Here is a 54,772-nt window from a genome sequence, read left to right as displayed (position 1 = left end):
CTTTGCCTTCAACCCCGAGGGCCGTGGCCGCGTCTGGAACACCTTTGACGCGCACCGTCTGCTGCACTGGGCCGAGCTCGATGGCGCGCCGGGTCAACAACACGCGCTGAAGAAGGCGTTTCTCGCGGCCTGCCACACACGGTCGGAAGCCATGGGGGACCACGGTGTGTTGCTGGCGTGCGTGCGTGAAGTGGGCCTGGACGAGGCGCGGGCGCAAGCCATTCTGGCGAGCGACGAGTTCGCGCAGGCCGTGCGCGAGCGCGAGGCCTTCTACACCAGCCACGGCATTCACTCGGTGCCGGCGGTGATCATCAACGACCGGCATCTGATCTCGGGTGGGCAGCCTGCGGCGGTGTTCGAGCAGGCTTTGAGGCAGATTGCTGCGGAAGCTGCTTGAGGTTCAGGCTGGCTGGGTCAGAGCCTTCGCGATGCGGTTTCTGCCGACAGTGGCCTTGGGCACCTTGCCAGGCACATGACTGAACCAGGCACGCACGTCTTCATCCAGCCCGATGCCGTGCATGTAGTTGTAGATGGCCTTGCGCAGGCCAACGCCCAGGGCGTCGTGGTCCACGCCGCTGGGATCGATGAAGCCGATGTCGTTCTTGGCAAAGGTGACCGGGGGCAGTGGGATCAGCTCGATGCCGTAGGCGGCGGGGTCCCGGCCAACGGGTGAGTGCACGGTGCACGAGAACCGGTGGAAGAAACCGCTCTGGATGCAGCCGTTTTCGAACAGCTGGCGCACGTACTCCAACGCGTCCACCGTGTCCTGCACCGTCTGCGTGGGAAAGCCGTACATGAGGTAGGCGTGCACCAGGATGCCGGCGTCCGAGAAGCCTTTGGTGACACGCGCCACCTGCTCCACAGAAACACCCTTTTTCATCAGCGTGAGCAGCCGGTCGGAGGCGACTTCAAGCCCGCCGCTCATGGCGATGCAGCCACTGTCGGCCAGCAACTGACAGAGCTCGGGTGTGAAGGTCTTTTCGAAGCGGATGTTGCCCCACCACGAAATCGGCAACTGGCGGCTGATCAGCTCGTCGGCCAGCGCCTTCAAGGCCTTGGGTGGTGCCGCTTCGTCGACGAAGTGAAAACCCGTCTGGCCGGTCTCGTTCACTATTGCTTCGATGCGGTCGGCCAGCGTGGACGCCGACGCGGTCTCGTAACGGCTGATGTAGTCCAGGCTCACGTCGCAGAAGCTGCACTTCTTCCAGTAGCAGCCGTGCGCCACGGTGAGCTTGTTCCAGCGGCCGTCGCTCCAGAGCCGGTGCATGGGGTTGAGCATGTCGAGCAGGCTCAGGTAACGGTCCAGCGGCAGGCCAACCCAGGTCGGCGTGCCCACCTCTTCGAAAGGCACTTCGGGCTCGACGAAGTTGATGTAGCGCACGGTGTTTTCTTCGCGCACGAAGGTGCGCACCAGCCGCTGCTTGGAGCGTTTGCGCTGCAGAAAGTCCATCAACGCCAGCAAGGGCCGTTCGCCCGAATCGAGCGTCACGAAATCGACCAGGTCGAACAGGCGGGGCTCGGCCAGTTCGCGCAGCTCGGTGTTGACGAAGCCGCCACCCAAAGCAATGGTGATGTGCGGGTTCTGCGCCTTGATGGTCTGTGCGATGCGCAGCGCGGCGTACAGCGCACCTGGGAATGGCACCGAGAGCAGCACCAGGTCGGGCTTGTGCTGCGACAGGGTGGCCAGCGTGAGCGTGTGCAGGATCTCGTCGACCAGCGTGAAGGGCGCGGCGAGGGCGGCGGCCATGGGCGCGAAGGTGGGCTGGCTGCTGGCCAGCGATTCTGCGTAGCGCACAAAGGCAAAGCGCTCGTCGACCGCGTCGCGCAGCACGTCGGCCAGGTCGTTGAGGTAGAGCGTGGCGATGTGGCGCGCCTTGTCCTGCACGCCCAAAGCGCCGAACGCCCAGGCCAGCGGGTCGCCGCCTTCTTCGCTCAGCGCCGCGTCCACGTACACCTCCAGCGCGGCGAAGCGCGGGCCTTCGGGCAGCAGCTCGCGCGCGGCGATACGGTGCGCCAGCGTCGAGTCCCGGCCCTGCAGGAAGGCGATCACCAGGCCGATGGTGGCGCGGTAGCGCGCGAACTGGTCGAGGAAGGCGTGCACGCTGGACGTGCGCTGCGCTTCGGGCTGCGCCAGCGCGTGACTGCGCACGGATTCGAGCCCGGCCGGAGAAAACAGCTTGAGCACCAGTGCCAGCGCCAGGTCGGCCTGCACCGCATCGACCCCGCGCGAGCGCAGGAAGCCGGTGATGTACGCGGTGGAGGGGTAGGGCGTGTTGAGCTGCGTCATCGGTGGGATGAGGCTCAGCACACGCAGGGCGGGGGCGGTCATGGGCGGTGCGGTGAGGGTGGGGGGTGATCTTACGGCTTGGCTGCGCCAGAGCACGGGCGTCACGCGCATGACCGGCCATCCCTTGTGGGTGGACGCTGCGGGGGCGCCGACCTAGCATTTCAGGCTGTGCACAGGCAGGAGAGCAACATGAACACCTGGAAACAGGCTTTGCGGGCGTGTGGGGTGGCCGGGCTGCTGGTCAGCGCTGCGGTGGGGGCGCAAAGCGGGCTCGATGCCGACAGCCTGAAGCTCTACGGTGGGCTGTACGCCATCGATTGCAGCCAGCCGCAGTCGCCGCGCGTGCGGGTGGATCGCAACGCCATCAGCGTGGAGCAGGGCGACCGGCGGCTCACCGCGCAGTCGGTGCAGGCGGCGCATTCGTACTTTGGCCAGTCGCCGCCGCCGGGTTACCTGGTGGCCTTGCTGGCGCAGGTGCAGGGCCGCCACGAGATGTTGTTCGTCGTGCAGGCCGATGCGCGAGGTCAGTTCCTCAACGTCGACGGCGACAAGGCGGTGTTGGGCACCCTGGGCCCCGCCCTGTCGAAAGCGCGTTACCGGCGCTGCGATGCGGCCGCCAACCAACGGGCAGCGGCTCAGGTGCGCGAAGAGCAACAGGCGCAGGCGGCGGCGCGCGCACCAGTCAAGCCCGGTACGGCGACATCGCCTTCGGAGTTGATACGGGATGCGCAGTTCAAGGCGGTTTACCAGCGCGCGCTGGGCTCACTGTCATCGCAGGCCTGGCTGGCCCGCATGGACGGCCCGGCCACCGAACTCAAGCCCGAGTCCGTGGCCGGCATCACCTACACATTGGCGGCGTTCTGCAAGCCGCACGATTGCGGCGACAACAATGCGGTGCTGCTGTACGACGCGCCGCAGGCCAGGGTGTATGGCTTCGTGCACATGGCCGGGCGCAACACCGTGGTGGGCTCCCCGCCGGGCCCGGTGATGGCCGAGCTCAACCGCCTCTGGCGTCGCGAGTGGCGCCAGGGCAGGTGAGTCGGCTTCACGCCAGTTCGCTCAGTGGAACGCAACTGCAGAACAGGTTGCGGTCGCCGTAGACGTTGTCCACCCGGCCCACCGGCGGCCAGTATTTGGCATGTGCCCGGGTGGACGCGCTGGCCGCGCCGATGTTGCGCGCATAGGGGTGCGGCCAGTCGGCCTTCATCAGGCTGGCGGCGGTGTGCGGCGCGTTCTTCAGAGGGTTGTCGTCCTGCGGCCAGGTGCCGGCTTCCACCAGCCGGATTTCCTCGCGAATCGCGATCATCGCGTCGATGAACCGGTCCAGCTCTTCCAGCGTCTCGCTCTCGGTGGGCTCCACCATCAGCGTGTTGGCCACCGGGAACGACAGCGTGGGCGCGTGGAAACCGTAATCCATCAGGCGCTTGGCCACGTCCTCGGCCATCACGCCGCTGGTCTCCTTGAAGTGGCGCAGGTCCAGGATGCACTCGTGCGCCACATGCCCGTTGGCGCTCGCGTACAGCGTGGGGTAGTGCGGAGCCAGGCGCTTGCTGATGTAGTTGGCCGCGAGGATGGCGGCTTCGGTGGCGTGCTTCAGGCCATCAGCGCCCATCATGCGGATGTACATCCAGCTGATCGGCAGCACGGCTGCGTTGCCCAAGGGTGCTGCCGAGATCGCGCCCACGCCGTTCACCGGCAGGCCACCCGTGGCATGACCGGGCAGGAAGGGCACGAGGTCTTCGACCACGCACACAGGGCCCACGCCCGGGCCGCCGCCGCCGTGCGGGATGCAGAAGGTCTTGTGCAGGTTGAGGTGGCTCACGTCGCCGCCGAACTCACCCGGCGCGGCCACGCCGACCAGCGCGTTCATGTTGGCGCCGTCCACATAAACACGCCCGCCGTGGCGGTGCACCAGCGCGCAGAGTTCCTTGACCGTGGTCTCGAACACACCGTGCGTGCTGGGGTAGGTGATCATCACCGCGGCCAGGTTGGCGCTGTGCTGTTCACATTTGGCCTGCAGATCGGCCATGTCGACGTTGCCCTTGTCGTCGCACTTGGTCACGACCACTTGCATGCCCACCATCTGCGCCGACGCGGGGTTGGTGCCGTGCGCGCTGCTGGGAATCAGGCAGATGTTGCGGTGGCTCTCGCCGCGTGAACGGTGGTAGGCCTGGATCACCAGCAGGCCGGCGTATTCGCCCTGCGAGCCGGCGTTGGGCTGCAGGCTGATGCCGGCGTAGCCAGTGGCCTGGCAGAGCCAGGCGCGCAGTTGCTCGTCGAGCTTCTTGTAGCCCAGGAGCTGATTGGCCGGAGCGAAAGGGTGAATGTTGGCAAAGCCTGGCCAGGTGATGGGGATCATCTCGCTGGTCGCGTTGAGCTTCATGGTGCACGAGCCCAGCGGGATCATGCTGCGGTCCAGCGCCAGGTCCTTGTCGGACAGCGCGCGGATGTAGCGCAGCATGCCGGTCTCGCTGCGGTGCGTGTTGAACACCGGATGCGTGAGATAGGCGCTGGTGCGGCGCAGCTCGGCGGGGATGCGCGGCTCGACGCCCTTCTCGAACGCGGCGAAACCGGGCAGGCTCTGGCCCTGCAACGCAAACACGGCCCACAGCTTCTCGATGTCTTCGCGCGTGGTGGTCTCGTCCAACGTGATGCCGACGTATTCGACCCAGGAGAGGCGCAGGTTCATGCCGGCGTCCACCGCGCGCTTGAGCAGGGTGCTGGCGCGGTCGCCCGCCTTGAAGGTGAGGGTGTCGAAGGCGGTCTCGCTGGTGCTTTTCCAGCCCAGCTGTTCCAGGCCCTGCGCAAGGATGGCGGTGTAGGCAGCCACGCGCTGCGCGATGCGCTTGAGGCCTTGCGGGCCGTGGTACACGGCGTACATGCTGGCCACCACCGCAGGCAGCACCTGCGCGGTGCAGATGTTGGACGTGGCTTTCTCGCGGCGGATGTGTTGCTCGCGTGTCTGCAGCGCCAGGCGGTAGGTGGGATGGCCGTGTGCATCCACGCTCACGCCGACCAGACGACCCGGCAGCGAGCGCTTGAACTCGTCGCGGCAGGCCATGAAGGCGGCGTGCGGACCGCCCGCACCCATGGGCATGCCGAAGCGCTGGGTGGTACCGACCGCGATGTCGGCGCCCCATTCGCCGGGCGGCACCAGCAGCGTGAGCGCGAGCAAGTCGGCGCAGGCGATCAGCGCGGCGCCCTTGGCGTGGATGCGGTCCGCGTCGGCCTTGAGGTCGTCGATGCGGCCACTCGTGGACGGATAGGGGGCAATGACGGCGAAGTACTCGCCGTCGAGCAGCGTGTCCCATTCGCTGGCCGAGCCCGCTTGCGCCACTTCGAGGCCCAGCGGCGCGGCGCGGGTCTGCACCACCTCGATGACCTGCGGGTGGCAGTCGGCGGCGATCACGAGCCGGTTGCTCTTGCTCTTCACGCTGCGCCGGGCCAGCGTCATGGCCTCGGCGGCGGCCGTGGCTTCGTCGAGCATGGAGGCATTGGCCACGGCCAGGCCGGTGAGGTCGCACACCATGGTCTGGAAGTTGATCAGCGCTTCCATGCGGCCCTGCGAGATCTCGGCCTGGTAAGGCGTGTAGGCGGTGTACCAGGCGGGGTTCTCCAGCACGTTGCGCAGGATCACGCCGGGCGTGTGGGTGCCGTGGTAGCCCTGTCCGATGAAGCTCTTGAGCAACTGGTTCTGCTCGGCGATTTCCTTCATCTCGGCCAACGCAGTGGCCTCGGTGACGGCCGGCGGCAACTGCATGCCCTGGCTGCGCGCGATGCTGCGCGGCACGATACCGTCGATCAGCGCGCGGCGCGAGGCCTCGCCGATGACGGAGAGCATCAGCGTTTCATCTGCTTCGCTGATGCCGATGTGGCGGGCCACGAATTCGGACGGGTTCTCAAGTTCATCCAGGGGTTTGACAGACGGCATCAGCATGGTGTGTAACCTGTTTTCCGTTCGCCCTGAGCCTGTCGAAGGGCAGCGCACGGACCAATGTGAGAGGGCTTCGACAAGCTCAGCCCGAACGGAGATCTCAGGCGTTCTCTGAGAAGGCGTTGTAGGCGGTCTCGTCGAGCAGGGCGTCGACCTGCTTGGGGTCGGACAGCTTGACCTTGAAGAACCAGCCGGCTTTGAGCGGGTCGCTGTTGGCCAGCGACGGGTCGGCGCGCAGGGCTTCGTTGACCTCGGTCACTTCGCCACTGACAGGCATGTACACGTCGGCCGCGGCCTTGACGGACTCGACCACGCCGGCCACGTCTTTCTGCGCAAAGGTCTTGCCGACCTCGGGCAGGTCGACGAACACCACGTCGCCCAGCGCGTCCTGTGCGTGCACGGTGATGCCGACGGTGGCGATGTCGCCGTCAACGCTGATCCATTCGTGGTCTTCGGTGTACTTGGTGGTCATGTGCAATCTCCTGAAAAATGAAAAAGGTCAGCCGCGGAAATAGCGGTTGGGAACAAAAGGCATGGCGCTCACTTCCATCGGCACCGGCTTGCCACGCACGATCGCCTGCACGCGCGTGCCCACCGCAGCGTGCGCCGGGCTCACATAGCCCATGGCCACTGGCTGGTCGGCGCTGGGGCCGAGCAGGCCGCTGGTGACTTCACCGATGGTCTCGCCGCTGGTGGTTTGCAGTTCGGTGTGGTCGCGCACGGGAATGCGTTCCAGCGCAATCAGGCCCACGCGTTTGCGGCTCAGGGGCTCGCTGCCGTCGAGCTGCGCGAGCACGCGCGCCGCACCGGGGAAACCGCCCGCGCGAGCGCCGCCGGTGCGGCGCACCTTCTGCATCGCCCAGTTGAGCGCGGCTTCCACCGGTGTGGTGGTGGTGTCGATGTCGTGGCCATAGAGGCACAGGCCAGCTTCAAGGCGCAGCGAATTGCGCGCGCCCAGGCCCACGGGTTTCACCTCGGGCTCGGCCAGCAGGGCACGCGCGAAAGCTTCGGAGCGGTCGCCGGGCACCGAGATCTCGAAGCCGTCCTCGCCGGTGTAGCCGCTGCGGGTGATGAACAGGTCGGCGCCTTGCCAGTGGAAGGCGCCGCCGGTCATGAAGACCAGTTTTTCGACGCCGGGCACCAGTCGCTGCAGCGCGGTCACGGACTGCGGCCCTTGCAGTGCGAGCAAGCCACGGTCGAACTGGGGCCCCACGGTGCAGCGGCTGCCGATGCGCTCAACAATGTGGGCCAGGTCGCCGTGTTTGCAGGCGCCGTTGACGATCACGAAGATGTCCGCGCCCCGGTTGACGAACATCAGGTCGTCGATGATGCCGCCCTCATCGTTGAGCAACAGGCCGTAGCGCTGTTTGCCCACGGCGAGATCGATCACGTCCACCGGCATGAGCGATTCGAAGGCCGCGGCGGCATCCGCCCCGACCAAGCGCAGCTGGCCCATGTGCGAGACGTCGAACAGGCCGGCTGCAGCGCGGGTGTGGTGGTGTTCGGCCATGAGGCCGGCGGGGTACTGCACCGGCATGCTGTAGCCGGCAAACGGCACCATGCGGGCGCCGAGTTCGGTGTGCAGTGCGTGCAGCGGGGTCTTGAGGAGATCGGTGTCGGACACGGAGGGCTCGCAGGCAAAAGGGGCAGGCCCCGATGGGGCGAAACACGGTTCATCCGTGCGCTGCCCCACTGTCCGCTTTACCTGAGAGATTCACGCGGGCGATGCAGCGTTTGCTCCTTCGGTGGATCGCCTCGGTGAGCGACCTCTCTCCAGGGGGGTACACCGGCCTCGCAGCCCGTGTTTGTCAGTCCTTTTGCCTGAGCGTTCAGGGCCACGTGGGTGACCTCCTGCGCCTTCGGCGGCCGCCTCGGGGGCGGCACTCTCCTGACCTGGCCGAGTGTATCCGAGAGAGGCGGCTCAGGCGTTTTCCAGGGCCGATTCGGGCAGCAGCCTGGCCAGCCGCTCGCTGATGCCGTCGGCCCGGCCGGCGCCAGCCATCTGCTCGATGGCGGCCAGCATCTCGCGGCTCACCGCCAGCATGGTCGCGGCATCGCGTGCCTCGCGCAATGCATCGCGAAATCGCTTGGCCAGGGCCTTGTCGCGCGGCGCGAACATGCGTTCGCTGAGATCGAACAGGAACATGCGCGCGCTGGCAAGAGAACGTGGCCCCGAAAAGGCATCGACCGAACCCCGGGGCGCGTTGGGTTCAGGCGGCGGTGGGGCTACCGGGGCGGGGGGTGCTTCCTCAACGATGTAACCGTTGGCAAGCAGCTCTCGCACGATGTCGGCGCCCAGGCCGCCGAAGAGGGCCTGCAGCGATGCCGTGGCCTTGCGGCCGTCGGCCACCAGCAGCACGGCGCGCTCGCGCTGGCCCAGGGTGCGTTGGCCTGGCTGCAGTTCGGCGCGGCCCTTGTCGGTCTTGTTGAGCATGGTGTAACGGGGTGTGAAGGCACAAGCCCGCACTGTGGCCACGCCATGTGACGACGAGGTGAATCGCAGACGCGAAAAAGCCGCCCGGGGGCGGCCTTGTGTAGGAATGTTCGAAGGCTGTGACTTCGCTCACATGCCTGCGTAGTTCGGCCCGCCGCCGCCTTCGGGTGTGACCCACACGATGTTCTGTGTCGGGTCCTTGATGTCGCAGGTCTTGCAGTGCACGCAGTTCTGCGCGTTGATCTGCAGACGGTCCGATCCGTCTTCGTTCTTCACGAACTCGTAGACGGCAGCCGGGCAGTAACGACTCTCCGGGCCGGCGTACTTCGCCAGGTTGATTTGCACCGGCACGCTGTCGTTCTTGAGCGTGAGGTGGGCCGGCTGGTTCTCTTCATGGTTGGTGTTGGAGACGAACACGCTGGAGAGCCGGTCGAAGGTGATCTTGCCGTCGGGCTTGGGATAGTTGATCTTCGACATCTCGGCGGCCGGGCGCAGCTTCAGGTGGTCGGGCGTGGTGTTGTGCAGCGTCCAGGGCGGCGTCTTCACGCCCACCTTGGGCAGGAACCAGTGCTCCACGCCGGTCATGAGCTTGCCCAGCAGCGGGCTCTTCTTGAACCAGTTCTTGAAGTTGCGGTAGGTCCAGAGCTCCTCATGCAGCCAGCTTTTCTCGAAGCGCTCCGGGAAGCCGGCCAGCTCGTCGCCCTGGCGGCCAGCGCTCACAGCTTCAAAGGCGGCCTCGGCGCAGAGCATGCCGCTCTTGATGGCGGCGTGGCTGCCCTTGATGCGTGCGGCGTTCAAAAAGCCGGCGTTGCAGCCCACCATGGCGCCGCCCGGGAACACCAGCTTCGGCAGGGCCTGCGGCGTGCCGTTGTTGAGCGCGCGCGCGCCGTAGCCCAGGCGCTTGCCGCCCTCGATGTGCGCGAGGATGCTGGGGTGCGTTTTCCAGCGCTGCATTTCTTCGAACGGCGACATCCAGGGATTCTGGTAGTCCAGGCCGACCACCAGACCCAGCGTGACCTTGTTGCCTTCGAGGTGGTAGAGGAAGCCACCGCCGAAGGTGTCGTCGTCCATGGGCCAGCCGGCGGTGTGCACGACCAGACCGGGTTTGGCCTTGTCGGCCGGGATTTCCCACAGTTCCTTGATGCCGATGGCGAAGGTCTGCGCGTCCTTGCCCTCGGTGAGCTTGTATTTGGCGATGAGCTGCTTGCCCAGGTGGCCGCGCGCGCCTTCGGCGAACACGGTGTACTTGGCGTGCAGTTCCATGCCGAGCTGGAAGTGGCCGGTGGGCTCACCGTCCTTGCCCAGGCCCAGGTGGCCAGTGGCCACGCCCTTGACCGATCCGTCGTCGTTGTAGAGCACCTCGGCGGCGGTGAAGCCGGGGAAGATCTCCACGCCCAGCGCTTCGGCCTGCTCGCCCAGCCACTTGGTGACCGCGCCCAGGCTGATCACGTAGCAGCCGTCGTTGTGGAAGTTGCGCGGCATCAGCCAGTCAGGGGTGCGCGTGGAGCCGGTCTCGGTGAGTACCAGCAAGTCATCGCCGGTCACGGGTTGGTTCAGCGGCGCGCCGCGTTCCTTCCAGTCGGGGAAGAGTTCGGTGATCGCGATCGGGTCCATCACCGCGCCACTGAGGATGTGCGCGCCCGGCTCGGAGCCTTTTTCCAGCACGCACACATTGATCTCGCTGCCCTTCTCGGTGGCCAGCTGTTTCAGACGGATGGCGGTGGCCAGGCCTGCGGGACCACCGCCGACCACGACCACGTCGTATTCCATGGCTTCGCGTGGGCCGTACTGGGTCAGCAATTCATCATGGGTCATCGGGGGGTCTCGCAGATAATGATTTTTGAGAAGGCGCAGAGTGTGCCTTGCGTGTCACTCGACAGACAGCATTTTATGCGGCACCCGCACGGAATCGAACGGTCGTACTAATCATCACTTGGGAGCTTGTATCGTGTCATACAGCATGGACTTGTCGGGCCGCGTGGCCTTGATCACCGGAGCGTCGGGTGGCCTGGGCGAACAGTTCGCCAAGACACTGGCCAAGGCCGGCGCGGCCGTGGTGCTGGCCAGCCGCCGCACCGACCGCCTGATGGCCCTGCGCGCGCACATCGAGGCCGCGGGCGGCGACGCCCACGTGGTGGCCATGGACGTGACCGACCAGGCCTCCATCAAGGCGGCGGTGGCGCACGCCGAGACCGAGGTGGGTGCCATCGACATCCTCGTCAACAACTCGGGCGTGAGCACCACGCAGCGCCTGCAGGATGTGACCGAGGAAGACTACGACTACATCTTCAACACCAACACCAAGGGCGCGTTCTTCGTGGCCCAGGAAGTGGGCAAGCGCATGCTGGCGCGCGCCAAGGGCGCGGCGCCGGGCACCTACGTGGGGGGGCGCATCGTCAACATCGCGTCCATGGCCGGTCTCAAGGTGCTGCCGCAGATCGGCGTGTACTGCATGAGCAAGGCCGCCGTGGTGCAGATGACCAAGGCCATGGCGGTGGAGTGGGGCAAGTACGGCATCAACGTGAACGCCATCTGCCCGGGCTACATCGACACCGAGATCAACCACCACCACTGGCAGACCGAGCAAGGCCAGAAGCTCATCGGCATGCTGCCGCGCAAGCGCGTGGGTGTGCCGACCGACCTCGACGCGGTGCTGGTGATGTTGTGTTCAAGTGAAAGCCATTTCATCAACGGCGCCGTGATCGCCGCAGACGACGGATTCGGAGCCTGAATGAACGCAGCTGTGTTGGGCCGGCCCTCGGGCTGGCCCCCTGGCATGGTCACCGGCATCCTGGCCGGTGTGGGGGCAGGTGCGTTCTGGGGAACGACCTTCGTCGCCCCTTTGATCGCTCCAGGTTTCAACACCGTTGACTTGACCGTGGGGCGCTACCTCTCTTGTGGCGTGCTCTCGGTGGTGCTGTTGCTGTGGTCTGCGTTGCGAGGTGGCACGCAGCGTCCCACGCTGGCCCAGGCGGGTGCGGCGCTCTGGCTCAGCCTGCTGGGCTACACCGGTTACTACCTGCTGCTGGTGCTGGCCATCCAGGCCGCGGGCGCGGCGCTGCCCGTGCTCATCATCGGCACCATCCCGCTGTGGATCATGCTGCTGGGCAAACCGAAGGCTTTGCGCTGGCGTTCGCTCGTACCGGGTTTGCTGCTCACGGTGGCGGGCATGGTGCTGATGATGCAGGTCACGGCGCACGGGCAAGGCGAGAGCGCGGGCACCCACCTGTGGCTGGGCATCTTCTACGCCGTGCTGGCCATGCTGTCGTGGACGGCCTTCGGCTTGCTCAATGCCCGGTGGCTGGCCAGGCACCCCGAAGTCAATTCCACGGTGTGGGCCAACTGGCTGGGCGTTGCCGCCGGTGTTGGCGCGCTGTGCATCTGGGTGGTGGCGGGCACCGATCTGGCCACGCTGGTTTCCCGCCCGGGCTTCGGCACTTTCCTCGTCGTCTGTGCTGTCACCGGCATCGGCGCAGCCTGGGTGGCGTCGGTGCTCTGGAACATGGCAAGCCGCCGGCTCAGCGCCAGCCTGGCGGGCCAACTCATCGTCAGCGAGACCGTGTTTGGTCTCGTTTACAGCTTCGCCTGGGACGGCGCCTGGCCTGCCGCGTTGCAGTGGGCCGCGTGTGCGCTTTTCGTGCTGGGCATCCTCGCGTCCATCAAGGCCCACCGATGAAGTTCGAGTTGCCCGAGCAGAAAAAAGAAGTGTTCCGCATGACCATCCCGATCCGCTGGGGCGACATGGATGCAATGGGACATGTCAACAACACCACCTACTTCCGCTACCTTGAGACGATCCGCATCGAGTGGATGCGCAGCATCGGCTGCCAGCCCGACCCGCAGGGCGAAGGCCCGGTGATCGTCAACGCGTTCTGCACCTTTCACAAGCAGTTGGAGTTTCCCGGCGATGTGATCGCCACGATGTTCGTGAGCGACGCCGGGCGCAGCAGTTTCGAGAGCTGGTGCACGCTCACGCGGTCCGACGATCCTGAGATGCTGTACGCCTCGGGCGGTGCGACGACGGTGTGGGTGAACTTTCCGCAACAGAAATCGGCGCCGATCCCGGACCATTTGCGGGTCCGGCTGCAAGACTGAGCTCAGGCCGCCTTGGTTTTGGGCACGCGCCCCATCAGATAGAACTCCGGATTCGGCTGCATGTTGCTGAAGCTGGCCATGCGGTTGGACAGGCCGAAGAACGCGGTGATGGCGGCGATGTCCCAGATGTCTTCGTCGGAGAAACCGTGCACGTGCAGCGGCGCGAAGTCGTCGTCGTTGATCTCGTGTGAGTTCAGGCAGACCTTCATCGCGAAATCGAGCATGGCTTTTTGGCGCGGGGAGATGTCGGCCTTGTGGTGGTTCACCGCCACCTGGTCGGCCACCAGCGGCTTCTTTTCGTAGATGCGCAGGATGGCACCGTGGGCCACCACGCAATACAGGCAGTGGTTGGCTGCGCTGGTGGTGGTCACGATCATCTCTCGGTCACCCTTGGTGAGCGAGCCTTCTTCCTTGAGCATGAGTGCGTCGTGGTACGCGAAGAACGCGCGCCACTCGGCCGGACGGCGCGCCAGCGCGAGGAACACGTTGGGTACGAAGCCGGCCTTTTCCTGCGCTTCCAGCACTTTGGCCTTGATGTCCTCGGGCAGATCGTTGATGTCGGGTGCGGGGTAGCGGTTCATGCGGGTCTCCTTAGGGTGTGTTCATCGAATGTAGCGACTATGCTGGCGGTTTTTGCCTGGAGCCACGGTATGAACCCACCCGCCACCGACAAAGACTTTGACAAAGGCCTCGCCACCCGCAAGCGCGTGATGGGCGAGGACTTTGTGGCACAGGCGTTCGGCAACGCCACGCCATTCACCGAGCCCATCCAGCAGTACATCACGCGCAATGCCTGGGGCGATGTCTGGCAGCGTCCGGGGCTCGATCTGAAAACCCGCAGTCTCATCACCGTGGCCATGCTCATCGCGATGGGCAAGCAGCACGAGCTCAAAGGCCATGTGCGCGGTGCGCTCAACAACGGCGTCACCCCCGAAGAGCTGCAGGAAGTGCTGCTGCACGCGAGCATCTACTGCGGCGTGCCCACTGCGGTCGAGGCATTCCGCACGGCGGCGAGTGTGGTCGACGGCGAGAACAAGGCCTGAGGGCCTGAAGGCTGGCGCTACGATCGGGCTTTTCCATCCATCACGGAGTTTCGTCATGTCACTTCCCAGCCCATCCCTGGTTCGTCGCGCGCTGCTGGCCGCCGGCGTGATCTGCACACTCGGCCTGGCGCAGGCGCAGTCCACCACCCGCATCCTGGTGGGCTTTCCACCGGGCGGTGGCACCGATGCGATTGCGCGCATCCTCGGTGAGCGCCTCAAGGACGAGTTGGGCCACGCGGTGGTGGTCGACAACAAGCCTGGCGCGGGCGGGCAGCTCGCCGCACAGGCGCTCAAGGCCTCCGCGGCCGATGGCAACACCCTGTTCCTGAGCCACGACCACAGCATCACCATCCTGCCCATGGTGATGAAGGCGCCGGGTTACGAGCCGGCCAAGGACTTCGTTCCGGTGGCCGGTTTCGCCACCTTCGTCAACGCATTTGCGGTGAGCAGCGGCACGCCCGCCACCAGCTTCAAGGCCTATGTGGACGGCGTGAAGGCCGCCGGCGGCAAGGGCACGGTGGGCATTCCCGCGCCGGCCTCGGTGCCGCAGTTCCTGGTGCAGGTGATCGCAAAACAGAACGGCCTGGACCTGGTGGCCGCGCCCTACCGCGGCAGCGCGCCCATGATGGCCGACATGTTGGGCAACCAGATCCCGGCCGGCGTGGCGTCCATTCCCGACTTCATCGAAAACCACAAGGCCGGCAAGCTGCGCGTGGTGGCCGTCATGGGCTCGCAGCGCCAGGCCGCCATGCCCGAGGTACCCACCTTCGCCGAGCTCGGCCTCAAGGGTTTTGAAGACGTGCCTTACTACGGCCTGTTTGCCCCGGCCGGCACGCCCAAGGCCACGCTGGACCGCATCGCCCAGGCCGTGCAGAAAGCCATTGCCCAGCCCGACGTGCGCGACAAGCTCACCGCCATGGGCCTCACCGTGGGCTTCATGACCGGTGAACAGCTTGGCGCGCGCGAACAGGCCTACGGCAAGGTCTGGTCCAAGATCATTCAAGAGAGCGGCTTCGTTCCTCAGTGAATGACCCCCACGCTCCCCCGCTGCGCGAGGTCCGCTGCCCCCCAAGGGGGCTGATCCGGCTTGGGGCGGCCCGGCGCCGGATCGCCCTCGCCGGCGTTGCTCAACCCGCCAGCAGTCTGTGGACCAAGTCTGGCGTGCTGTGCGCCCCGTACTTGCGCATGAGCCGCGCCCGGTAGATCTCCACCGTGCGGTGGCTGATCGCCAGGGCCTTGCCGATCTCCTTGCTGGTCAGGCCGCCCATGAGGTGGGCCGCCACCTCACGCTCGCGTGGCGTGAGATCGGCCTTGACCGTGCGGCGTGAGCTCAAGTCTTCAAAGCTCCAGATGCCCGCCGCGTGTGGCGTCTCGCGGCTCAGCGCGCGCCCGGTCACATGGCACCAGAAGGTCTCGTCCTGCAGCCGGCCACCCACGCGTTTCATGATGCGGTCGTCCGCATAGGTGCCGCCTTTGCCCAGCAGCGGCGCCATGCGCGCGCCCAGACGCTCGTACTCGTCAGCACTGGGGTAGAGGACCTGGAAACTCTGGCCCACGAGCTGCTCGCGCGTGGCGCCGAACATCTCGCACAGCGCCTGATTGCAGTCAACCATGGTGCGCTGGCGCGAGAGCGCGAGACCCACGGGGGCCAGGTCGAAAGCCAGGCGGTAGTCGATGTCCATGCGGATGAGGGTTTTACTTTACGAATTACTACGTATGCCGTTACGTAGTATCGTACCGGCTTCCTTGCTTCAACCCAGGAGACAGCAACGTGAACAAGATCCACCCGAGCGCAGCCGACGCGCTCAAAGACATCGTGGCCGACGGCCAGTTGTTCGCCGTGGGCGGCTTCGGCCTTTGCGGCATTCCCGAGGCGCTCATTGATGCACTGCGCGACAGCGGCAAGAAGAACCTCACCGTGATCTCGAACAACGCGGGCGTGGACGGCTTTGGTCTGGGCAAGTTGCTGGAAACGCGCCAGATCACCAAGATGATCTCGAGCTACGTGGGCGAAAACAAGGAGTTCGAGCGTCAGTACCTCGCCGGTGAACTGCAGCTGGAGTTCACGCCCCAGGGCACGCTGGCCGAGAAGCTGCGCGCGGGCGGTGCCGGCATCCCGGCGTTCTTCACCAAGACCGGCGTGGGCACCATCGTGGCCGAGGGCAAGGAACTGCGCGAATTCGACGGGGAAACCTATGTGATGGAGCGCTCGCTGGTGCCTGACGTCTCGCTGGTGAAAGCCTGGCGCGCCGACACCTCGGGGAACCTGCAGTTCCGTTTCACCGCGCGCAACTTCAACCCCGCCGTGGCCATGGCCGGCAAGATCTGCGTGGTCGAGGTGGAAGAGATCGTGGAGAAGGGCGCCATTGAGCCCGACCACGTCCACCTGCCGGGCATCTACGTGCACCGCCTGGTCCTCAACGCCACGCCCGAGAAGCGCATCGAGAAACGAACCATCACTGAGAAGGCGGGAGTCTGATATGCCCTGGAACCAAGACCAGATGGCTGCGCGCGCAGCCCAGGAACTCGAAGACGGTTTTTATGTGAACCTGGGCATTGGCATCCCCACGCTGGTGGCCAACTTCGTGCCCGCCGACAAAGAGGTGTGGTTGCAGAGCGAGAACGGCATGCTGGGCATCGGCCCGTTCCCGACCATTGACAAGGTGGATGCCGACCTGATCAACGCCGGCAAGCAGACTGTCACCACCATTGCGGGCTCGTCGATCTTCGGCAGTCACGACAGCTTTGCCATGATCCGTGGCGGCAAGATCAACCTGAGCATCCTCGGTGCGATGCAGGTGAGCGAGAAGGGCGATCTGGCCAACTGGATGATCCCCGGCAAGATGGTCAAGGGCATGGGCGGCGCCATGGACCTGGTGGCTGGCGTCAAGCGCGTGATCATCCTGATGGAGCACGTGGCCAAAAAGAAGGACGGCACCGAAGACCTGAAAATCCTCGACCAATGTTCCCTGCCGCTGACGGGCGTGGGTGTGGTCAACCGCATCATCACCGACCTCGGCGTGATGGACGTGACCCCTCAGGGCCTGAAGCTGGTGGAGCTCGCCCCCGGCGTGACCCGCGAGTACATCCAGTCCAAGACCGGGCCCACGTTGATCTGACGGCTATACTCCCGGCTGCACCCGTCATTGGGGAGTAGCCGCTCTGCGCCCTGCAGAGGTTTGCGTCAACACACTTGGCCCTCAAGGCCATGGCGCCGACAGCCTTCAGCCTGGCAAGACCTTTGACCACACTGCCTCCGGATGGGCCGGGGATGCCGTGTGGTCTTTTGGTTTCTGCCGGCCCTCGGAGCACTGTCTTGGAAGCTTTCCTCATATCCACCGGCATCGTCGCCCTCGCTGAAATGGGCGACAAGACGCAATTGCTCGCCCTTGTGCTGGCCGCGCGCTTCAGGCGTCCATGGCCCATCGTCTGGGGCATCCTGGTGGCCACCTTGCTCAACCATGCCATTGCCGGCGCTGCCGGTGCCTGGATCATGGCTGCCGCGGGTCCGAATGTGATGCGCTGGGTGCTTGGCGTTTCGTTCATCGCCATGGCGCTGTGGATGCTGATCCCCGACAAGCTCGACGACGAGAACGCCTTGCCCAAACGGCAGATGGGCGTTTTTCTCGTGACCGTGTGGGCCTTTTTCCTGGCCGAGATGGGCGACAAGACGCAGATCGCCACCGTGGCGCTGGGCGCGCAGTACGACCCCCTCATCGCGGTGGTACTCGGGACCACCTTCGGCATGATGCTGGCCAATGCGCCGGTGGTGTTCTTTGGCGATGCGATCACGCGCAAGGTCCCCATCGCGCTGGTGCACCGGGTGGCCGCGGGCATTTTTGCGGTACTGGGCGTGCTTGCGCTGTTGGGCGTGGGGTCCTGACCACCCGTCGACATTCAGTCCGTGCGTGTCGGAATTTTTTCCACAGGAAGGCCGCCGCGGCACCGCCAAGCGGCGAACCCTTTGACTTTCATGGGGTTTTTCCTTGGGCTCGAAGATTGCTTATGTGACTCAAAGATGTCAGGGGGGATTGTCTGCCGTCGACCATCCTTGTATGAGGCACACCATGAACAACAAACTGATCAAACTCTTGCGCACCGCCTCCGTGGTTTCCGCGTTCGTCGCATCGTCGAGCGTTCAAGCTCTGACGCTGCCCTCCGTCACCAGTTGTGGATACGGAGCCGGGTTCGAAAACCTCCTCTGCTATGAACCCTCTGCGGGCGTGAAGATCTATGTCGCGAGTTCTCACGACGACTTCATTTCGTATTCTGTGAATTCCCTGCAGCAACTCGCCAACAATTTCGGCTACGCGGGTCTGAGCGACTGGAGCACGCTGCCCTCGTTCGGCTCGGGCCAGATCGTCAAGCTGTTCTCGTTCAACAATTCGAACAACGGGGGGTTTCCCGCCGCTACCGGGGGGACTGGGGACAATCAGGATCCCTCGCTTGACGGGGATCAGACCCCCAAAAATGACAACCAGTACCTGGGTGAGTGGCCATATCTCGTGAATGTGACCGTGGCGGACCTCCAGGCATTTTTGGGAGGCAGTCTGTTCACGCCTGTTTTCAGCTTCGACCTCAACAACACGTCCAAAACAGACTTGAACCTCAATGGCCTGTTGGAAGTCAGGCGCGATGGGCTCACGATCGAGACCCTGGCGTTCGACAACGTGGTCAACAGCGAATACGACGCTGCTTCGTTGGTGACTGCGCAGGCCGAGGTGGTGGTCGAGTGGTTCGATGCCAGCAACACCAGTGCCGGTTGCGTGGCAGGCTTTTGCTCGATGACGGTGGACAACAATGTGGGAAGCGGCAAGCCCGATTTCTTTGCGTATGCACCGTCCTTCGATCTGACAAACTACCTGCCATCCGACGTTCTGTACTTCAAGCTGTACATGTTGGGCCTGGACGCTGGCGGTGAAGAGCTGGCCCTGACCAACGCGCTCAATGTTCCTGGCGAAGTGCCCGAACCCGGTGTTCTTGCTTTGATTGGCGTGGCGCTGGCTGGTCTTGGTGCTGCCCGCCGTCTCAGAAAGCTTGCTTGAAGCGAGGCTTGTTGGTTGACTGATTCAGGCTTGATCTGAACCCGAACCCCTCCCAGCGTGTGCTGCGAGGGGTTTGTTCTTTGGGGACTGTGGCTTTGGCCACTCAATCTGGAGCGGGTGAAGGGAATCGAACCCTCGTATGAAGCTTGGGAAGCTGCCGTTCTGCCATTGAACTACACCCGCAGGGCGCTCAAGTTTACTTGAGGATGTCGCCCACGCAGAGGTACTTGATCTCCACGTAGTCGTCCATGCCGTGGTGCGAGCCTTCGCGGCCCAGGCCCGACTGCTTCACGCCGCCAAAGGGCACGTGTTCGGTGGCCAGGATGCCCACGTTGATGCCGACCATGCCGTACTCCAGCGCTTCGCTCACGCGGAAGATGCGGCCCACGTCGCGGCTGTAGAAGTAGCTGGCCAGACCGAACTCGGTGTTGTTGGCCGCGGCTATGGCTTCCTGCTCGGTGTGGAACTTGAACACCGGGGCGAACGGGCCGAAGGTTTCTTCCCTGGCGCAGAGCATGTCGGCAGTGGCGTCTGCCACCACGGTGGGCTCGAAGAACTGGCCGCTGCCGATGTTCGTCAAGCGCTTGCCGCCGGTCATGACGCGGGCTCCCTTGGCCACCGCATCGTCCACATGCCGCTGCACCTTCACCAGAGCAGCTTCTTCGATGAGCGGGCCCTGACTCACACCTTCGTCGAATCCGTTGCCGACTTTCGTCGTCTTCACCTTGGCGGCGAACTTGTCCACGAAGCTGTCGTAGACGCCGGCCTGCACGTAGATGCGGTTGGAGCACACGCAGGTCTGGCCGGCGTTGCGGTACTTGCTGGCAAACGCGCCTTCCACCGCGCTGTCGATGTCGGCGTCGTCGAACACGATGAAAGGCGCGTTGCCGCCGAGCTCGAGCGACATCTTCTTGACCGTGGGCGCGCACTGCGCCATGAGGATTCGGCCCACCTCGGTGGAACCGGTGAAGCTGATGTGGCGCACCACGTCGCTTTCGCACAGCACCTTGCCCACGGCGATGCTGTTGTCGGCGTCGGCACAGAGCATGTTGAGCACACCGGCCGGGATGCCGGCGCGGATGGCCAGCTCGGCCGCGGCCAGTGCGGTCAGCGGCGTGAGCTCAGCGGGTTTGATGATCACCGGGCAGCCGGCGGCGAGAGCCGGTGCCACTTTGCGCGTGATCATGGCCAGCGGGAAGTTCCACGGCGTGATGGCCGCGCACACGCCGATGGGCTGCTTGAGCACGATCAGGCGGCGGTTGTTGTCGAACTGGGGCAGGGTCTCCCCGTTGACGCGCTTGGCTTCTTCGGCAAACCACTCCACGAAGCTCGCGCCGTAGGCGATCTCGCCCTTGGCCTCGGCAAACGGCTTGCCTTGTTCGGCGGTGAGGATGCGTCCCAGGTCTTCCTGGTTCGCCATCAGCAGGTCGAACCACTTGCGCAGGATGATGCTGCGCTCCTTGGCGGTCTTGGCTTTCCAGGCGGGCCAGGCGGCGTTGGCTGCGGCGATGGCCGCTTCGGCGTCTTTCGGGCCGAGGTTGGCCACGTCGGCGAGCTTGTGGCCGGTGGCGGGGTCCAGCACGTCGAAGCGGCCAGCTCCTGGGACCCACTGGCCGTTGACCAGGCCGTCGGTCTTGAGCAGGGTGGGGTCCTTGAGCAGGGCCAGGGGGGATGTCTTCATGTCCATGGGGAGTCTCCGTTGTTCGGTGCGCGCCAGGGTGGCAAGGCAGCGGGAAAGCATAGTCCTTCGGGGGGTGGCGTGCAGTACCGCTGGCGACCTTGACCCCTGGTCCACCGGGGACTGCGAGCAGGCCAAAACCCGCTTTGAAGCGACCGGCCCGCCATGTTGGAAAATACGGGGTTTCGCGCGCCCGCGCGGCAGCCGCATCCTTTGACCGAAAACCACAAGGCCACCATGACCCGCCCCGCCTCAGTTGCCGACATTCGCAAGAGCTTCCTGGACTTCTTCGCCTCCAAGGGCCACACCGTGGTCGCGTCCAGCTCGCTGGTGCCGGGCAACGACCCCACGCTCATGTTCACCAACTCGGGCATGGTCCAGTTCAAGGACGTGTTCCTCGGTACCGACAAGCGCCCCTATGTGCGCGCGGCCTCGGTGCAGGCTTGCCTGCGCGCCGGCGGCAAGCACAACGACCTTGAAAACGTGGGCTACACCGCTCGCCACCACACCTTCTTCGAGATGCTGGGCAACTGGTCGTTTGGTGACTACTTCAAGCGCGAATCGCTCAAATGGGCTTGGGAGCTGCTGACCGAGGTCTACAAGCTGCCCAAGGATCGCCTGCTGGCCACGGTGTACGAAGAGGATGACGAGGCCTACGACATCTGGACCAAGGAAATCGGCCTGCCGCCCGAGCGCGTGATCCGCATCGGCGACAACAAGGGCGGGCGCTACAAGAGCGACAACTTCTGGATGATGGCCGACACCGGCCCGTGCGGCCCCTGCAGCGAGATCTTCTACGACCACGGCGACCACATCGCCGGCGGCCCTCCAGGCAGCCCCGATGAAGATGGTGACCGCTTCATCGAGATCTGGAACAACGTGTTCATGCAGTTCAACATGGCCGAAGACGGCTCGGTCACGCCGCTGCCCGCACCCTGCGTGGACACCGGCATGGGCCTGGAGCGCCTCGCCGCGATCTTGCAGCATGTGCACAGCAACTACGAGATCGACATCTTCGACGCGCTCATCAAGGCCGCCGGCCGCGAGACCGGCACCGCCGACCTGAGCAACCCTTCGCTCAAGGTGATCGCCGACCACATCCGCGCCACCTCGTTCCTCATCAGCGATGGCGTGATCCCGAGCAACGAGGGCCGCGGCTACGTGCAGCGCCGCATCGTGCGACGCGCCATTCGCCACGGCTACAAGCTGGGCCAGAAGACGCCGTTCTTCCACAAGATGGTGCCCGATCTGGTGCGCATGATGGGCGAGGCCTACCCCAACCTGGCCAACCAGGCGCAGCGCATCACCGATGTGCTGCGGGTGGAGGAAGAGCGTTTTTACGAGACGCTGGCCAACGGCATGGAGATTCTCGACGCGGCCCTGGCCGACGGCGCGAAAGTGCTTCCCGGTGACGTGGCCTTCAAGCTGCACGACACGTACGGTTTCCCGCTCGATCTCTCGGCCGATGTGTGCCGCGAGCGCGGCCTGTCGGTCGACGAAGCGGGCTTTCACGCCGCGATGGACAAGCAGAAGGCCCAGGCCCGTGCGGCCGGCAAGTTCAAGATGGACAAGGCGCTCGACTACACCGGCGCTGGCAACACCTTCGTGGGTTACGAACAGCTCGATGCCACTGGCAAGATCGTGGCGCTGTACCTCGACGGCACGCCCGTGGCCACGCTCAAGGCCGGCCAGAGCGGTGTGGTGGTGCTCGACAGCACGCCCTTCTATGCCGAGAGCGGCGGCCAGGTGGGCGACGAGGGCGTGATCACCAGCGGCTCGGCGCGTTTCGACGTGGGTGACACACAGAAGATCAAGGCCGACGTGTTCGGCCACCACGGCACCGTGGTGCAGGGCACGATCAGCGTGGGCGACAGCGTGGCGGCCCAGGTGAACACGGCGGTGCGCGCCGCCACCGTGCGCAACCACAGCGCCACCCACCTGATGCACAAGGCCCTGCGCGAGGTGCTGGGCGAACACGTGCAGCAGAAGGGCTCGCTGGTGAATGCCGAGCGCACGCGCTTCGACTTCGCGCACAACGCGCCGGTGACGGACGCTCAGATCCGGAGAATCGAAGCGCTGGTGAACGAAGAAGTGCTGGCCAACGCCGCCACGCAGGCGCGCCTGATGGACATCGAGTCCGCGCAGAAGACCGGCGCCATGATGCTGTTTGGCGAGAAGTACGGCGAGACCGTGCGCGTGCTCGACATCGGCGGCAGCCGCGAACTCTGCGGCGGCACGCACGTGCAGCGCACCGGCGACATCGGCCTCTTCAAGGTGGTGGGCGAGGGTGGTGTGGCCGCCGGCGTGCGCCGCATCGAGGCCATCACCGGTGTCAACGCGCTGAACTACCTGCAGTCGCTCGAAGACACCGTGGCCCAGGCGGCTGGCGTGCTCAAGGCGCCCACCGCCGAGCTCACGAACCGCATCGGGCAGACGCTGGACCAGGTGAAGGCCCTGGAGAAGGAAGTGGCCGCGCTCAAGGGCAAGCTGGCCTCCAGCCAGGGCGACGATCTGATGCTGCAGGCGGTCGACGTCAAAGGCATCAAGGTGCTGGCCGCCGTGCTCAACGGCGCCGATGCGAAGACCCTGCGCGACACGCTGGACAAGCTCAAAGACAAGCTCAAGACCGCGGCCATCGTGCTGGCTGCCGTGGACGGCAACAAGGTGCAGCTGGCCGCAGGTGTCACCGCCGACAGCGTGGGCAAGGTCAAGGCCGGTGAACTCGTGAACTTCGTGGCCCAGCAGGTCGGTGGCAAGGGCGGCGGCAAGGCCGACATGGCCATGGCCGGCGGCACCGATGCCTCGGGTCTGGACGCCGCGCTGAAGTCGGTGCAGGCCTGGGTTGCTGAGCGGGCGTGAGCACCGAACCCGTTCGCTCCGGAGCGACCCACTTCCGTTCGCCCTGAGCCTGTCGAAGGGTTCACCAGCACCTGGGCGAGGGCTTCGACAGGCTCAGCCCGAACGGGGTTGGCTCAGCCCGAACGGGGTTGGCTCAGCCCGAACGGGGTTGGCTCAGCCCGAATTGGGCTCGATCACCACGCCCTCGGCCATGAGAGTGTCGATCTCGGCCTCCGATAAATCGAACTCGCGCAGCACCTCGCGTGTGTGCTGGCCCAGCAGCGGCGCGGGTGTGCTGCTGCGATCCGGTGAGGCCGAGAAGTGGAGGGGGCAACCCACTGCGCGCGTGAGTCCGGCTTGCGGGTGGTCGAGTTCCACCACCATGCCGCGCGCGATCGTCTGCGGGTGGCTCAGTGCCTCGCCGATGGTGTGCACCGGCCCGGCCGGCACACCCGCTGCATCAAACGCCGCCTGCCATTGGGCGCGCGTTCGCGTGCGCACCACCGCGTTCATCAGGCCCACCAGCACATCCAGGTGCGCCATGCGGTCGCTGTTGGTGGCAAAGCGCCCGTCGCTTCGCCACTCGGGGTGGCCCAGCACGTCGCAGATGCGTTCCCAGTTGGTCTGGTTGGCGCCGCCGATGTTGATCCAGCCGTCGCTGGCTTCAAACGCCTGGTAGGGCGCGGTGAGGATGTGGGCTGAGCCCGTGGGCTCGGGCGATCGTTGCGTGGCGAACCACACCGCCGCGTGCCAGTAGGTCTGCTGCAGCGCCGCGTCGCTCAGCGACGTGTCCACCACCTGGCCTTCACCGGTCTTGAGCTTGTGGATGTAGGCGGCGAGGATGCCGAGCGCGGCCAGGATGCCGGCGTTCATGTCCGACACCGCGTTGCCGCTCTTGGCCGGCGGGCGGCCCGCTTCGCCGGTGATGGACATCAGCCCTGCAAAGCCTTGTGCAATCAGGTCGAAGCCGCCCTTGTCGGCATAGGGACCGGTGCGCCCATAACCGGTGATGGCGCAGTAGATGAGGCCCGGGTTCTCGGCTTTCAGGGCCTCATACCCCAGACCCAGCTTGTCCATGGTGCCGCCGCGGAAGTTCTCCACCAGCACGTCGGCGTTCTTCACCATGCGCAGCAGCAAGTCACGTCCCTGGGAACTCTTGAGGTTGAGTGCAAGACCGCGCTTGTTGCGGTTCATCATCATGAAGGGCGCCGATACACCGCCGACCTGCGGGTCGCGGTAGCCGCGCGCGTCGTCGCCGCCGGGAATTTTCTCGATCTTGATCACGTCGGCACCCATGTCGGCCAGCAAGAGGCCACAGGTGGGGCCCGACATGATCTGGGTGACTTCGAGCACGCGCAGGCCCGCGAGCGGTCCGGTGGGTTTGTTCACTGGCCGCTCCACACAGGGGGTCGTTTGGCCATGAAAGCGGCCACGCCTTCGTGGAAGTCGTCGCTGCCGTAGGCGGCGCGGATCAGGTCTTCGGCGTCCGCGAGATCGTGCGTGGCCAAGCGCTCCAGCGCGGCCTTGCTCACGCGCTGGGTCACCGGGGCGAGTGCGCTCAGGCGCTGCGTGAGCGAGGCGGCCGCGTTGTCGATGGTCTCGGGCGCCTCCACGGCATGCAGGAAGCCGCAGGCCAGCGCCTCGTCGCCTTCGATGAACTCGGCCAGCATCAGCATGCGCTTGACGCGCTGGTGCCCAAAGGCTGCGCGCAGCCGCGCCACGTTGGCGATGGCCAGGCAGTTGCCCAGCGTCTTGGCAATCGGCACGCCGAACTTCGCGCTGGGTGTGGCCAGGCGGAAGTCGCACGCGGTGGCGATCGCCAGGCCGCCGCCCACGCACCAGCCCTCGACCACGGCCACGGTGGGCATGGGCAGCTGGCACAACAGTTCAATGCCGGCCTCGATCTGGCGTTCGTAGTTCACGCCGTCCTCGCCGGTCTTGAAAGTGGCGAACTGTTCGATGTCGGTGCCGGCCACAAAGGCCTGCCCACCGGCTCCGCGAAACACCGCCACCCGCACGCTGCGCTCGGTGCTCAGCTGGCGGTTGATGGCCGCGAGCTGTTCGTACATGCCCCAGGTCATCGCATTGCGCGCCTGAGGGCGGTCAAACACCACCGTCGCCACGCCGGCGTCGATGTGCAGGGTCACTTCACCGGTGTCCGCGCTCATGCTCAACGGTAAAAATATTCAACGAGGAACATCGGGATCGCGGGGATGTAGGTCACCATGAGCAACAACACCACGAGCAAACCGATGAAGGGCAGGTTCACCCGCGTGACCTTCCACATGTCTGCTTTGGCGATCGAGCACGCCGTCATCAGCACGCTGGCCACCGGTGGCGTCTGCTGGCCGATGCCCATGTTGAGCGTGACGATCAGGCCGAAGTGCACCGGATCGATGCCCACGGCGAGTACCAGGGGCATCACGATCGGCACGATCAGGATGATGGCGGCGGCCGAGTGCAGGAACAAGCCGGCGAACAGGAAGAAGACGTTGAGGATGGCCAGCACCGCGTACTTGTTGCTGGTCAGGGACGAGATCCACGCTGCGAGTTCCTGAGGAATCTGCTGCTCGGTAAGCAGGTGGCCGAGCAGGGCGGAAGCGGCCACCAGCAGCATCACCACCGCGGTCTGGATGCCGCCTTCGAGCATGGAGTCGTACAGATGCTTGAAGTTGAGTTCGCGGTAGATCACACCACCGATGAACAGCGCCGCGAGCACGGCGAGCGCTGCGCCTTCGGTGGCCGTGACCACACCACCGAAGATGCCGCCCAGGATGATCATTGGGAGCAGGAACGCCCAGGCCGCATCCTTGAAGGTGGAGCGGAACTTGGCCCAGCTGAACACCTCTTCCACGGGGTAGTTGTAGCGTTTGGCATACCAGTAGGCCAGCGCCATCATGCCGCCGCCACCCAGGATGCCTGGCACGATGCCGGCCACAAAGATCTGCACCACCGAGGCCTCGGCCATCACGGCGTACAGGATCATCGGGATCGAGGGCGGAATGATGATGGCCAGGGTGGCCGACGACGATGTGACCGCTGCCGCGAACTCCTTCGGGTAACCCTTCTTCTTCATCGCCGGGATCAGGATCGAGCCCATCGCAGCCACGTCGGCCACGGCCGAGCCGGAGATTTCGGCGAAGAACAGCGAGGTGCCGATGTTGACCATCGCCAGGCCACCCTTGACGAAGCCGAAGCAGGCCGAAGCAAAGGCAATCAGCCGGCGCGACAGGCTTGACGAATTCATGATGGCGCCGGCCAGGATGAACAGCGGGATCGACAGCAGCGGGAAGCTGGTGGCGCCGGTGAACATGGTGATCGCGGCACTCAGCAGCGAGTCCATGCCGCCATGGAAAACCATGGCGATCATGGCCACCACGCCCAGCGAGATACCGATGGGCACGTTGATCAGGATGAGGGCGATGAGACCCGTGAACATGAGAAAGGGAGTCATTGCTGCAACGCCTTCTGAAGTTCTTTTTCCATTTCCTGCTGCTCCGCATCGATCACACCGGCGCCGCGCGCCTGGGCAAGCAACTCGGGCAGGCTGAAGAGTTGTGCGAGGATGAACAGCACCGATCCCACGGGGATCACGGACTGGGTCAACTGGGTGGGTACCCAGGGCAGGCTCACCATGGTGTCGCCCTGCAGGATGTCGAGCACCTGGTAGCCATACCAGGCGAGCACGGCAAAGAAGCCGATCACCACCACCTCACCGAACAGCACCACCGGCACGCGCAAAGCCGGGGGCATGGCATTGACCAGGCCGGGGAAACCGATGTGCGAACGCTTGAGGGCGGCCAGCGCAGCGCCGTAGTAGGTGAGCCAGGCCAGGGCGATCGAGGCGACTTCGTCGTACCAGACCATGGCAATGCCGAGCTTGCGGTAGGTCACGCCCATGAGGACGATGACCGCCAGCGAGACCAGCAGGAAAATGACGAAAGCTGTCAGGGTGCGGTCGAACGCGGTTCGTAGTTTGAGGAACACGGTGGGAATCCTTGAGGAAGAGAGGGTGCACACAACGCGTCGGGCGCTGGCGTGTGCCAGTCCCGACGCGTGTGCAGGGCGGCCTTAGAAGGCGGCGCCGAGTGCGACGGCCTTGTTCACCAGGTCAGCGCCGCCGGGCACTTCCTTCCCGAACTCCTCATAAACCGTCTTGCTCGCGGCGATGAAGGCGTTTTTGTCGGCTTCGTTCACCTTGGTGCCAGCGGCCTTGATCTTGTCGACCAGCTCACCGTCGAGTTGGGCTGCGGTCTTGTAGACGAAGGGCTGCACGTCCTGCGCGGTCTTCTCCAGGATCTCGCGCACGTCTGCCGGCAGCGAATTGAACTTGCGCGCACCCGCCGTGAGGAACGCTGGCGTGTACACGTGGCCCGTCATCGACATGAACTTCTGCACTTCCTGGAACTTGGACGAGTAGATCTGCGTGAGCGGGTTCTCCTGCCCATCCATCACGCCGGTCTGCAATGCCACGAACACCTCGGACAGGGCCATGGGCGAGGGGTTCGCGCCATAGGCCTGGAACATCTTCACGCGCCACACGCCGGGCGGCACACGCAGGCGCATGCCCTTCAAGTCTTCGGGCTTGACGATGGGCTTGACGTTGCTGGTGATGTGGCGAAAGCCGTTCTCCCAGACGCCCAGAATCTTGAAGCCCTTTTCCTCGGCCATGGGCAGCATGGTCGGGCGCAGGATGTCCGATTCGATCTTCTTCATGTGATCGCGGTTCTTCACGAGATAGGGCATCTCGAACATGCCGAAGGCCGGCACATTGGACGACATGATGGTCGACGGAATCGACAGCTCCAGCGTGCCCAGGCGAAGCTTCTGCATCATCTCGGAATCACCGCCGAGCTGGCTGGAGCCGAACACCATGACCTTGCCTTTGCTGCCCAGGCGCTCGTTGGCCAGGCGCGCATATTCGTTGGCTGAACGCTCGAAGAGCGAGCCCGGGCCGCCCACGTGGCCGAGCTTGATCTCCACCTGCGCATGAGCCAGGTTGGCGCCGAGCAGGGCGGTGGCGCCCAGCAGTGCGGCCGCGGCCACCTTGCGCATCGGGCCGCTGAAGGTCGGGAACTTGAAGGTTTGTGTGGGCATGTCTGTCTCCTTGTCGTTGATGTCCGCTGAAAAGAGTGCGCCGTCCACGGACGAGAAGGTGCACGGAAACGGTGGGTGGTGTCAGGCCTTGAGCAAGCCGCCAGGATGGCTGCTGAAGTGGTCCATGAGTGCCTGCACGCCCGAGCCGGCGAGCTTCACGCCCGCGAGCTTGAGGCCCATCTCGCAGCCGGCCACGGCGGCGATCAGCGTGAGGTCGTTGGTGTCGCCCAGGTGGCCGATGCGGAACATGCGTCCCTTGATCTTGCCCAGGCCCGTGCCCAGCGAGCAATCGAAACGCTCGTAGATGATCTTGCGCACCGCATCAGCGTCCACGCCCTCGGGTGTCATCACGCCGGTGAGGATGGGCGAGTGCACACCGTTCTCGGCGCACTGGATGGGCAGGCCCCAGCTCTGCACCGCAGCGCGCACGCCGCTGGCCCAGCGCTGGTGGCGCGCGAACACCACGTCCAGGCCCTGGCCCAGGATCGTGTCGGCCGCTTCGCTCAGCCCATAGAGCAGGTTGGTGTTGGGGGTCGACGGCCAGTAGCCGGTCTTGTTCATCTCGATCATCTCGTCCCAGGCCCAGAAGGCCTTGGGCAGCCTGGCGGTCTTGCTGGCTTCGATCGCCTTGGGAGAAAGGGCATTGAAGCTGATGCCGGGCGGCAGCATCAGGCCTTTTTGTGACCCGCTGATCGAGACGTCCACGCCCCATTTGTCGTGGCAATACTCGGCGCTGGCCAGACCCGAGATGGTGTCCACCAGCAGCAGGGCAGGGTGTCTGGCCGCGTCGATGGCCTTGCGCACGGCCGCGATGTTGCTCGTCACGCCGGTGGAGGTTTCGTTGTGCACCACGCACACCGCTTTGATGCTGTGGCCGGTGTCGGCCTTCAGGCGCTCTTCGATCAGATCGGCCTGCACGCCGTGACGCCAGCTCGCGGGCACGCCGTTGTCGGTGCCGCTCAACGCCAGCACCTCGGCCTTGAGGCCCAGACGCGTGGCCAGCTTGTTCCACAGAAAGGCGAAGTGGCCGGTCTCGTACATCAGCACGTGGTCGCCCGGGCTCAGCGTGTTGGCCAGCGCGGCCTCCCAGGCGCCGGTGCCCGAGGCCGGGTAAATCATCACCGGGTGTTGGGTCTGGAAGATCTTCTGCATGTCCGCCAAGACCTTCAGGCCCAGCACGCCGAACTCGGGGCCGCGGTGGTCGATGGTGGGCAGGCTCATGGCGCGCAGCACGCGGTCGGGCACGGGCGAGGGGCCGGGAATCTGCAGGAAATGGCGGCCGGTGGGGTGGGAGTCGGTGATCAGCATGGCAAATGATGGGTGGATGACAGATCCATTTTTTGCATACAAAATCAATCTGTCAACCGGATCAGCCCTAAAATGCGGCAAACCAGGCAAAGTTTTTGAATACAAAATATGACGGCCCAGATTTTTTCCATTCCTCCCGCGGCCTTGCACGAGCAGGCCACCCACCGTTTGCGCCAGATGTTGGTCGAGGGGCAGATTGCCCCGGGCGCCAAGCTCAACGAACGCGAACTGTGCGAACAGCTCAAGGTCTCGCGCACGCCGCTGCGCGAAGCCATCAAGACCCTGGCCGCCGAGGGCCTGGTGGAACTGGTGCCGAATCGTGGCGCGGTGGCGGTGCAGCTGAGCGAAGCCGACGTGCACAACACTTTTGAAGTGATGGCCGGGCTGGAGGCGGCCTCCGGGCAACTGGCCGCGCAGCGCGTGACCGACGCCGAGCTTGTCGAGATCAAGGCCATGCACTACGAGATGCTGGCCGCCTACACGCGGCGCGATCTCTCGGCCTACTACCCGCTCAACGCCGCGATCCACCGCGCCATCAACGCGGCCGCCCGCAACCCGGTGCTCACCAGCACCTACAACCAGGTCAATGCGCGCCTGCAGGCGCTGCGCTTCCGCTCCAACCAGGACGGTGAGAAGTGGAGCCGCGCGGTGAAGGAGCACGAAGCCATGATCCAGGCGCTGGAAGCCCGCGATGGCGTGGCGCTGGCCCGCGTGCTCACGTCCCACCTCAACAACAAGCGCGACGTGGTCATGGAGCAACTGCGTTCGCAGGAGGCGCAGACGCTGCAGCGCCAGGGAGGCACCGAATGAACGCGCCCTTGCCCCTCGACGTGGCGCGGGAGCACCCCAATGCGGTGTACGAGCGCGTTGCCCAGGCCAGCAACGAGGTGGCCGGCCAGCTGGCCCAACGCCTGACACAGCAAACGCAGGGCGAGGTGTTGTTCAGCCCCGCCGATCGTGGGCGCTACGCCACCGACGCCTCGATCTACCAGCAGATGCCGGTGGGCGTGTTCGTGCCGCGCGATGCGGACGACGTGCGCGTGGCGCTCGACATCTGCCGCGACCTGACTGTTCCCATCGTGCCGCGCGGCGGCGGCACCAGCCAGTGCGGCCAGACCGTGGGCGCGGGCCTGGTGATCGACCACAGCAAACACATGCGCCGCGTGCTCGACGTGGACGTGCAAGGCCGCACCGCCACAGTGGAGCCCGGCCTGGTGCTCGACCACCTCAACGCGCAGCTCAAACCCCATGGCCTGTGGTACCCCGTGGACGTGTCCACCAGCGCGCAGGCCACGCTGGGCGGCATGGCCGGCAACAACTCGTGCGGCAGCCGCTCGGTGGCTTACGGCAACATGGTGCACAACGTGCTCGGCGCGCAGGCGACGGCAGCCTGATCGACTTCGGTGACCACGCCACCGCCAGTCCGCAAGCCAAAGCCATCGGCAACTTCGTGCGCGACCTCGCCATGGAGCACGCCGACGAGATCGACGCGCGCTGGCCCAAGGTGCTGCGCCGCGTGGGCGGCTACAACCTCGACATCTTCCGCAACCAGAACGAAAAGCCGTACACCCACGACGGCTCGGTGAACCTGTCGCACCTGCTGATCGGCAGCGAAGGCACGCTGGCGCTCACGCGTTCGCTCAAGCTGCAACTGTGTGAGCTGCCGCGTGCCAAGGTGCTGGGCGTGGTGAACTTCCCCACCTTCTTTCAGGCGATGGACAGCGCGCAGCACATCGTGAAGCTGGGCGAGGGCATGGCCGTGGGTCAGCTCACCGCGGTGGAGCTGGTCGACCGCACCATGATCGAGCTCTCGCTGCAGAACCCGGCGTTTGCGCCCACCATCCGCACCGCACTCTCGCCGCAGATCAACGGCGGCAAGCCCGCAGCCGTGCTGCTGGTGGAATTCAGCGGCCCGAGCAAGGCCGACATCGCGCACAAGATCCGCGAACTGGTGGAGCTCATGGGCGACCTCGGCCTGCCCGGCAGCGTGGTGGAGATGGTGGACGACGCACCCCAGAAGAACCTGTGGGAGGTGCGCAAGGCGGGCCTGAACATCATGATGAGCCTGCGTGGCGACGGCAAACCGGTGAGCTTCATCGAAGACTGCGCCGTGCCCCTGGTGCATCTGGCCGAGTACACCGACGCACTCACGCAGGTGTTCCACAAACACGGCAGCCGTGGCACCTGGTACGCCCACGCCTCGGTGGGCACGCTGCACGTGCGCCCCATCCTCGACATGCGCCGCGAAGGTGCCAGCAAGATGCGCGCGATCGCCGAAGAAGCCAGCGAACTGGTGCGCCAATACAAAGGCGCCTACAGCGGTGAACACGGCGACGGTCTGTGCCGCGGCGAATGGATCGAATGGCAGTTCGGCCCACGCATCAACGACGCGTTTGCCCGCATCAAGCAACACCTCGACCCCACCGGCCTGCTCTCACCCAACCGCATCATTGATCCGCCGAAGATGGACGACACGCGGCTCATGCGGTTTCCGCCGAGCTACAAGGTGGTGCCCATCACACCCGTGCTCGACTGGAGCGCGTGGGACGTGCAGGCAGACCCGGTGACCGAAGTGACCACCGCACCCGGCACCGGCGAAGACCCGGCGCGCGGTCTGGCCAAGGCGGTGGAGATGTGCAACAACAACGGCCATTGCCGCAAGTTCGACGCCGGCACCATGTGCCCGAGCTACCGCGTGACGCGCGACGAACAGCACCTCACGCGTGGCCGCGCCAACACCTTGCGGCTGGCGCTCAGCGGGCAGATCCCGGGCCTGTCGGGCAGCGACGCGCTCACCAGCGAGGTGGTGCGCGAAGCCCTGGACCTCTGTGTGGGCTGCAAGGGCTGCAAGCGCGACTGCCCCACCGGCGTGGACATGGCCAGGATGAAGGTCGAGTTCCTGCAGCACTACAAGGCGAAACACGGCCACACGCTCCAGGACCGCATGGTCGCGCAGTTGCCCGATTACGCCGCCTGGGCGGCGCGGCTGGCGCCGTTGCTCAACCTGCGCAACCGCGTGCCGCTGCTCGCATCTCTGACCGAAAAACTGCTGGGCATCTCGGCCAAGCGCAGCCTGCCGCAATGGCACACCCGGCATTTTTTCAACACACCACTCAAGACGGCGACGCGCGACGAAGTGCTGGCCGCGGAGCGCGGTGTGGTGCTCTTCGTCGACACCTTCAATGGCTACTTCGAATCCGAGAATGCGCACGCCGCCGTGAAAGTGTTGCAGGCCGCGGGCTACACCGTGCATGTGGCGACGAAGGCCAAAGACGACGGCAGGCACCTGTGTTGCGGGCGCACGTATCTCGCCAGCGGCATGGTGGAGCGGGCGCGCGAGAAGGCGCGCGAGGTGGTGCAGAGCCTGCTGCCGTTTGCGCACAAAGGCATTGCCATCGTGGGGCTGGAGCCTTCGTGCCTGCTCACGCTGCGCGACGAGATGCTGGTGATGGGCCTGGGCTCGGCGCCCCAGCAAATTGCCGAGCACGCCCTGCTGTTTGAGGAGTTCCTGGCGCGCGAAGCGAAGGCCGGGCGGCTGGACGGCTTGAAGGCCAGGCTCCAGCCGGTGGACCAACCGGTGCTGCTGCACGGCCACTGCCACCAGAAGGCGTTTGACGCGGTCTCACCCATCGTGGAAGTGCTGCGCTGGATTCCCGGCGCGAGGCCGCAACTGATCGAGAGCAGCTGCTGTGGCATGGCCGGCAGCTTCGGCTATGAAGCCTCGCACCACGATGTGTCGATGCAGATGGCGGAGCTCAGCCTGCTGCCCGCCGTGCGCGCCCACCCCGACGCGATCGTGGTGGCCGACGGCACCAGCTGCCGCCACCAGATCCATGACGGCGCGCAGCGCGAGGCGGTGCATGTGAGCCGTTTGCTGGCGGGTTTGCTGGCGGGGTAAGCTGGGCCGTGCTCGATCTGTCTCAACCTCAGTCAACCGCGATGTCCAGAACATTTCAAACTGCCCGGAACACCCCACCCACGAGAACCCCACGTCGGTGGGTGATGGCGTGCGCCACGCTGGTTCTGCTCGTTGCAGGCTGCAAAGACCGGGCCCCGGAGCTCGCACCGGTCAGCAAGCCGAGTTCAGCGGGTTCGAGCTCTGCGCCCGCCACCGACCAGTGGCTGGGCAAGTGGATTGGGCCCGAGGGAACATTTCTGCAACTCGCCGGCAGCAATGGCCGGTACGAAGTGACCATCCAGAACCTGGACGGTCCCCGCACCTTCTCGGGCCAGGCCGCAGGCGATCGGATCGAGTTTGAACGCAACGGCGTGAAAGAATCTCTGCGCGCCACGAACGGCGCTGAAACAGGCATGAAGTGGTTGAGCGAGCGATCCAGCTGCCTGACGGTTCGGGCCGGTGAAGGTTACTGTCGCGACTGAAGAGCGCAGAAAACATGACCTCCGGCTCAAAAGCATCGATGCCCACGACCTGCCCGTGCTGTTCTACGGTGAACACCCTCTGTTTCTGGGGGCCTCGGCGCGAGGTTTGGTGGAAACGGCCGGCGCTGCTGGTCTGCTGCCTTCCTTTCGCCGCGGGCATTCCGGCCCTTCTGTGGCTTCGCGGTGATTCACTCGGCGTGGCATTCTGGATCGTGGCCGGTGTGCTGTTCGCCGCATCGATTTTGGGGCTGGTCGTCAGCGCCATCGGCTGCAAGGCCTGCGTTTCCCGCATCCTGGGCGACTTGTGACCCTCAGTCCACGGGCCACGCCAACACCCGCCCGCTCTCGAAGTGCCGATCCCTCCCGGTCACCGGATCGGTGAACGCGATGCCGCGCGCCAGCAGCCGCAGCGGCTCGGCAAAGTCCTCGGTGTCGTCAGGCCCGCGCAGCACCTGTGGGTAGAACTGGTCACCCGCGATGGGGGCACCGAGTGCATTCATGTGCACGCGCAACTGGTGCCGCTTGCCCGTCACGGGTGAGAGCGTGTAGCGCGCCCAGGTGCCGTGCACCTCGGTTTGTTCGATCCGCGTTTCGCTGTTGGGCTCGCCCTCGGCTTCGAGCATGCGGAAGAAGCGTTCGCTGTCTTCCTCGATGCGGCTGCGGCGTGCGAGCGGAAAGCTCAAGCTTGGGCGGTGGGGTGCAATGGCTTCATAGGTCTTGTGCACCGCACGGTCACGAAACAGGGCCTGGTAAGCGTTGCGGTCTTGCGCTCGCACGCTGAAGAGCACCAGGCCCGCGGTCTCGCGGTCGATGCGGTGGATGGGGCTCAGTGTGTCGATGCCGGTGCTGCGTTTCAAGCGCACCAGCAGGCTTTGCTGCACGTAGCGTCCACCGGGCGTGACCGGCAAAAAATGCGGCTTGTCGGCCACCAGCAAATGCTCGTCCTGAAACAGCACGGCCTCAATGAACGGGATGGTGGGCTCGTCGTCGAGGTGGCGGTAGTAGTGGATGCGCGCACCGGGCTGGAATGGTGCGTCGGGTGGCAGCGGCTGGCCGGCGTCGTCCAGCACCTCGCCGCGCGCCAGCCGCTCGGCCCAGGCCGCGCGGTCCACCGCGCTCAGGCGCTCGGCCAGGTAGTCGAGCAGCAAGGGCCAGGGTGCCGTCTTGGCGTGTGGCAGCGCCACGCAGCTGGCGGACACGCCGTGGCGTGCGGGGATGTGCGGACTTTTCGGCGGGCGTGCCACGGTGGGACGGGCTGGCCTCGGGCGCTGGGTGTCAGACCCGGCGGAACACCAGGTCCCACACGCCGTGGCCGAGCTTCAGGCCCCGGTTCTCGAACTTGGTGAGCGGCCGGTAGCCGGGCTGTGGCACGAAGCCGTTGCCGCCGGCCTCGGCGGTGTTCTGCAGCAGCGGTTCGGCGCTCAGCACCTCGAGCATCTGGTGGGCGTAGGGCTCCCAGTCGGTGGCCAGGTGCAGATAGCCACCGGGTTTGAGGTGGCGCGCGAGCCGGTTCACGAACGGCCCCTGGATCAGGCGGCGCTTGTGGTGGCGGCTCTTGTGCCAGGGGTCGGGAAAGAAGATGTGCACGCCGTCCAGGCTCGACTCACCGAGCATGTGGTCGAGCACTTCCACTGCGTCGTGACGCAGGATGCGGATGTTGTCCAGATGCTGTTCACCCGCGAGCTTGAGCAGCGCGCCGACGCCGGGCTCGTGGACCTCGCAACACAGGAAGTTGTCTTCGGGTCGCACAGCGGCGATGTGCGCGGTGGCGCCACCCATGCCGAAGCCGATTTCCATGATCAGCGGCGCACTGCGGCCAAAGGCAGCGGTGGCGTCGAAGGGGCCGGGCGCGTAGTTCAGCAGCCAGCGTGGGGCATAGAGTTCGTAGGCCTTGGCCTGGCCAACCGTGGTGCGGCCCGCGCGCAGCACATAGCTTTTCACTTGCCGCACGTAGGGCACTTCGCTCAGGGGAATGCGCGGTTGCGCGTGTCGAGGATCGGTCATGGTGGCGGTTTGAGGGTGCCAGATTGTAGGAGAGCGGGTTGGCTTGCCCCCGTCCGCGTGCCACGGCTCGGATAGACTGCGCGGCAGTTGCCGTCCTGCATGGGGAAGATGCGTGCTTTGGGCGCAGGGTCAAATGGCCTGGCTGGCATCAAAGCAAAGGCGAGCAACCGTGAGGGGGTGAGGCCGATAGGCGGTCTTGCCGAGGAGTTTTGCTTTCGCCAACAACCAGAAAGTCATTCATGAAAATTGTGTCCCTGGCCATGCTCGCCGCCGTAGCGGTGTTGTCCGGTTGTGCTTACAACGCGTCTCCGTATGGGGCGTCGGTCAAGAATGTGGAATCCATCAAGTTCCTCAACATCAAACCGATCGCCGTGGCGAAATTCGAGTCCTCGAAACCGGGACTGGCCTCCATCACCTGCCGCGCAGCCGGCCCGGTCACGGTGTCACCCAGTTTCGAGAGCTACATCGAGAAGGCGTTCATCGACGAGCTCAAGCTCGCGGGCGTGTACGACCCAGCATCCCCGATGATCATTTCCGGCAAGCTTGAGGAAGTGGACTTCAGCTCAGGCATCACGGACGGCAAGTGGCTGTTCACGTTGGTGGTGTCGAACGCGCGCAAGGAGAGCTTCAGCACCAAATCGGTGTTTGGATTTTCGGGTAGCTTTGTTGCGGACAAGGCGTGCCAGGAAGTCGCGCAGGCTCTGGGCCCTGCGGTTCAGAAGCTGATCGAGGACGTTGTTCGCGATCCGAAATTCAAGCAGATTGCGATGTAGTCGAAGGCCGGAGGCGGCACTCCATTCCTTGCGGTACCGGCCGCTTTCCCAAGGGGGCTCCGCGCTATGCGGCGCCCCCTTTTCGTTGAATCCACTGCTGATCCCACACAGATGTCCAGCTGTCGAGGGCCAGCGCCGGGTGGGTGGTGGTGCTGTGCAACCCCAGCACGTTTGCGGCTTGGCTCAGGGCCGTGATGGGATCACTCAGGTCCAGCGGCTGCGCGCCGTTTTGCTTGCTGAGTTTTTCACCGTTGGCGCCCAGCACCAGGGGCGTGTGCAGGTAAGCCGGCGTGGGCAGGCCGAGTGCGCGCTGCAACAGGATCTGGCGCGCGGTGTTGTCGGCGAGGTCTTGACCGCGCACCACATGGGTGATGCCTTGCGCGGCGTCGTCCACCACCACCGCGAGCTGGTAGGCCCAGAGGCCGTCGGCGCGTTTCAGGACGAAGTCGCCCACCTTGGTGGCGACGTTCTGGGTTTGAGGGCCCAGACGGCGGTCGGTCCACGCCACATCGGGCGTGTCAGGAATCTGCAGCCGCCAGGCGCGCGCGGGTTTGCCTTGCAGGCCGCCGCGCTCGGGTCGGCAGGTGCCGGGGTAGACGGCGATGTGATGGCGCTCGCGGCCCATGCCTTGCGATTGCAGGGCGGCCTCGATGTCCTTGCGCGAGCAGCCGCAGGGGTAGGCGTGGCCTTGCTGCACGAGGCGGTCCAGCGCCTGCTGGTACATGTCGCCGCGCCGCGATTGCCAGACCACGGGTTCGTCGCTCACCAGCCCACAGCGGGCGAGTTGCTGCAGGATGATCTGATCCATGCCGGGCAGGCAGCGCGGCGTGTCCACATCTTCGATGCGCACCAGCCAGACGCCGCCGCGGGCGCGGGCGTCGAGCCAGCTGGCGAGCGCTGCCACGAGCGAGCCCGCGTGCAGCGGGCCGGTGGGGGAGGGGGCGAAACGACCTCTGTACGCAGCCATCTTGGGGAGGGCTTCGATCCTTCAACAGGCTCAGGATGAGTGGATGCAAGAAGGGCGGGTTCAGGCGATTTCCAGCGCCATTTCGAGCCCGGAGACAAACGCGTCCTCGACGCGATGGCCCAGGCACCAGTCGCCACAGGCGCCGATGCCCAGTGCCCTGTCGAACAGGTGGCTCTTGCCCAGCGGGGTTTGCGTCTGGGCAAAGCGCCAGCGGTGTGCCACGGCAAAGGTGGGCGTGGCGCGGATGCCGGTGATTTCAGCGAAGCCCTTCAGCAGCTTGGCTTTCACGCGCTCGGCGTCGTCTTCAAGGTGCTTGGTGGACCAGGTCGGGCTGGCCTGGATGGTCCAGCGCTCGATCGGGTCGCGCCCGGGCTTGCTCGATTCGCGCGCCAGCCAGCTGATGCGGTGGTGCGTGCTGCGCGCGGCGTTCCACTGCGGACCCAGGTGGGGCAGGCCGGGCTGCATGGCCTGCGGGTAAGCCACCATCAGCGTCCAGCAGGGGGCCACGTGCACGGGAGCGAGAGCCTGGCGCAGTTCGGGCGCCAGGCCCGAGGCGCGCAGCAGGTCGTGCACCTGCGGATGCGGCATGGCCAGCACCACGCGGTCGAAACCACCCACGACCTGTTGACCACCGGCGCTGTCTTCGGTGCGCAGTTGCCACTGTTCGGGGTGAAGCGCGTCGCGTTCGATCTGGGTCACACAGGTGTCGAGCAGCGTGGTGGCGGCCAGGGGCTGGGCCCACAGGCTCACCAGGGCGTTCATGCCGGGTGAGGCCACGAAATGCGGCTCGGTGGGGGGCGGCGCGCTGGCCAGCACATGGCCGAATTCGTCGAGCACGCGCACGGTGCTGGCGCTCCAGGGGCGCACCACCGAAGTGGCGTTGCTGCGCAGCGCGGTCTCGAAGCGCGCGTCGCGCACGGTGAAGTACTGCGAGCCGTGGTCAAAACCGCCGAACTCGGTGCGCCGGGTCGACATGCGGCCACCCAGGCCGCGGCTTTTCTCAAACAGCGAGACCCTGTGCCCGGCCTGCACCAGCGTGCGCGCGCACACCACGCCCGCCATGCCGGCGCCCACCACGGCGACGTGCAGACCCACCGACCTGGGGGTCTTGGCCTTGGCTTTGGGGGCAGAACCTTTGGAGGCACGGGTCTTGGGGGATGTGGTCATGTCTCTGGGCGCTTTCTGATGACGCTTGGTCGGGCTGGGTGGAGTGCTGTTGACTGTAGCAGCCCGCCTGCCAAATGCGCACGGGCGTCGAGGTCATGTCTGGTGGTGGTTGTTGAGCAGTGCGGCGCGTGTTTGCGGGCTTTGCAGATGATCAAGCCACCAGCGCAGTGCGCGACCCATGTCGCCCGAGGTGCGTGGCAGGCGCCAGGCATAGGCCACGCGCAGGCTGCGGTCGGGTCTCTGAACGTTTTTCACCACCAGCCGCCCGGCGGCGATGAAGGGCTGTGCCAGCGGCAGTGGCAGGAAACCGCAACCCAGACCGCGCAGTTGGGCGTCCAGCTTGTGCTGCATGGTGGGCACGGTCAGCACGTCCTGCCCGGGCAGCAGGTTGTGGGTGACGCCGCGCCCACGCTGCGCGCTGTCGGCCACGGCCACGGCGCGGTGTTCGCGCAGTTCTTCGTCGCACAAGCTATGGCTCACTCCCGCCAATGCGTGGTGGGGCGCCACCGCAAACACGAAGGTGATCGGCCCCAGCGGCGCAGACTGGATCTCGGGCAGCGAGAGGTCGGTGGGGACACCGAGGGCCAGATCGGCCTGGCCCATCTGCAATGCTTCCACCGTGCCGGACAGCGTTTCGGCTCGCAGCTTCAGCCGCGTGGGCGCGCCTTCGGCGTAAAAGGCCTCGCAGAGTTCGAACAGCGTGGCACGCGCAATGATCGCGTCGGCCGCGATGGTGAACTGCGGCTCCCAGCCGGTGGCCACGCGCTTGACGCGCTGCGCCACCGCATCGAGTTCGTTCAGCAGGTGCTGGCCGGAGCGCAGCAGTTCGGCGCCTGCGGGCGTGAGCACGGCGCGGCGCGCGCTGCGGTCGAACAGCAGCACGTCGAGCGCGTCCTCGACCTGGCGGATGCGGTAGGTCAGCGCGCTGGGCACCATGCCCACCTCTCGTGCGGCGGCGGCCATGCTGCCCAGGCGCGCCACCGCCTCCAGCAGGCCCAGATTTTCGGGCGACAAGGCGGCGCGGGGCGTGGAGGTGGCCATGGTCGTGGAGCTGACTGTTCAAACGATTTGAATGATGCCATCAAATCCGTGCAGTCTCAATGAGCATGTGCGATCCCACAATTCATCCCATGCCAGCGAGATCCACCCGGTTTCAATGGCGCCACTCCCCGACGGAAAGGAACTCACCATGCTCCAGATTCGACGCTCCGATGCCCGCGGTTTTGCCGACCACGGCTGGCTCAAGAGCTTTCACTCGTTCTCGTTCGCCGACTACTTCGATCCGGCCTGGATGGGCTGGGGCAACCTGCGTGTGATCAACGAAGACCGCATCGCCCCGGGCACCGGCTTCGGCACCCACGGCCACCGCGACATGGAAATCATCAGCTACGTGCTGCAGGGCAACCTGGCGCACAAGGACAGCATGGGCAACGTCAAAGGCATTCCGCCCGGCGACGTGCAGCGCATGAGCGCGGGCAGCGGCGTGCGCCACAGCGAGTTCAATCACGCGCCCAACAGCACCACGCACTTCCTGCAGATCTGGATCGAACCCAACGTGAAGGGCATCGAGCCGGGCTACGAGCAAAAGAGTTTTGCCGACGACCAGAAGCGTGGCCGGCTGCGCCTGGTGGCCTCCAACGGCGGCGCCGAGGGCTCGGTGCACATCAACGCCGATGCGGCCATGTACGCTGGCCTGCTGGACGGCGCCGAGACCGCCGAGCTGGCCCTGAACCCGGCGCGCAAGACCTATGTGCACCTGGTGCGCGGCTCGCTGGATGTGAACGGCGAAACGCTCAAGGGCGGTGACGCCGCGGTGCTGGCTGCTGAAAGCCAGCTCAAGCTGGCCAACGGCCACGATGCCGAAGTGTTGGTCTTCGATCTCGCTGCCTGAACCTTTCTCTCAACCCCCAACCTGTTTTTCAAGGAACCTCCATGAACGCTCTGCAAAATCCCCTGGCCCTGATCGGCCGCATCCTGTTGGCCCTGATGTTCGTGCCGGCCGGCTTCGGCAAGATCGCCGGTTTCACCGGCACCGTGGGCTACGCCACGGCCATGGGATTGCCTTTGCCCACCGTGGGTGTGGCGATCGCGCTCGTGATCGAACTCTTCGGTGGCCTGGCGCTGCTGATTGGCTTGCGCACCCGTTACGCTGCACTCGCGCTCGCGGTGTTCACGCTGGTGGCCAGCTTCTTCTTCCACGCCTACTGGGCGGTGCCCGCCGAGCAGCAGATGGTGCAACAACTGATGTTCTTCAAGAACATCGCCATCACGGGTGGCCTGCTGGCCTTCGCGGCCTTCGGTGCCGGCGCCTTCAGCGTGGACGCTCGCCGCACGGCCTGAGCAACGGTTCCTTTTCGCTTCATTTGTCCATCGCGGCGCCCAGGCGCCGCGTCTTTTTCAGAAAGACAAGTCATGTCCAAAGTTGTTGTGGTTTATCACTCGGGCTACGGTCACACCCAGCGCATGGCGCAAGCGGTTGCCCAGGGCGCCAACGCCGAACTCATCGCGATCGACGCCGACGGCAACCTGCCCGACGGCGGCTGGGAAGCGCTGGCTGCGGCCGACGCCATCATCATGGGCTCGCCCACCTACATGGGCAGCGTGAGCTGGCAGTTCAAGAAGTTCGCCGACGCCTCCAGCAAACCCTGGTTTTCCCAGCAATGGAAGGACAAGATCGCAGCCGGCTTCACCAACAGCGCGGGCATGAACGGCGACAAGCTGGCCACCCTCAACACCCTGTTCATCCTGGCCATGCAGCACGGCATGATCTGGGTCAGCCAGGGGCTGATGCCGAGCAACACCAAGGGTGCCCATCGCAACGACGTGAACTATCTGGTGAGCTACAGCGGTGCCATCGCGCAGAGCCCGTCGGACGCAGGTGCCAACGACATGCTGCCGGGCGATCTGGAAACCGCGCGCCTGTTCGGCGAGCGCGTGGCCTCCGTGGCGGCGAAGTTCAAGGGCTGATCGAACCCACCGAGCAGGTCGCGGCGAGTTTCAACTCGCGGCAACCTGCAGTTTCTGGCGAGCCACCACCTGCAGCCATGACTGGAGGTCAGCCGCCAGAAAACGCCCCAGGTCGGCTGGCGTGCCGGCAGCGGGTTCCAGCGCATCCAGCGAAAACCTCGCCTTCACCTCCGGCAGAGTGACCAGACGCGCGATGGCGGCATTGAGCCGGCCCACCACCTCGGGCGGCGTGCCGTGCGGGGCCACCAGTCCGAAATAGTTGAGAACGTTGAATCCGGCCTGTCCGGCCTCCACCATGCTGGGCACTTCCGGCAAGGCCGGTGTGCGTCGATCCGACGTGACCGCCAGCGCCTTGATGCGCCCGTCGCGAATGAATGGTGCCAGTGCCGGTACCGTGCCTGTGACCAGGTGAATCTGTCCACCCATCATGTCCAGCACGGCGGGTGCGATGCCGCGGTAAGGGATGTGCGTGATGAACGCGCCTGTGCGCACCTTGAGCAGCTCAAGCACCAGGTGGTTGATGCCACCGGCACCGGCCGAGCCGTAGTTGTAGAAGCCGGGCCTGGCGTGAGCCAGTTGCACCACCTCGGCCAGTGTGCCGGCAGGCAGGTCCTTGTTGGCGGCCCACACCAGTGGACCGGTGGCGATCATGCCCACCGGCGTGAACTGCGCCAAAGGCTCGTAGCCCGCGCCCGGCAGCGCGGCAGGGACGGTGGTGAAGGGCGCGGCAACCAGCAGCAGGGTGTGCCCATCGGGCGCGCTGTGCGCCACCGCCTGTGCGCCGATGGCGCCCGAGGCACCCACGCGGTTTTCCACCACCACGGTGGCGGGCAGCAACTCTGCGAGCTTTTCGGCCACCAGGCGGCCCACGGCGTCCGTGCCCGCCCCGGGCGCGAAGGGCACGACGATGCGGATCGGGCGCTGTGGCCAGGCCTGAGCCCAGACCGTGGGGAAGGACAAGGAAGCCAGCGCAGAGCCAGCGCCGGCAATCAGATGACGCCGGGACAAAGGGTGTTTCATGGTGATGGAAGGTCGTGGCGACAGCGCCAGCCCTATTGTTGCCACCGGCTGTGACCTGATCATGACGCCAAACGCAAAGGTAACATCCGGCACATGAAGATTCTCAGCATCATTCCTTGGGCAGATTGGCTGGCGCTGGTCTGCTTTTTTGCGTTGTGGACGGGCTACGCCTGGTTCGCTCGCGTGTGGGGACGAAAAATGGGCTCGCTGATCCAGACCACCAACCGCTACCGCGGCTACTGGATGATGCAGGCCACGGCGCGCGATCCGCGCATGCTCGACGGCGTGATCACGCAGACGCTGTCCACCACGCCAGCGTTCTTCTCGTCCACCTCCATCCTGGTCATCGGCGGCCTGTTCGCCCTGCTCGGTACCACCGACAAGGCCACGGAGCTGATGAGCGAAATCCCGTTTGCGCAGACCACCACGCTGATCGTCTTCGAGTTCAAGATCCTGGTGATGGTGGCGATCTTCGTGTATGCCTTCTTCCGCTTTTCCTGGTGCATGCGGCAGTACACCTTCGTGGCGCTGGTGATCGGCTCCATGCCGTCACCCGAAGCCTTCGACTCGGGCAAGTTCGACCGCGAGCATTACGCCCGCCGCGCAGCCGCCATGGTGGGCGCGGCGGCAGAAACCTTCAACGACGGGCTGCGCGCTTACTACTTTTCGTTTGCTGCGCTGGCGTGGTTCGTCTCGCCGATGGCCATGGTGCTGAGCACCCTGGCGGTGGTGGCCATCCTTTACATGCGAGAGTTCCGCTCCGAGGTGCTGCACATCCTGAAAGAAGATGTGACACCGCTGCCCTGAGACCTCGGCCGGGGGATGCCGCCTCCTAAAATGGACGCATGTTCCTACACCTGCGCCTGCACACCGAATTCTCCGTCGTCGACGGCACCAACCGCATTGATGAAGTCGTGGCCGCCGCGGCCGCCGACAGCCAACCCGCGCTGGCCATCACCGACCTGAGCAACCTGTTCGGCGCGGTCAAGTTCTACAAGGCCGCGCGCGGCGTGGGCGTCAAGCCCATCATCGGTGCCGAGGTGATGCTGCAAGGCTTCACTGAAGAGACGCCCGGCGCCATGCCCGGCAGCCACCAGCCTGCAGCACCCCGCGTGCTGCTGCTGGTGCAGGACCACCAGGGCTATCTGAATCTGAGCGAGTTGCTGGCCCGCGCCTGGACGCGCAACGAGGGCCGGGGCCAGGCGCTGGTGCACCGCGACTGGCTGCAGGAATGCAATGAGGGCTTGATCATGCTGTCGGGCGCGCAGTCCGGCCCGGTGGGTCAGGCGCTGATGCAGGGTGATACCCAGCGCGCCACCGACATGGCGCTGCAACTCTCCACGATGTTCACGCACCGCTTCTACCTGGAGCTGCAGCGCGCGGGTCGCGCCGACGACGAGCGTCATGTGTCGCAAGCGGTGCAGCTGGCCGCGCGCCTGCACCTGCCGGTGGTGGCCACGCACCCGGTGCAGTTCCTCGAGCCCGACGACTACGAGGCGCACGAGGCGCGCGTGTGCATTGCCGAAGGCGAGATCCTCGGCAACAACCGGCGCGTGCGCCGCTTCACGCGCGAGCAGTACTTCAAGAGCGCGGCGCAGATGCAGGCGTTGTTCGCCGATGTGCCCTCGGCGCTGGCCAACACGCTGGAGATCGCGAAGCGCTGCAACCTCACGCTGGTGCTGGGCAAGCCGCAACTGCCCAATTTCCCCACGCCATTGATCGATGGTGTGCCCATGCCGATGGCGGACTTCTTCCGCCAGTCGTCGTTTGAAGGGCTTGAGGAGCGCCTGGTGCACCTGTACCCCGACCCGGCCAAGCGCGAAGCCGAGCGCCCGCGCTACGTGGAGCGCCTGGAGTTCGAGATCAACACCATCCTGAACATGGGGTTCCCGGGCTACTTCCTGATCGTGGGCGACTTCATCAACTGGGCCAAGAAAAACGGCTGCCCGGTCGGTCCGGGCCGTGGCTCGGGCGCGGGCTCGCTGGTGGCGTACGCGCTGAAGATCACCGACCTCGACCCGCTGCAATACAAGCTGCTGTTCGAACGTTTCCTGAACCCGGAACGGGTGTCCATGCCCGACTTCGACATTGACTTCTGCCAGACCAACCGCGACCGCGTGATCGACTACGTCAAGGACAAGTACGGCAAGGACGCGGTGAGCCAGATCGCCACCTTCGGCACGCTGGCCGCGCGCGCGGCGATTCGCGACGTGGGCCGTGTGCTCGATTTCTCCTACGGCTTTTGCGACGGCATCTCCAAGCTGATCCCGAACAAGCCCGGCATGTCGGTCACGCTGCAGTACCCGCCCAACCCCAAGAAGGAGGGCGACAAGAACAACTACGCCATCGAGATGGAGCCGGTGCTGGCTGAGCGCATCCAGAAGGAAGACGACGTCAAGACCTTGATCGAGCTCGCGCAGAAGCTCGAAGGCATGACGCGCAACATCGGCATGCACGCCGGTGGCGTGTTGATCGCGCCGGGCAAGCTCACCGACTTCTGCCCGCTCTACGCGCAGCCCGGCAGCGACTCGGCGGTGAGCCAGTACGACAAGGACGACGTGGAGGCCATTGGCCTGGTGAAGTTCGACTTTCTGGGCCTGGCCACGCTGACCATTCTGGAGATCGCGCGCGAGCTCATCATCAAGCGCCACCCGGGGCAGGAGAACTTCCGCTTCGAGGATGTGCCGCTGACCGATGCGAAGGTCTACGCGCTGTTCTCGCGCGGGCAGACCGAGGCCGTGTTCCAGTTTGAAAGCCGCGGCATGCAGGGCATGCTGAAAGACGCCAAACCCTCGCGCCTTGAAGATCTGATTGCGCTCAACGCGCTGTACCGGCCGGGACCGATGGACCTGATCCCCAGCTTCGTGAACCGCAAGCACGGCAAGGAAGTCATCGAGTATCCGCACCCCCTGGTGGCCGAGATGCTGTCCGAGACCTACGGCATCATGGTCTACCAGGAGCAGGTGATGCAGACCGCGCAGATCCTGGGCGGCTATTCGCTCGGCGGCGCCGACATGTTGCGCCGTGCGATGGGCAAGAAGAAGGCCGAGGAGATGGCCGAGCACCGCGAGATCTTCCGAGCCGGTGCAGCGAAGAACAACATCTCGCAGGAGAAGGCCGACGAGATCTTCGACCTGATGGAGAAGTTCGCGGGCTACGGTTTCAACAAGTCGCACGCCGCCGCCTACTCGCTGCTCGCGTACCACACCGGCTGGCTCAAGGTGCACTACACGGCCGAGTTCTTCTGCGCCAACATGACGGTGGAAATGGACGACACCGACAAGCTCAAGGTGTTGGTTGATGACGCGCTCAAGATGGGCATGGCGTTCGAAGCGCCCGACGTGAACCGCGGCTTCCACCGCTTCGAGCCGATCTCCAACAAGTCGATTCGTTACGGTCTGGGCGCCATCAAGGGCACGGGCCAGCAAGCGATCGAGGCCATCGTGGCCGCGCGCGAAGGCCGTGGTGAAGGGCCCCGTGGCCGTGAGACGGGGCCGTTCAAGAGCTTGTTCGACTTCTGCGTGCGCGTGGACCGCACGCGCTTGAACAAGCGCACGGTGGAAGCGCTGATCAAGGCAGGGGGTTTTGATTCACTGCACCTCAACCGCGCCGAGCTGCTTGCCTCGGTGGACCGCGCGTTCGCCTTCGCAGCCGCTTCGGCCGCCAACGCCGCGCAAGCCGACATCTTCGGCGACAGCGACCACGGCTCCAGCACGCAGGACCCCGACCTGGTGGCGACCATGCCCTGGGGCGTGAAGGAACGCCTGACGATGGAGAAAACCGCGATCGGTTTCTACTTCTCGGGCCATCTGTTCGACGAAGTTGAACGCGAGGTGCGCCGCTTTGCGCGCACGCCGCTGGGTGACGTGATGGAAAGCCGCGACCCACAGATCCTGGCCGGCATCGTGACCGACTTCCGCGTGATCAACGGCCAGCGCGGCAAGCTTGCGCTGTTCAAGCTCGACGACAAGACTGGCGTGTTCGAGACCAGCGCCGACGAGAACCTCATCAACGCCCACCGCAATCTGCTCAAGGACGATGAACTCATCATCGTGCAGGCCGTGGCCCAGCCCGACCGGTTCTCGGGTGGTGTGCGCCTGAAGATCCAGCAGGTGTGGGACCTGGCTGCCGCGCGCTGCCGCTTCGGCAAGTACCTGCGGGTGGCGGTGAACGGCCATGCACCTGCCGTGGCCCAGCTGGTGCGAGAGTTCCCGCCCAAACGCGAAGTGACGGAGCAGGGCGAGCTGGTGCGGGGCTTGCCGGTGCGGCTGCAACTCTTGCGCGAGGGCGCGCAGTGCGAACTGCAACTGGACGACCGAGCGCTGTTTTTCCCGACCGATGCGGCGCTGGCCAGCTGGATGGCGCAGGCGCATGAGCAGCGGGCGGAAATCGTGTTTGATTGATCGAGAGAACCCCCTGCGCCGCTGCGCGGCTTCCCCCTGAAGGGGGACAACGCCTGCGGCCTGGCGGAGCCAGTTCCGCGGCATTTCTGGTGTGGGGATGGCGCGCCGGAGAGGTGCTTGATCAGTCCAGCGGACGCAAACCAATCACGAGTGACGGCGGCACGCGCCCGTCGGTATCGCGCGGCAGGCTGCTGGTGCGGTCGATGGCGCGCAACACGGCTTCGTCCCAGGCAGCGTTGCCGCTGCTCTTGCTGAGCTTGCGCGAGGTGATGGTGCCGTCGGGCGCGGTGCGCACCTCGACCTCTGCGCGTGGGTTGCCCGGGGCCACGTCGGTGAACACCACGTTGGGTTTGATGCGCGCAGCCACCTTGGCGCCGTAGCCTGGCGTGGGGCCGCTGGACTGCTGTGCCGTGCCGGTGCTCTGCGGTCCGCCGCTGGCGCCGGCCTGGCCCATCATGCGGGTGATCTGTTCGTCGCGCAGTTGATCGCGGCGCTTCTCATCGGCGGCCGCGGCCTTGCGCTCCTGCTCGCGTTTCTGGGCGGCCAGTTTCTGCTGGCGCTCTTTCTCGTCGGCGGCTTCTTCTGCCGCGGCCTTTTTCTCTGCTGCAGCCTTCTCGGCGGCCTTGGCAGCCGCGAGCTTTTTGGTTTCTTCCTCGCGCGCCTTCTTTTCGGCCTCAGCCTTCTTCTTCGCTTGCGCGGTGGCGATCTCGGCCTGGTTGGGCGAGGGCGGCGGCGGGGCGGGTGCTGGCACCGGGGTGGGCTTGGGCGGCGCAGGTGGGGGCGGTGCCGGTGGCGGTGGCGGAGGTTCCACCGCACGCGGAGCGGCCTGCTGCGGCAGGCGCGACCAGAGCTCTGCCTCGAACGTCACCGGCTCGGCATCGTTCTGCCACGACACGCCCCAGGTGAGCGCGATCACGAGCAGGCCGTGCGCGATCAGTGCCATGCCCACCGGGCCGAGCCAGCGGCCGGTGTTGGGCGGTGCGAGGTCGAGGTGGTCGGCGGTGGACTGCATGGCGTTGATCAGCGGGTGGTTTGCACGGACAGGCCGACGCGGGCGATGCCCGCTTCCTGCAGTGCGCTCATCACGCGCACGACCGCTTCGTACTTCACGTTCTTGTCGGCGCTGATGACCACTGGCACACCGCCCTCGGGTGCGGCGCCTTTGCTGGCCTGCAACTGCTTCACGCGCGCCACCAACTGCCCCATGGGCACTGGCTGTGACTCGGTGCTGGCCGAGCCTTCACGCACTTTGAGTTGTTCGTCCTTGTCGATCATCACCGCCACGAAACGGTCGGGCTGGCGCCCGGCCTGGCCCACGCTGGGCAGCGCGATCTGGCTCGGTGTGATGAGCGGGGCGGTGACCATGAAAATGATCAGCAGCACCAGCATCACGTCGATGAACGGGACCATGTTGATCTCGTTGATGGTGCGGCGGCCTCGGCCGCGTGATGAGACGGCGGGCATGGTCAGTGACCTGAAGGTGTTTGAGTCTGAGCGCCGAGATTGCGCTGCAAGATGTTGGAGAACTCTTCCATGAAGGTCTCCATGGCGTTGGCCACACGGTCGATGTCGTGCGCGAAGCGGTTGTAGAACACGACCGCCGGAATGGCGGCAAACAGGCCGATGGCGGTGGCCACCAGGGCTTCGGCGATGCCGGGTGCCACGGTGGCCAGTGTCACTTGCGCCAGGGCGGCCAAGCCGGTGAAGGCGTGCATGATGCCCCACACCGTGCCGAACAGGCCCACATACGGTGAAACCGAGCCGACCGAAGCCAGGAACGAGAGGTTGGTCTCCAGCACGTCGAGTTCGCGCTGGAAGCTCGCCCGCATGGCGCGGCGCGCACCGTCGAGCAGGGCGCCGTTGTCGGTGATGCGACGCTCGCGCAGTTTCTGGTATTCCCGCATGCCGCTGGCGAAGATGCGTTCCATCGGGCCGCCATGCTTGGCACTCTGGGCCGCTGCGGCATACAGGTCGTTGAGGTTGGTGCCCGACCAGAACTCGCGCTCAAAGTCTTCGTTGTGCGCGCGCACGCGCTTGAGCGAGAACACCTTGCGGAAGATGGCGGCCCAGCTCACCACGGAGACGACCATGAGGAGCACCACAACGGCTTGCACCACCCAGCTGGCGTTGAGCATCAATTGAACAATGGAGAGATCTTGGTTCATGCGTGTTCAGAGAAGGCAGGTCGTGAAGAAGTTTCGTGGTCCGGACAGGACGCTCAAGGCGGCAGTTTGAGCGCGGCGAGTACGGCGGGTGGTATGCGTTGCGGGCGCAGGTTGCGGTCGTCGACCCAACCGATGCGGATGGTGCCGCTGCACAGCAATTCAGCTTGTGCATCGCTGCCCGCATCGCTCTGCTGCGGTTTCAGGAGCGCACGCTGCTCAATTGTCATGGACGCACGGCCCGTATCCACCACCCGTGCTGTAACCAGAAGCAAATCATCGAGCCGGGCCGGGCGGTGGTATTGCAACTGGGTCTGGGTGACGACGAACATGCCACCGACCTGCTCGCGCATGCGTTGCTGCTCGATGCCCAATGCGCGCAGCCACTCGGTGCGGGCACGCTCGAAGAACTTGAGGTAGTTGGCGTAGAACACGATGCCGCCCGCGTCGGTGTCTTCCCAGTAGACGCGCACCGGCCAGGTGAACGGATTTGATTGCAGCGCGGGCAGACTCACAGCGCTTGCTCCAGGCGAGACACAGCTTCCTGAAGCTGGGCCATCGAATTGGCGGTGGAGAAGCGCAGGTAGCGGCCGGGGTCGGCGCTACCGAAATCGCGCCCCGGTGTGGTGGCCAACTGGCAACGGTTCATGAGCTCGAAGGCCAGCGCCCAACTGCCGCCTTCGTCGGGTCGTGCGCCTTGCGGCGGGATGCCCCACCGCGCGCACAGACCGGTCACGTCTGCCCAGGCGTAGAAAGCACCGTCAGGCATCACCGGCACGCGCAGGCCCAGGCGGTTGAGTTCGGGAATGAAAAAGTCGCGACGCGCCTTGAACTCGCTGCGCCTGCGCTCGTACTCGGACAGGCTCTCGGGCTCGAAGCAGGCGAGCGCCGCATGTTGTGCAATGGTGCTGGCGCAAATGAACAGGTTCTGTGCCAACCGCTCCACCACCGGCACCAGCGCGGGCGGCAGCACCAGCCAGCCCAGGCGCCAGCCGGTCATGTTGAAGTACTTGGAGAAGCTGTTGATGCTGATGACCTCATCGCCCAGACCGTCTGGCAGGCCCAGCGCGCTGTGGCCGAAATCGTCCTCGTAGCTCAGGCCCAGGTAGATCTCGTCGACCATCGACACGCCGCCCTGGGTGCGCACGAAGCGGGCGATGCGCTCCAGCTCGTCGCGGGCAATGGAGGTGCCGGTGGGATTGGACGGCGAGGCCAGCAACACGCCGCGCGTGGCCCGGTTCCAGTGCGCCTCCACCTGCGCCGCGCTGAGCTGAAAGCGCTGCTCAGGGCCGCTCGGGATCATCACCGCGCGGCCCTCGGCTGCCTGCACAAACTGCCGGTTGCAGGGGTAGCTCGGGTCGGGCATCAGCACTTCGTCACCGGCCTCGATGAGCGCCAGACACGCCAGTTGCAGGGCGGCGGAAGCCCCCGCGGTGACCACGATGCGGCTTGAATCGATCGCGAGGTCGAACCGCGAGGCATACCAGCCGCTGATGGCTTCGCGCAAGGCGGGCAGACCGAGGGCCTGGGTGTACTGGCTGCGTCCGTCGCGGATCGCGCGTTCGGCTGCGGCGTTGACCAGCGGCGGCGCGGTGAAATCGGGCTCGCCGATGTTCAGGTAAATCATCGAGCGGTCACCCGGCTGCGCGTTCGCCGCCAGGAGAGATGCCGCCTTGGCCAGCTCCATCACGTAGAAGGGTTCGACGCGCTGAGCGCGCTGCGCAATCCTCACGGTGCGGTGTTCTTGCGCGGGCCAGGTTTTGATGGCGCAGCGGCCACTTCGGCCTCGCGCAGCTGTGCGGCCAACTGGTGCAACACACCGTTGACGTACTTGTGGCCGTCGGTGCCACCGAACGACTTGGCCAGTTCGATGCATTCGTTGAGCACCACACGCCAGGGCACGTCCAGGCAGTGCTGGAATTCATACGCGCCGATCCACAGCACGCCACGCTCGATCGGCGAGAGCTCGACCAACGGGCGATCAAGCAACGGCTTGATCAGCGCGTCCAGCGCGTCCGCCTGTTCAATGCAGCCGTGCAGCAAAGCGTCGAAGTGCACGCTGTCGCACTTGTGGAAACCCGCCAAGTCGCGTGTGAAGACGTCGATGTCGCTGGCGGCGTTGCGACCCACCAGGTGTTGATAAATCGCCTGCAGGGCGAATTCGCGGGCGCGGGTGCGGGCCGACTTGTCGGCGGCCTTGCGACCGATGAGACCACTTTTGGCTTTTTCGCCCTCGGAGGTGGGGAGTTCTGTGGACATGTTCAGCCTATTTCTTGCAGCAGGTGGGCCATTTCCACCGCCACGCGGGCCGCATCGCGTCCCTTGTCGGTCTTGCGGGCAATCGCCTGCTCGAGCGTTTCGGTGGTCAGGATGGCGTTGGCGATGGGGATCTGGTAGTCCAGGGCCAGGCGCGTAACGCCAGCCCCCGACTCGTTGGCCACCAGTTCGAAGTGGTAGGTTTCGCCGCGGATGATGCAGCCCAGGGCGATGAGCGCGTCGAAATCGTCGCGCTCGGCCATGGCCTGCAAGGCCACGGGCACCTCGAGTGCACCTGGCACTTTCACATGGGCGATGTTCTTGTCCTGCACGCCCAGTGTCAGCAGTTCTGCCAGACAGGCGTTGTACAGCGCGTCGGTGATGGGTTCGTTGAAGCGGGCCTGAACGATCCCGATGCTGAGCTTCTTGCCGTCGAGCAAGTGGGCCGTGCCTTTGTCTGCGCCGAACATGTGCGGCTCCGTTTCTGATTGAGGATGTGAATGGATTCAGCCGTTGCGGCTGAGGTAACCGGTGATTTCAAGACCGTAGCCGGTCATGCTGGGCATGCGGCGCGGGTTGCCCATGAGCTGCATCTTGTGCACGCCGCAATCACGCAGGATCTGCGCGCCCACGCCGTAGGTGCGCAGGTCCATGCGGCCGCGCTCGGGTGCCTGGGCCGATCGGGCGGTGCCTTCAAACTGGGCCAGCAACTGCGCCGCGGTCTCGCCGCAGTTGAGCAGCACGGCCACACCGGCGCCCGCTTCGCTGATGTAGCGCAGGCTGGCCTCCAGGCTCCAGGAATGCATGGAGCGACCGACCTCCAGCGCGTCGAGCACCGACAGCGGCTCATGCACCCGCACGGCCACCGATTGGTCCGGGCCCCATTCACCTTTGACGAGTGCCAAGTGCAGCGCACCGCTGGGCTCGTCGCTGAAGGCGTGCACCTGGAACTCGCCGAACGCGGTGTTCAAGCTGCGGGCGCCCAGTTTTTTCACCAGGCATTCGGTGCGGCTGCGGTGTTCGATCAGGTCGGCGATGGTGCCGATCCTCAGGCCGTGCTCGGCAGCGAACACCTGGAGGTCGGGCAGGCGGGCCATGGTGCCGTCGTCCTTCATGATCTCGCAGATCACGGCACTGGGGCTGCAACCGGCCATGGCGGCCAGGTCGCAACCGGCCTCGGTGTGGCCTGCGCGCATGAGCACACCACCCTCGACCGCCTGCAACGGGAAGATGTGACCGGGCTGCACCAGGTCGGTGGCAACGGCGTTGGGCGCCACCGCCACCTGCACGGTGCGCGAGCGGTCGGCGGCTGAAATGCCGGTGGTCACGCCTTCTGCGGCTTCGATGGAGATGGTGAAGGCCGTGCCCATCTTGGTCCCGTTGCGCGGCACCATGGGTGGCAGTTGCAGGCGTTCGCAGCGCTCTTTGGTGAGCGTGAGGCAGATCAGGCCACGGCCGAAGCGGGCCATGAAGTTGATGGCTTCTGGCGTCACATGGTCGGCGGCGAGCACGAGGTCGCCTTCGTTTTCACGGTCTTCCTCGTCCACCAGGATCACCATGCGTCCGGCGCGCATGTCGGCCACGATGTCTTCCACGGGCGAGATGGCCACCGGGGCCAGGGTTTCAGGCGCGTTCATGCGATTTCCTTGAGGTTGATTTGACCGGCGCTGAGCATGCGCTCCACATAGCGTGCGACGGTGTCGATTTCCAGATTGACCGGACTTCCATCGGTCAACAGGCCCAGCGAGGTGTTTTGCACCGTGTGGGGAATGAGGTTGATGCTGAATTCACAGCCGTCGGCACGGTCCTGGATCGAATTGACGGTCAGGCTGACGCCGTTGACGGTGATGGAGCCCTTGTAGGCCAGGTATTTGCCGAGGCTCAGCGGTGCGATCACGCGCAGCTCCCAGCTCTCGCCCACCTGCGCAAAGCGGGTCACATGCCCGACACCGTCCACATGGCCAGAGACGATGTGCCCGCCCAGCCTGTCGTGGGCGCGCAGGGCTTTCTCCAGATTGATGCGGCCGCCGGTCTGCGCCAGCCCCGCCGTGCGGGCAAGCGACTCGGCCGAGATGTCGATGGTGAAGTGGTGCCGGGGCAGATCCAGCGAGGTCACGGTCATGCAAGCGCCGTTGAGCGCAATGCTGTCGCCCAAGCCGACGTCGTCGAGATACCCGGAGGGTGCCTCGATCGTGAGTCGCTTGCCATGGTCCAAAGAGCTGCCCAGGTCGTGGAGGGCGGCGATGCGCCCCACGCCGGTGATGATGCCGGTAAACATCCGGCTATTTTCGCAGGGTTTGCGAGCCCGCCGGTGTTCAGGGGCTGGTCTTGGCTGCGCGCGCCCGGATTACCGGTTCCAGCACTCCATCGGCCCCAGCGGATTCGGCACGTCGCCCGTGGCAACCTGCGCTCGGGTGCCCGCCTGATTTATCTGGAAGGAAGCACATCGGTCGGTTGACTGGGGCGCGCCGGGAATCGCCGTCAAGGTGTAGGCCAGACCATCGTTGGAAACCGCGTTGATGTTGTAACGCCCACCCTCGACAAACAGCACACCGGGGGGAATGGCGGCTGTGAGCGGGTAGGTGCCCTGGGCCGTGGCGGTGCGCTCCATCCACTGCGCAGCCTGCAAAAGCGCCGCGCGTGCATTGGCGCGGTGGCTTCGCATCACAAACTCGTTGTAGCTGGGCAAAGCCACCGCCGCGAGCAACGCCACTACGGCCACCGCGATCATCAGTTCGATCAACGTGAAACCGCGGTGTGGGCGGCGGAAACTGGACATCAGCGCACCTCCCGCCAGTCCGCGCGGGCGCCTTGGCTTGTTCCCAGCAGGATGCCGTCATTTCTTACACCAGAGCCAGAGCCAGAGCCAGAGCCAGAGCCAGAGCCAGAGCCAGAGCCAGAGCCAGAGCCAGAG

At 65.5% G+C, this 54,772-nt stretch carries 52 protein-coding genes, 1 tRNA gene, 1 pseudogene and 3 riboswitches (1 of these 57 running past the window's edge); of the genes and pseudogenes, 22 read left to right on the top strand and 32 right to left on the bottom strand.

What is annotated here, in order from left to right:
• On the top strand, positions 1-397 hold the 3' portion of the coding sequence (locus ASE11_RS19840) for a DsbA family oxidoreductase (protein WP_056275601.1). The gene continues 263 nt to the left of window position 1, outside the view; only the last 397 of its 660 coding nucleotides appear in the window; the start codon falls outside the window, past its left edge; it ends in the stop codon at positions 395-397.
• Positions 398-400: 3 nt separating this feature from the next.
• On the opposite strand, the gene ASE11_RS19835 is transcribed toward ASE11_RS19840, so the two are convergent.
• Complete coding sequence (locus tag ASE11_RS19835; RefSeq protein WP_056275598.1) at positions 401-2,329, bottom strand: B12-binding domain-containing radical SAM protein; 1,929 nt, start codon at positions 2,327-2,329, stop codon at positions 401-403.
• A gap of 147 nt (positions 2,330-2,476) precedes the next feature.
• Here ASE11_RS19835 and ASE11_RS19830 point away from each other — a divergent pair, with 147 nt between their 5' ends.
• The gene (locus ASE11_RS19830; RefSeq protein WP_056275595.1) at positions 2,477-3,325 is read left to right on the top strand and encodes an Ivy family c-type lysozyme inhibitor; all 849 of its coding nucleotides are present in this window, start codon (positions 2,477-2,479) and stop codon (positions 3,323-3,325) included.
• Positions 3,326-3,332: 7 nt separating this feature from the next.
• Here ASE11_RS19830 and gcvP read toward each other — a convergent pair whose 3' ends face one another.
• From gcvP to ASE11_RS19805, 5 genes are all read right to left on the bottom strand, one after another.
• On the bottom strand, positions 3,333-6,224 hold the full coding sequence (gcvP, locus tag ASE11_RS19825; RefSeq protein WP_056275592.1) for an aminomethyl-transferring glycine dehydrogenase: 2,892 nt from the start codon (positions 6,222-6,224) through the stop codon (positions 3,333-3,335).
• Positions 6,225-6,321: 97 nt separating this feature from the next.
• A complete protein-coding gene (gcvH, locus tag ASE11_RS19820) occupies positions 6,322-6,693 on the bottom strand; it encodes a glycine cleavage system protein GcvH (RefSeq protein ID WP_056275587.1) in 372 nt (123 codons plus the stop codon).
• A 27-nt stretch (positions 6,694-6,720) separates the two neighbouring features.
• Positions 6,721-7,845 carry a glycine cleavage system aminomethyltransferase GcvT gene (gcvT, locus tag ASE11_RS19815; protein ID WP_056275584.1) on the bottom strand — a complete coding sequence of 375 codons (1,125 nt, stop codon included), beginning with the start codon at positions 7,843-7,845 and terminating at the stop codon, positions 6,721-6,723.
• Positions 7,846-7,903: 58 nt separating this feature from the next.
• Positions 7,904-8,008: riboswitch (glycine riboswitch) on the bottom strand.
• Between the two features lie 12 nt (positions 8,009-8,020).
• Positions 8,021-8,122: riboswitch (glycine riboswitch) on the bottom strand.
• A gap of 20 nt (positions 8,123-8,142) precedes the next feature.
• Positions 8,143-8,655, bottom strand: coding sequence for a hypothetical protein (locus tag ASE11_RS19810; RefSeq protein WP_056275582.1), 513 nt, complete (start codon positions 8,653-8,655; stop codon positions 8,143-8,145).
• 129 nt (positions 8,656-8,784) lie between these two features.
• Positions 8,785-10,470 carry an electron transfer flavoprotein-ubiquinone oxidoreductase gene (locus ASE11_RS19805; protein WP_056275579.1) on the bottom strand — a complete coding sequence of 562 codons (1,686 nt, stop codon included), beginning with the start codon at positions 10,468-10,470 and terminating at the stop codon, positions 8,785-8,787.
• A 133-nt stretch (positions 10,471-10,603) separates the two neighbouring features.
• Between ASE11_RS19805 and ASE11_RS19800 the strand changes: the two genes are divergently transcribed.
• The 3 genes from ASE11_RS19800 to ASE11_RS19790 are packed head-to-tail and all read left to right on the top strand — an operon-like array spanning position 10,604 to position 12,750.
• Positions 10,604-11,386, top strand: a complete 783-nt coding sequence (locus ASE11_RS19800) for an SDR family oxidoreductase (RefSeq protein WP_056275576.1) — start codon at positions 10,604-10,606, stop codon at positions 11,384-11,386.
• Positions 11,387-12,331 (top strand): DMT family transporter, encoded by a 945-nt coding sequence (locus ASE11_RS19795; protein WP_321166269.1) that lies wholly within the window; start codon positions 11,387-11,389, stop codon positions 12,329-12,331.
• Entirely contained in the window at positions 12,328-12,750 is a 423-nt protein-coding gene (locus ASE11_RS19790; protein ID WP_056275572.1) for an acyl-CoA thioesterase, read from the top strand. Before ASE11_RS19795 ends, ASE11_RS19790 begins: the two co-directional genes overlap by 4 nt.
• Positions 12,751-12,752: 2 nt before the next feature.
• Here the strand turns inward: ASE11_RS19790 and ASE11_RS19785 are convergent, their stop codons facing one another.
• The gene (locus ASE11_RS19785) at positions 12,753-13,331 is read right to left on the bottom strand and encodes a peroxidase-related enzyme (RefSeq protein ID WP_056275569.1); all 579 of its coding nucleotides are present in this window, start codon (positions 13,329-13,331) and stop codon (positions 12,753-12,755) included.
• A gap of 69 nt (positions 13,332-13,400) precedes the next feature.
• Here ASE11_RS19785 and ASE11_RS19780 point away from each other — a divergent pair, with 69 nt between their 5' ends.
• Both ASE11_RS19780 and ASE11_RS19775 read left to right on the top strand, forming a co-directional pair.
• Positions 13,401-13,793, top strand: a complete 393-nt coding sequence (locus tag ASE11_RS19780) for a carboxymuconolactone decarboxylase family protein (protein WP_056275566.1) — start codon at positions 13,401-13,403, stop codon at positions 13,791-13,793.
• Between the two features lie 55 nt (positions 13,794-13,848).
• Entirely contained in the window at positions 13,849-14,820 is a 972-nt protein-coding gene (locus tag ASE11_RS19775) for a Bug family tripartite tricarboxylate transporter substrate binding protein (RefSeq protein WP_056275565.1), read from the top strand.
• A 100-nt stretch (positions 14,821-14,920) separates the two neighbouring features.
• Here ASE11_RS19775 and ASE11_RS19770 read toward each other — a convergent pair whose 3' ends face one another.
• Positions 14,921-15,475 (bottom strand): PAS and helix-turn-helix domain-containing protein, encoded by a 555-nt coding sequence (locus ASE11_RS19770; RefSeq protein ID WP_056275562.1) that lies wholly within the window; start codon positions 15,473-15,475, stop codon positions 14,921-14,923.
• 89 nt (positions 15,476-15,564) lie between these two features.
• Between ASE11_RS19770 and ASE11_RS19765 the strand changes: the two genes are divergently transcribed.
• The 4 genes from ASE11_RS19765 (at position 15,565) to ASE11_RS26330 (ending at position 18,838) form a co-directional block, all read left to right on the top strand.
• Positions 15,565-16,272, top strand: a complete 708-nt coding sequence (locus tag ASE11_RS19765; RefSeq protein WP_056275559.1) for a CoA transferase subunit A — start codon at positions 15,565-15,567, stop codon at positions 16,270-16,272.
• 1 nt (position 16,273) lies between these two features.
• On the top strand, positions 16,274-16,912 hold the full coding sequence (locus ASE11_RS19760; RefSeq protein WP_056275556.1) for a 3-oxoacid CoA-transferase subunit B: 639 nt from the start codon (positions 16,274-16,276) through the stop codon (positions 16,910-16,912).
• Between the two features lie 17 nt (positions 16,913-16,929).
• Positions 16,930-17,105, top strand: a riboswitch (yybP-ykoY riboswitch).
• A 4-nt stretch (positions 17,106-17,109) separates the two neighbouring features.
• Positions 17,110-17,676, top strand: coding sequence for a TMEM165/GDT1 family protein (locus ASE11_RS19755; RefSeq protein ID WP_056275554.1), 567 nt, complete (start codon positions 17,110-17,112; stop codon positions 17,674-17,676).
• Positions 17,677-17,860: 184 nt separating this feature from the next.
• A complete protein-coding gene (locus ASE11_RS26330) occupies positions 17,861-18,838 on the top strand; it encodes a PEP-CTERM sorting domain-containing protein (protein ID WP_056275551.1) in 978 nt (325 codons plus the stop codon).
• 109 nt (positions 18,839-18,947) lie between these two features.
• Here ASE11_RS26330 and ASE11_RS19745 read toward each other — a convergent pair.
• Both ASE11_RS19745 and ASE11_RS19740 read right to left on the bottom strand, forming a co-directional pair.
• Positions 18,948-19,021: transfer RNA gene (locus ASE11_RS19745), tRNA-Gly, on the bottom strand.
• Between the two features lie 13 nt (positions 19,022-19,034).
• A complete protein-coding gene (locus ASE11_RS19740) occupies positions 19,035-20,525 on the bottom strand; it encodes an NAD-dependent succinate-semialdehyde dehydrogenase (RefSeq protein ID WP_056275548.1) in 1,491 nt (496 codons plus the stop codon).
• A gap of 228 nt (positions 20,526-20,753) precedes the next feature.
• On the opposite strand from ASE11_RS19740, the gene alaS reads away from it, so the two are divergent.
• Positions 20,754-23,375, top strand: a complete 2,622-nt coding sequence (alaS, locus tag ASE11_RS19735; protein WP_056276403.1) for an alanine--tRNA ligase — start codon at positions 20,754-20,756, stop codon at positions 23,373-23,375.
• A gap of 153 nt (positions 23,376-23,528) precedes the next feature.
• Here the strand turns inward: alaS and ASE11_RS19730 are convergent, their stop codons facing one another.
• From ASE11_RS19730 to ASE11_RS19705, 6 genes are all read right to left on the bottom strand, one after another.
• Positions 23,529-24,743: a CaiB/BaiF CoA transferase family protein gene (locus ASE11_RS19730; RefSeq protein WP_268766319.1), complete on the bottom strand. Its 1,215-nt coding sequence runs from the start codon at positions 24,741-24,743 to the stop codon at positions 23,529-23,531.
• Positions 24,740-25,522, bottom strand: a complete 783-nt coding sequence (locus ASE11_RS19725) for an enoyl-CoA hydratase/isomerase family protein (RefSeq protein WP_056275541.1) — start codon at positions 25,520-25,522, stop codon at positions 24,740-24,742. The genes ASE11_RS19730 and ASE11_RS19725 overlap by 4 nt, the downstream gene beginning before the upstream one ends.
• Positions 25,523-25,524: 2 nt before the next feature.
• On the bottom strand, positions 25,525-26,808 hold the full coding sequence (locus ASE11_RS19720; RefSeq protein WP_056275537.1) for a TRAP transporter large permease: 1,284 nt from the start codon (positions 26,806-26,808) through the stop codon (positions 25,525-25,527).
• Positions 26,805-27,341, bottom strand: a complete 537-nt coding sequence (locus tag ASE11_RS19715) for a TRAP transporter small permease (RefSeq protein WP_056275535.1) — start codon at positions 27,339-27,341, stop codon at positions 26,805-26,807. The genes ASE11_RS19720 and ASE11_RS19715 overlap by 4 nt, the downstream gene beginning before the upstream one ends.
• Positions 27,342-27,425: 84 nt before the next feature.
• On the bottom strand, positions 27,426-28,451 hold the full coding sequence (locus ASE11_RS19710) for a TRAP transporter substrate-binding protein (protein WP_082585917.1): 1,026 nt from the start codon (positions 28,449-28,451) through the stop codon (positions 27,426-27,428).
• A gap of 81 nt (positions 28,452-28,532) precedes the next feature.
• Positions 28,533-29,759: a pyridoxal-phosphate-dependent aminotransferase family protein gene (locus tag ASE11_RS19705; RefSeq protein ID WP_056275532.1), complete on the bottom strand. Its 1,227-nt coding sequence runs from the start codon at positions 29,757-29,759 to the stop codon at positions 28,533-28,535.
• A 108-nt stretch (positions 29,760-29,867) separates the two neighbouring features.
• On the opposite strand from ASE11_RS19705, the gene ASE11_RS19700 reads away from it, so the two are divergent.
• The 4 genes and pseudogenes from ASE11_RS19700 (at position 29,868) to ASE11_RS25995 (ending at position 34,447) form a co-directional block, all read left to right on the top strand.
• Positions 29,868-30,569 carry a GntR family transcriptional regulator gene (locus ASE11_RS19700; protein ID WP_056275528.1) on the top strand — a complete coding sequence of 234 codons (702 nt, stop codon included), beginning with the start codon at positions 29,868-29,870 and terminating at the stop codon, positions 30,567-30,569.
• Positions 30,566-33,657 (top strand): annotated as a pseudogene (locus tag ASE11_RS19695) (FAD-binding and (Fe-S)-binding domain-containing protein). Before ASE11_RS19700 ends, ASE11_RS19695 begins: the two are co-directional and overlap by 4 nt.
• A gap of 104 nt (positions 33,658-33,761) precedes the next feature.
• Positions 33,762-34,139, top strand: coding sequence for a hypothetical protein (locus ASE11_RS25545; protein WP_200959389.1), 378 nt, complete (start codon positions 33,762-33,764; stop codon positions 34,137-34,139).
• Positions 34,140-34,153: 14 nt separating this feature from the next.
• Complete coding sequence (locus ASE11_RS25995; protein WP_156406423.1) at positions 34,154-34,447, top strand: hypothetical protein; 294 nt, start codon at positions 34,154-34,156, stop codon at positions 34,445-34,447.
• 3 nt (positions 34,448-34,450) lie between these two features.
• On the opposite strand, the gene ASE11_RS19685 is transcribed toward ASE11_RS25995, so the two are convergent.
• Together ASE11_RS19685 and trmB are read right to left on the bottom strand one after the other, a co-directional pair.
• Positions 34,451-35,383, bottom strand: a complete 933-nt coding sequence (locus ASE11_RS19685) for a pseudouridine synthase (protein WP_056275525.1) — start codon at positions 35,381-35,383, stop codon at positions 34,451-34,453.
• Positions 35,384-35,414: 31 nt separating this feature from the next.
• Entirely contained in the window at positions 35,415-36,143 is a 729-nt protein-coding gene (gene trmB, locus ASE11_RS19680) for a tRNA (guanosine(46)-N7)-methyltransferase TrmB (protein ID WP_056275522.1), read from the bottom strand.
• A 260-nt stretch (positions 36,144-36,403) separates the two neighbouring features.
• Between trmB and ASE11_RS19675 the strand changes: the two genes are divergently transcribed.
• Entirely contained in the window at positions 36,404-36,916 is a 513-nt protein-coding gene (locus ASE11_RS19675) for a hypothetical protein (protein WP_156406422.1), read from the top strand.
• Positions 36,917-36,980: 64 nt separating this feature from the next.
• Here ASE11_RS19675 and gluQRS read toward each other — a convergent pair whose 3' ends face one another.
• The 3 genes from gluQRS to ASE11_RS19660 form a co-directional block, all read right to left on the bottom strand.
• Complete coding sequence (gene gluQRS, locus ASE11_RS19670; RefSeq protein ID WP_056275517.1) at positions 36,981-37,883, bottom strand: tRNA glutamyl-Q(34) synthetase GluQRS; 903 nt, start codon at positions 37,881-37,883, stop codon at positions 36,981-36,983.
• Positions 37,884-37,943: 60 nt separating this feature from the next.
• Positions 37,944-39,050: an NAD(P)/FAD-dependent oxidoreductase gene (locus tag ASE11_RS19665; protein ID WP_082585883.1), complete on the bottom strand. Its 1,107-nt coding sequence runs from the start codon at positions 39,048-39,050 to the stop codon at positions 37,944-37,946.
• A 93-nt stretch (positions 39,051-39,143) separates the two neighbouring features.
• The gene (locus ASE11_RS19660) at positions 39,144-40,091 is read right to left on the bottom strand and encodes a LysR family transcriptional regulator (RefSeq protein WP_056275514.1); all 948 of its coding nucleotides are present in this window, start codon (positions 40,089-40,091) and stop codon (positions 39,144-39,146) included.
• A gap of 148 nt (positions 40,092-40,239) precedes the next feature.
• On the opposite strand from ASE11_RS19660, the gene ASE11_RS19655 reads away from it, so the two are divergent.
• The 3 genes from ASE11_RS19655 to ASE11_RS19645 all read left to right on the top strand — a co-directional run bounded on the left by ASE11_RS19655 (position 40,240) and on the right by ASE11_RS19645 (position 42,017).
• The gene (locus ASE11_RS19655) at positions 40,240-40,941 is read left to right on the top strand and encodes a pirin family protein (RefSeq protein WP_056275512.1); all 702 of its coding nucleotides are present in this window, start codon (positions 40,240-40,242) and stop codon (positions 40,939-40,941) included.
• A gap of 41 nt (positions 40,942-40,982) precedes the next feature.
• Positions 40,983-41,390, top strand: coding sequence for a DoxX family protein (locus ASE11_RS19650; protein ID WP_056275509.1), 408 nt, complete (start codon positions 40,983-40,985; stop codon positions 41,388-41,390).
• A 72-nt stretch (positions 41,391-41,462) separates the two neighbouring features.
• Positions 41,463-42,017 (top strand): flavodoxin family protein, encoded by a 555-nt coding sequence (locus tag ASE11_RS19645; protein WP_056275506.1) that lies wholly within the window; start codon positions 41,463-41,465, stop codon positions 42,015-42,017.
• A gap of 30 nt (positions 42,018-42,047) precedes the next feature.
• Here ASE11_RS19645 and ASE11_RS19640 read toward each other — a convergent pair whose 3' ends face one another.
• Entirely contained in the window at positions 42,048-43,037 is a 990-nt protein-coding gene (locus ASE11_RS19640) for a Bug family tripartite tricarboxylate transporter substrate binding protein (protein ID WP_056275503.1), read from the bottom strand.
• Between the two features lie 93 nt (positions 43,038-43,130).
• On the opposite strand from ASE11_RS19640, the gene ASE11_RS19635 reads away from it, so the two are divergent.
• Together ASE11_RS19635 and dnaE are read left to right on the top strand one after the other, a co-directional pair.
• Positions 43,131-43,844, top strand: coding sequence for a DUF599 domain-containing protein (locus ASE11_RS19635; protein ID WP_056275500.1), 714 nt, complete (start codon positions 43,131-43,133; stop codon positions 43,842-43,844).
• A 38-nt stretch (positions 43,845-43,882) separates the two neighbouring features.
• Entirely contained in the window at positions 43,883-47,440 is a 3,558-nt protein-coding gene (dnaE, locus tag ASE11_RS19630; protein WP_056275497.1) for a DNA polymerase III subunit alpha, read from the top strand.
• A 121-nt stretch (positions 47,441-47,561) separates the two neighbouring features.
• Here the strand turns inward: dnaE and tolA are convergent, their stop codons facing one another.
• The 10 genes from tolA to ASE11_RS19580 all read right to left on the bottom strand — a co-directional run bounded on the left by tolA (position 47,562) and on the right by ASE11_RS19580 (position 54,637).
• Complete coding sequence (gene tolA / locus ASE11_RS19625; RefSeq protein WP_056275496.1) at positions 47,562-48,452, bottom strand: cell envelope integrity protein TolA; 891 nt, start codon at positions 48,450-48,452, stop codon at positions 47,562-47,564.
• Between the two features lie 8 nt (positions 48,453-48,460).
• The gene (locus ASE11_RS19620) at positions 48,461-48,904 is read right to left on the bottom strand and encodes a biopolymer transporter ExbD (protein ID WP_056275493.1); all 444 of its coding nucleotides are present in this window, start codon (positions 48,902-48,904) and stop codon (positions 48,461-48,463) included.
• A 2-nt stretch (positions 48,905-48,906) separates the two neighbouring features.
• A complete protein-coding gene (gene tolQ / locus ASE11_RS19615; protein ID WP_056275488.1) occupies positions 48,907-49,605 on the bottom strand; it encodes a protein TolQ in 699 nt (232 codons plus the stop codon).
• Positions 49,606-49,658: 53 nt separating this feature from the next.
• On the bottom strand, positions 49,659-50,117 hold the full coding sequence (gene ybgC, locus ASE11_RS19610) for a tol-pal system-associated acyl-CoA thioesterase (protein ID WP_235501369.1): 459 nt from the start codon (positions 50,115-50,117) through the stop codon (positions 49,659-49,661).
• Positions 50,114-51,334, bottom strand: coding sequence for a pyridoxal phosphate-dependent aminotransferase (locus tag ASE11_RS19605; protein WP_056275484.1), 1,221 nt, complete (start codon positions 51,332-51,334; stop codon positions 50,114-50,116). Before ASE11_RS19605 ends, ybgC begins: the two co-directional genes overlap by 4 nt.
• Positions 51,331-51,861: a transcription antitermination factor NusB gene (nusB, locus tag ASE11_RS19600; protein ID WP_056275474.1), complete on the bottom strand. Its 531-nt coding sequence runs from the start codon at positions 51,859-51,861 to the stop codon at positions 51,331-51,333. The genes ASE11_RS19605 and nusB overlap by 4 nt, the downstream gene beginning before the upstream one ends.
• A 2-nt stretch (positions 51,862-51,863) precedes the next feature.
• Entirely contained in the window at positions 51,864-52,328 is a 465-nt protein-coding gene (gene ribH / locus ASE11_RS19595; protein WP_056275465.1) for a 6,7-dimethyl-8-ribityllumazine synthase, read from the bottom strand.
• A 36-nt stretch (positions 52,329-52,364) separates the two neighbouring features.
• Entirely contained in the window at positions 52,365-53,495 is a 1,131-nt protein-coding gene (ribBA, locus tag ASE11_RS19590; protein WP_056275462.1) for a bifunctional 3,4-dihydroxy-2-butanone-4-phosphate synthase/GTP cyclohydrolase II, read from the bottom strand.
• The gene (locus ASE11_RS19585) at positions 53,492-54,136 is read right to left on the bottom strand and encodes a riboflavin synthase (protein WP_056275457.1); all 645 of its coding nucleotides are present in this window, start codon (positions 54,134-54,136) and stop codon (positions 53,492-53,494) included. Before ASE11_RS19585 ends, ribBA begins: the two co-directional genes overlap by 4 nt.
• Positions 54,137-54,205: 69 nt before the next feature.
• Positions 54,206-54,637 carry a type IV pilin protein gene (locus ASE11_RS19580; RefSeq protein WP_082585882.1) on the bottom strand — a complete coding sequence of 144 codons (432 nt, stop codon included), beginning with the start codon at positions 54,635-54,637 and terminating at the stop codon, positions 54,206-54,208.
• Positions 54,638-54,772 lie beyond the last annotated feature (135 nt).

Source organism: Hydrogenophaga sp. Root209, assembly GCF_001428625.1.
Taxonomy (GTDB): Bacteria; Pseudomonadota; Gammaproteobacteria; order Burkholderiales; family Burkholderiaceae_C; genus Hydrogenophaga.
The sequence above is the reverse complement of the archived record's forward strand: the minus strand, read 5'-3'. Positions and strand labels throughout refer to the sequence as shown.

What these genes read in the sequence shown, in the direction of transcription:
- ASE11_RS19835 (WP_056275598.1), bottom strand. Translation starts at nt 2,329, where the DNA reads ATGACCGCCCCCGCCCTGCGTGTGCTGAGCCTCATCCCACCGATGACG.
- ASE11_RS19830 (WP_056275595.1), top strand. Translation starts at nt 2,477, where the DNA reads ATGAACACCTGGAAACAGGCTTTGCGGGCGTGTGGGGTGGCCGGGCTG.
- gcvP (WP_056275592.1), bottom strand. Translation starts at nt 6,224, where the DNA reads ATGCTGATGCCGTCTGTCAAACCCCTGGATGAACTTGAGAACCCGTCC.
- gcvH (WP_056275587.1), bottom strand. Translation starts at nt 6,693, where the DNA reads ATGACCACCAAGTACACCGAAGACCACGAATGGATCAGCGTTGACGGC.
- ASE11_RS19810 (WP_056275582.1), bottom strand. Translation starts at nt 8,655, where the DNA reads ATGCTCAACAAGACCGACAAGGGCCGCGCCGAACTGCAGCCAGGCCAA.
- ASE11_RS19805 (WP_056275579.1), bottom strand. Translation starts at nt 10,470, where the DNA reads ATGACCCATGATGAATTGCTGACCCAGTACGGCCCACGCGAAGCCATG.
- ASE11_RS19795 (WP_321166269.1), top strand. Translation starts at nt 11,387, where the DNA reads ATGAACGCAGCTGTGTTGGGCCGGCCCTCGGGCTGGCCCCCTGGCATG.
- ASE11_RS19790 (WP_056275572.1), top strand. Translation starts at nt 12,328, where the DNA reads ATGAAGTTCGAGTTGCCCGAGCAGAAAAAAGAAGTGTTCCGCATGACC.
- ASE11_RS19785 (WP_056275569.1), bottom strand. Translation starts at nt 13,331, where the DNA reads ATGAACCGCTACCCCGCACCCGACATCAACGATCTGCCCGAGGACATC.
- ASE11_RS19780 (WP_056275566.1), top strand. Translation starts at nt 13,401, where the DNA reads ATGAACCCACCCGCCACCGACAAAGACTTTGACAAAGGCCTCGCCACC.
- ASE11_RS19775 (WP_056275565.1), top strand. Translation starts at nt 13,849, where the DNA reads ATGTCACTTCCCAGCCCATCCCTGGTTCGTCGCGCGCTGCTGGCCGCC.
- ASE11_RS19770 (WP_056275562.1), bottom strand. Translation starts at nt 15,475, where the DNA reads ATGGACATCGACTACCGCCTGGCTTTCGACCTGGCCCCCGTGGGTCTC.
- ASE11_RS19760 (WP_056275556.1), top strand. Translation starts at nt 16,274, where the DNA reads ATGCCCTGGAACCAAGACCAGATGGCTGCGCGCGCAGCCCAGGAACTC.
- ASE11_RS26330 (WP_056275551.1), top strand. Translation starts at nt 17,861, where the DNA reads ATGAACAACAAACTGATCAAACTCTTGCGCACCGCCTCCGTGGTTTCC.
- ASE11_RS19740 (WP_056275548.1), bottom strand. Translation starts at nt 20,525, where the DNA reads ATGGACATGAAGACATCCCCCCTGGCCCTGCTCAAGGACCCCACCCTG.
- alaS (WP_056276403.1), top strand. Translation starts at nt 20,754, where the DNA reads ATGACCCGCCCCGCCTCAGTTGCCGACATTCGCAAGAGCTTCCTGGAC.
- ASE11_RS19725 (WP_056275541.1), bottom strand. Translation starts at nt 25,522, where the DNA reads ATGAGCGCGGACACCGGTGAAGTGACCCTGCACATCGACGCCGGCGTG.
- ASE11_RS19720 (WP_056275537.1), bottom strand. Translation starts at nt 26,808, where the DNA reads ATGACTCCCTTTCTCATGTTCACGGGTCTCATCGCCCTCATCCTGATC.
- ASE11_RS19710 (WP_082585917.1), bottom strand. Translation starts at nt 28,451, where the DNA reads ATGCCCACACAAACCTTCAAGTTCCCGACCTTCAGCGGCCCGATGCGC.
- ASE11_RS19705 (WP_056275532.1), bottom strand. Translation starts at nt 29,759, where the DNA reads ATGCTGATCACCGACTCCCACCCCACCGGCCGCCATTTCCTGCAGATT.
- ASE11_RS19700 (WP_056275528.1), top strand. Translation starts at nt 29,868, where the DNA reads ATGACGGCCCAGATTTTTTCCATTCCTCCCGCGGCCTTGCACGAGCAG.
- ASE11_RS25545 (WP_200959389.1), top strand. Translation starts at nt 33,762, where the DNA reads ATGGCGTGCGCCACGCTGGTTCTGCTCGTTGCAGGCTGCAAAGACCGG.
- ASE11_RS25995 (WP_156406423.1), top strand. Translation starts at nt 34,154, where the DNA reads ATGACCTCCGGCTCAAAAGCATCGATGCCCACGACCTGCCCGTGCTGT.
- trmB (WP_056275522.1), bottom strand. Translation starts at nt 36,143, where the DNA reads ATGACCGATCCTCGACACGCGCAACCGCGCATTCCCCTGAGCGAAGTG.
- ASE11_RS19675 (WP_156406422.1), top strand. Translation starts at nt 36,404, where the DNA reads ATGCTCGCCGCCGTAGCGGTGTTGTCCGGTTGTGCTTACAACGCGTCT.
- gluQRS (WP_056275517.1), bottom strand. Translation starts at nt 37,883, where the DNA reads ATGGCTGCGTACAGAGGTCGTTTCGCCCCCTCCCCCACCGGCCCGCTG.
- ASE11_RS19665 (WP_082585883.1), bottom strand. Translation starts at nt 39,050, where the DNA reads ATGACCACATCCCCCAAGACCCGTGCCTCCAAAGGTTCTGCCCCCAAA.
- ASE11_RS19660 (WP_056275514.1), bottom strand. Translation starts at nt 40,091, where the DNA reads ATGGCCACCTCCACGCCCCGCGCCGCCTTGTCGCCCGAAAATCTGGGC.
- ASE11_RS19655 (WP_056275512.1), top strand. Translation starts at nt 40,240, where the DNA reads ATGCTCCAGATTCGACGCTCCGATGCCCGCGGTTTTGCCGACCACGGC.
- ASE11_RS19650 (WP_056275509.1), top strand. Translation starts at nt 40,983, where the DNA reads ATGAACGCTCTGCAAAATCCCCTGGCCCTGATCGGCCGCATCCTGTTG.
- ASE11_RS19645 (WP_056275506.1), top strand. Translation starts at nt 41,463, where the DNA reads ATGTCCAAAGTTGTTGTGGTTTATCACTCGGGCTACGGTCACACCCAG.
- ASE11_RS19640 (WP_056275503.1), bottom strand. Translation starts at nt 43,037, where the DNA reads ATGAAACACCCTTTGTCCCGGCGTCATCTGATTGCCGGCGCTGGCTCT.
- ASE11_RS19635 (WP_056275500.1), top strand. Translation starts at nt 43,131, where the DNA reads ATGAAGATTCTCAGCATCATTCCTTGGGCAGATTGGCTGGCGCTGGTC.
- dnaE (WP_056275497.1), top strand. Translation starts at nt 43,883, where the DNA reads ATGTTCCTACACCTGCGCCTGCACACCGAATTCTCCGTCGTCGACGGC.
- tolA (WP_056275496.1), bottom strand. Translation starts at nt 48,452, where the DNA reads ATGCAGTCCACCGCCGACCACCTCGACCTCGCACCGCCCAACACCGGC.
- ASE11_RS19620 (WP_056275493.1), bottom strand. Translation starts at nt 48,904, where the DNA reads ATGCCCGCCGTCTCATCACGCGGCCGAGGCCGCCGCACCATCAACGAG.
- tolQ (WP_056275488.1), bottom strand. Translation starts at nt 49,605, where the DNA reads ATGAACCAAGATCTCTCCATTGTTCAATTGATGCTCAACGCCAGCTGG.
- nusB (WP_056275474.1), bottom strand. Translation starts at nt 51,861, where the DNA reads ATGTCCACAGAACTCCCCACCTCCGAGGGCGAAAAAGCCAAAAGTGGT.
- ribH (WP_056275465.1), bottom strand. Translation starts at nt 52,328, where the DNA reads ATGTTCGGCGCAGACAAAGGCACGGCCCACTTGCTCGACGGCAAGAAG.
- ribBA (WP_056275462.1), bottom strand. Translation starts at nt 53,495, where the DNA reads ATGAACGCGCCTGAAACCCTGGCCCCGGTGGCCATCTCGCCCGTGGAA.
- ASE11_RS19585 (WP_056275457.1), bottom strand. Translation starts at nt 54,136, where the DNA reads ATGTTTACCGGCATCATCACCGGCGTGGGGCGCATCGCCGCCCTCCAC.
- ASE11_RS19580 (WP_082585882.1), bottom strand. Translation starts at nt 54,637, where the DNA reads ATGTCCAGTTTCCGCCGCCCACACCGCGGTTTCACGTTGATCGAACTG.